Source organism: Weissella tructae, from assembly GCF_000732905.1.
GTDB classification, from domain to species: domain Bacteria; phylum Bacillota; class Bacilli; order Lactobacillales; family Lactobacillaceae; genus Weissella; species Weissella tructae.
On sequence record NZ_CP007588.1, the window covers coordinates 1 to 57,671 of the forward strand.

The 57,671-nt window shown below is 41.5% G+C and carries 39 protein-coding genes, 16 tRNA genes, 4 rRNA genes and 1 riboswitch (1 of these 60 running past the window's edge); of the genes, 52 read left to right on the plus strand and 7 right to left on the minus strand.

The genetic code is table 11. The features are described from left to right. Nucleotides 1-104 precede the first annotated feature (104 nt). Complete coding sequence (gene rpmH, locus WS08_RS00005) at nt 105-239, minus strand: 50S ribosomal protein L34 (protein WP_002828338.1); 135 nt, start codon at nt 237-239, stop codon at nt 105-107. Between the two features lie 737 nt (nt 240-976). On the opposite strand from rpmH, the gene dnaA reads away from it, so the two are divergent. From dnaA to WS08_RS00110, 21 genes are all read left to right on the plus strand, one after another. Next, nucleotides 977-2,368 carry a chromosomal replication initiator protein DnaA gene (gene dnaA, locus WS08_RS00010; protein ID WP_009765213.1) on the plus strand — a complete coding sequence of 464 codons (1,392 nt, stop codon included), beginning with the start codon at nt 977-979 and terminating at the stop codon, nt 2,366-2,368. A 195-nt stretch (nt 2,369-2,563) separates the two neighbouring features. Further along, nucleotides 2,564-3,694, plus strand: coding sequence for a DNA polymerase III subunit beta (gene dnaN / locus WS08_RS00015; RefSeq protein WP_009765214.1), 1,131 nt, complete (start codon nt 2,564-2,566; stop codon nt 3,692-3,694). 207 nt (nt 3,695-3,901) lie between these two features. Continuing rightward, on the plus strand, nt 3,902-4,129 hold the full coding sequence (gene yaaA / locus WS08_RS00020; RefSeq protein WP_009765215.1) for a S4 domain-containing protein YaaA: 228 nt from the start codon (nt 3,902-3,904) through the stop codon (nt 4,127-4,129). Nucleotides 4,130-4,131: 2 nt separating this feature from the next. Further along, complete coding sequence (gene recF / locus WS08_RS00025; RefSeq protein WP_009765216.1) at nt 4,132-5,256, plus strand: DNA replication/repair protein RecF; 1,125 nt, start codon at nt 4,132-4,134, stop codon at nt 5,254-5,256. 47 nt (nt 5,257-5,303) lie between these two features. Beyond that, nucleotides 5,304-7,226, plus strand: coding sequence for a DNA topoisomerase (ATP-hydrolyzing) subunit B (gyrB, locus tag WS08_RS00030; RefSeq protein WP_418080422.1), 1,923 nt, complete (start codon nt 5,304-5,306; stop codon nt 7,224-7,226). 41 nt (nt 7,227-7,267) lie between these two features. Beyond that, nucleotides 7,268-9,808 (plus strand): DNA gyrase subunit A, encoded by a 2,541-nt coding sequence (gene gyrA, locus WS08_RS00035; protein ID WP_009765218.1) that lies wholly within the window; start codon nt 7,268-7,270, stop codon nt 9,806-9,808. 161 nt (nt 9,809-9,969) lie between these two features. Further along, nucleotides 9,970-12,144 carry an LTA synthase family protein gene (locus tag WS08_RS00040; RefSeq protein WP_038527960.1) on the plus strand — a complete coding sequence of 725 codons (2,175 nt, stop codon included), beginning with the start codon at nt 9,970-9,972 and terminating at the stop codon, nt 12,142-12,144. Between the two features lie 105 nt (nt 12,145-12,249). Further along, entirely contained in the window at nt 12,250-13,503 is a 1,254-nt protein-coding gene (locus WS08_RS00045) for a hydroxymethylglutaryl-CoA reductase, degradative (RefSeq protein ID WP_009765220.1), read from the plus strand. Nucleotides 13,504-13,559: 56 nt separating this feature from the next. Continuing rightward, complete coding sequence (locus WS08_RS00050; protein WP_009765221.1) at nt 13,560-14,510, plus strand: hypothetical protein; 951 nt, start codon at nt 13,560-13,562, stop codon at nt 14,508-14,510. 452 nt (nt 14,511-14,962) lie between these two features. Further along, a 16S ribosomal RNA gene (locus WS08_RS00055) occupies nt 14,963-16,532 on the plus strand. 92 nt (nt 16,533-16,624) lie between these two features. Beyond that, nucleotides 16,625-16,697, plus strand: a tRNA-OTHER gene (locus tag WS08_RS00060). 6 nt (nt 16,698-16,703) lie between these two features. Next, nucleotides 16,704-16,776 (plus strand) — tRNA-Ala (locus tag WS08_RS00065). A 204-nt stretch (nt 16,777-16,980) separates the two neighbouring features. Further along, nucleotides 16,981-19,887: ribosomal RNA gene (locus WS08_RS00070) — 23S ribosomal RNA — on the plus strand. 93 nt (nt 19,888-19,980) lie between these two features. Next, a 5S ribosomal RNA gene (gene rrf / locus WS08_RS00075) occupies nt 19,981-20,097 on the plus strand. A gap of 5 nt (nt 20,098-20,102) precedes the next feature. Then, a tRNA-Asn gene (locus WS08_RS00080) sits at nt 20,103-20,175 on the plus strand. Between the two features lie 8 nt (nt 20,176-20,183). After that, nucleotides 20,184-20,256, plus strand: a tRNA-Thr gene (locus WS08_RS00085). Nucleotides 20,257-20,338: 82 nt separating this feature from the next. Continuing rightward, nucleotides 20,339-20,411 (plus strand) — tRNA-Val (locus tag WS08_RS00090). Between the two features lie 33 nt (nt 20,412-20,444). Then, nucleotides 20,445-20,517 (plus strand) — tRNA-Thr (locus tag WS08_RS00095). Between the two features lie 142 nt (nt 20,518-20,659). Next, nucleotides 20,660-20,776 (plus strand): 5S ribosomal RNA (gene rrf, locus WS08_RS00100). Together the 16S, 23S and 5S rRNA genes with 7 tRNA genes alongside form the textbook arrangement of a ribosomal RNA operon. 5 nt (nt 20,777-20,781) lie before the next feature. Next, a tRNA-Asn gene (locus WS08_RS00105) sits at nt 20,782-20,854 on the plus strand. Between the two features lie 63 nt (nt 20,855-20,917). Then, on the plus strand, nt 20,918-21,556 hold the full coding sequence (locus WS08_RS00110) for a hypothetical protein (RefSeq protein ID WP_009495733.1): 639 nt from the start codon (nt 20,918-20,920) through the stop codon (nt 21,554-21,556). A gap of 96 nt (nt 21,557-21,652) precedes the next feature. Here WS08_RS00110 and WS08_RS00115 read toward each other — a convergent pair whose 3' ends face one another. Beyond that, the gene (locus WS08_RS00115) at nt 21,653-22,495 is read right to left on the minus strand and encodes a MurR/RpiR family transcriptional regulator (RefSeq protein ID WP_009495732.1); all 843 of its coding nucleotides are present in this window, start codon (nt 22,493-22,495) and stop codon (nt 21,653-21,655) included. 143 nt (nt 22,496-22,638) lie between these two features. On the opposite strand from WS08_RS00115, the gene gnd reads away from it, so the two are divergent. From gnd to gndA, 8 genes are all read left to right on the plus strand, one after another. Further along, the gene (gene gnd / locus WS08_RS00120; RefSeq protein ID WP_009495731.1) at nt 22,639-23,547 is read left to right on the plus strand and encodes a phosphogluconate dehydrogenase (NAD(+)-dependent, decarboxylating); all 909 of its coding nucleotides are present in this window, start codon (nt 22,639-22,641) and stop codon (nt 23,545-23,547) included. 120 nt (nt 23,548-23,667) lie between these two features. Beyond that, the gene (locus WS08_RS00125) at nt 23,668-24,123 is read left to right on the plus strand and encodes a GNAT family N-acetyltransferase (RefSeq protein WP_009495730.1); all 456 of its coding nucleotides are present in this window, start codon (nt 23,668-23,670) and stop codon (nt 24,121-24,123) included. 31 nt (nt 24,124-24,154) lie between these two features. Next, nucleotides 24,155-24,799 carry an FGGY family carbohydrate kinase gene (locus WS08_RS00130; protein ID WP_009495729.1) on the plus strand — a complete coding sequence of 215 codons (645 nt, stop codon included), beginning with the start codon at nt 24,155-24,157 and terminating at the stop codon, nt 24,797-24,799. A gap of 398 nt (nt 24,800-25,197) precedes the next feature. After that, nucleotides 25,198-25,833, plus strand: coding sequence for an NAD(P)H-binding protein (locus WS08_RS00135; RefSeq protein WP_009495728.1), 636 nt, complete (start codon nt 25,198-25,200; stop codon nt 25,831-25,833). Between the two features lie 277 nt (nt 25,834-26,110). After that, entirely contained in the window at nt 26,111-27,370 is a 1,260-nt protein-coding gene (tyrS, locus tag WS08_RS00140; protein ID WP_009495727.1) for a tyrosine--tRNA ligase, read from the plus strand. An 86-nt stretch (nt 27,371-27,456) separates the two neighbouring features. Then, nucleotides 27,457-27,555: riboswitch (purine riboswitch) on the plus strand. Nucleotides 27,556-27,639: 84 nt separating this feature from the next. After that, a complete protein-coding gene (locus tag WS08_RS00145; RefSeq protein ID WP_009495726.1) occupies nt 27,640-28,926 on the plus strand; it encodes a nucleobase:cation symporter-2 family protein in 1,287 nt (428 codons plus the stop codon). Further along, the gene (locus WS08_RS00150; protein ID WP_009495725.1) at nt 28,926-29,498 is read left to right on the plus strand and encodes a xanthine phosphoribosyltransferase; all 573 of its coding nucleotides are present in this window, start codon (nt 28,926-28,928) and stop codon (nt 29,496-29,498) included. The genes WS08_RS00145 and WS08_RS00150 overlap by 1 nt, the downstream gene beginning before the upstream one ends. Nucleotides 29,499-29,775: 277 nt before the next feature. After that, nucleotides 29,776-31,203, plus strand: coding sequence for an NADP-dependent phosphogluconate dehydrogenase (gene gndA, locus WS08_RS00155; RefSeq protein WP_009495724.1), 1,428 nt, complete (start codon nt 29,776-29,778; stop codon nt 31,201-31,203). A 78-nt stretch (nt 31,204-31,281) separates the two neighbouring features. Here the strand turns inward: gndA and WS08_RS00160 are convergent. After that, nucleotides 31,282-31,352 (minus strand) — tRNA-Cys (locus WS08_RS00160). Between the two features lie 178 nt (nt 31,353-31,530). Here WS08_RS00160 and WS08_RS00165 point away from each other — a divergent pair. From WS08_RS00165 to WS08_RS00195, 7 genes are all read left to right on the plus strand, one after another. Beyond that, a tRNA-Val gene (locus tag WS08_RS00165) sits at nt 31,531-31,603 on the plus strand. Between the two features lie 4 nt (nt 31,604-31,607). Beyond that, nucleotides 31,608-31,681: transfer RNA gene (locus tag WS08_RS00170), tRNA-Asp, on the plus strand. A gap of 11 nt (nt 31,682-31,692) precedes the next feature. Further along, a tRNA-Phe gene (locus WS08_RS00175) sits at nt 31,693-31,765 on the plus strand. A 23-nt stretch (nt 31,766-31,788) separates the two neighbouring features. Continuing rightward, nucleotides 31,789-31,859: transfer RNA gene (locus tag WS08_RS00180), tRNA-Trp, on the plus strand. A gap of 14 nt (nt 31,860-31,873) precedes the next feature. After that, nucleotides 31,874-31,947 (plus strand) — tRNA-His (locus WS08_RS00185). A 40-nt stretch (nt 31,948-31,987) separates the two neighbouring features. Then, a tRNA-Leu gene (locus WS08_RS00190) sits at nt 31,988-32,071 on the plus strand. 46 nt (nt 32,072-32,117) lie between these two features. Then, nucleotides 32,118-32,201: transfer RNA gene (locus tag WS08_RS00195), tRNA-Leu, on the plus strand. Between the two features lie 122 nt (nt 32,202-32,323). On the opposite strand, the gene WS08_RS00200 is transcribed toward WS08_RS00195, so the two are convergent. Beyond that, nucleotides 32,324-33,553, minus strand: a complete 1,230-nt coding sequence (locus tag WS08_RS00200; RefSeq protein ID WP_009495723.1) for an NCS2 family permease — start codon at nt 33,551-33,553, stop codon at nt 32,324-32,326. A 186-nt stretch (nt 33,554-33,739) separates the two neighbouring features. On the opposite strand from WS08_RS00200, the gene WS08_RS00205 reads away from it, so the two are divergent. The 7 genes from WS08_RS00205 (at nt 33,740) to WS08_RS06890 (ending at nt 39,867) form a co-directional block, all read left to right on the plus strand. Next, complete coding sequence (locus WS08_RS00205) at nt 33,740-34,342, plus strand: YczE/YyaS/YitT family protein (RefSeq protein WP_038566588.1); 603 nt, start codon at nt 33,740-33,742, stop codon at nt 34,340-34,342. Nucleotides 34,343-34,523: 181 nt separating this feature from the next. Then, nucleotides 34,524-35,378 carry a YitT family protein gene (locus WS08_RS00210; RefSeq protein ID WP_009495721.1) on the plus strand — a complete coding sequence of 285 codons (855 nt, stop codon included), beginning with the start codon at nt 34,524-34,526 and terminating at the stop codon, nt 35,376-35,378. Between the two features lie 38 nt (nt 35,379-35,416). Then, nucleotides 35,417-35,710, plus strand: a complete 294-nt coding sequence (locus WS08_RS00215; RefSeq protein WP_038566591.1) for a zinc ribbon domain-containing protein — start codon at nt 35,417-35,419, stop codon at nt 35,708-35,710. 868 nt (nt 35,711-36,578) lie between these two features. After that, nucleotides 36,579-36,734 carry a hypothetical protein gene (locus WS08_RS06885; RefSeq protein WP_157788559.1) on the plus strand — a complete coding sequence of 52 codons (156 nt, stop codon included), beginning with the start codon at nt 36,579-36,581 and terminating at the stop codon, nt 36,732-36,734. 235 nt (nt 36,735-36,969) lie between these two features. Next, the gene (gene metK / locus WS08_RS00220) at nt 36,970-38,163 is read left to right on the plus strand and encodes a methionine adenosyltransferase (protein WP_009495719.1); all 1,194 of its coding nucleotides are present in this window, start codon (nt 36,970-36,972) and stop codon (nt 38,161-38,163) included. 146 nt (nt 38,164-38,309) lie between these two features. Then, on the plus strand, nt 38,310-39,704 hold the full coding sequence (rlmD, locus tag WS08_RS00225; RefSeq protein WP_009495718.1) for a 23S rRNA (uracil(1939)-C(5))-methyltransferase RlmD: 1,395 nt from the start codon (nt 38,310-38,312) through the stop codon (nt 39,702-39,704). After that, nucleotides 39,694-39,867, plus strand: a complete 174-nt coding sequence (locus WS08_RS06890) for a hypothetical protein (protein WP_157788558.1) — start codon at nt 39,694-39,696, stop codon at nt 39,865-39,867. Before rlmD ends, WS08_RS06890 begins: the two co-directional genes overlap by 11 nt. Nucleotides 39,868-39,926: 59 nt before the next feature. Here WS08_RS06890 and WS08_RS00230 read toward each other — a convergent pair whose 3' ends face one another. Both WS08_RS00230 and WS08_RS00235 read right to left on the minus strand, forming a co-directional pair. Continuing rightward, entirely contained in the window at nt 39,927-40,481 is a 555-nt protein-coding gene (locus WS08_RS00230; protein WP_009495717.1) for a DNA-3-methyladenine glycosylase I, read from the minus strand. Nucleotides 40,482-40,506: 25 nt separating this feature from the next. Next, nucleotides 40,507-41,019 (minus strand): hypothetical protein, encoded by a 513-nt coding sequence (locus WS08_RS00235; RefSeq protein ID WP_009495716.1) that lies wholly within the window; start codon nt 41,017-41,019, stop codon nt 40,507-40,509. 127 nt (nt 41,020-41,146) lie between these two features. Here WS08_RS00235 and leuS point away from each other — a divergent pair, with 127 nt between their 5' ends. From leuS to WS08_RS06940, 4 genes are all read left to right on the plus strand, one after another. Then, nucleotides 41,147-43,561, plus strand: coding sequence for a leucine--tRNA ligase (leuS, locus tag WS08_RS00240; RefSeq protein ID WP_009495715.1), 2,415 nt, complete (start codon nt 41,147-41,149; stop codon nt 43,559-43,561). Nucleotides 43,562-43,738: 177 nt separating this feature from the next. Further along, nucleotides 43,739-43,811, plus strand: a tRNA-Arg gene (locus WS08_RS00245). Between the two features lie 25 nt (nt 43,812-43,836). After that, nucleotides 43,837-45,762 (plus strand): putative polysaccharide biosynthesis protein, encoded by a 1,926-nt coding sequence (locus WS08_RS00250; protein ID WP_009495714.1) that lies wholly within the window; start codon nt 43,837-43,839, stop codon nt 45,760-45,762. Nucleotides 45,763-45,941: 179 nt separating this feature from the next. Then, complete coding sequence (locus WS08_RS06940) at nt 45,942-46,079, plus strand: hypothetical protein (RefSeq protein ID WP_200870258.1); 138 nt, start codon at nt 45,942-45,944, stop codon at nt 46,077-46,079. 59 nt (nt 46,080-46,138) lie between these two features. Here the strand turns inward: WS08_RS06940 and WS08_RS00255 are convergent, their stop codons facing one another. After that, on the minus strand, nt 46,139-46,435 hold the full coding sequence (locus WS08_RS00255; protein WP_009495712.1) for a DUF7671 family protein: 297 nt from the start codon (nt 46,433-46,435) through the stop codon (nt 46,139-46,141). Nucleotides 46,436-46,790: 355 nt separating this feature from the next. Between WS08_RS00255 and WS08_RS00260 the strand changes: the two genes are divergently transcribed. The 5 genes from WS08_RS00260 to adhP all read left to right on the plus strand — a co-directional run. After that, the gene (locus WS08_RS00260; RefSeq protein ID WP_009495711.1) at nt 46,791-48,128 is read left to right on the plus strand and encodes an APC family permease; all 1,338 of its coding nucleotides are present in this window, start codon (nt 46,791-46,793) and stop codon (nt 48,126-48,128) included. Between the two features lie 146 nt (nt 48,129-48,274). Continuing rightward, the gene (locus WS08_RS00265) at nt 48,275-49,330 is read left to right on the plus strand and encodes a hypothetical protein (RefSeq protein WP_009495710.1); all 1,056 of its coding nucleotides are present in this window, start codon (nt 48,275-48,277) and stop codon (nt 49,328-49,330) included. A 407-nt stretch (nt 49,331-49,737) separates the two neighbouring features. After that, nucleotides 49,738-53,271: a PD-(D/E)XK nuclease family protein gene (locus WS08_RS00270; protein WP_009495709.1), complete on the plus strand. Its 3,534-nt coding sequence runs from the start codon at nt 49,738-49,740 to the stop codon at nt 53,269-53,271. Then, entirely contained in the window at nt 53,268-57,065 is a 3,798-nt protein-coding gene (addA, locus tag WS08_RS00275) for a helicase-exonuclease AddAB subunit AddA (protein ID WP_009495708.1), read from the plus strand. Before WS08_RS00270 ends, addA begins: the two co-directional genes overlap by 4 nt. A gap of 193 nt (nt 57,066-57,258) precedes the next feature. Continuing rightward, on the plus strand, nt 57,259-57,671 hold the beginning of the coding sequence (gene adhP, locus WS08_RS00280; RefSeq protein ID WP_038527980.1) for an alcohol dehydrogenase AdhP. Its footprint extends 634 nt past the window's final position; 413 of the gene's 1,047 nt are visible here — the first part of the coding sequence; its start codon is at nt 57,259-57,261; its stop codon lies beyond the right edge, outside the window.

Genomic DNA, 57,671 nt, shown 5'->3' on the forward strand with positions numbered 1-57,671 from the left:
GATTACTCCAAACTTGATTGAGACAAAAAGAAAACGCACAGCTCGGCCAGACGGCTTTACTGTGCGTAATCGTTATCAGTAGTCCTATTAGCAGGTCTGACCAATTAGGCTGACAAAACCTTGCGGCCCTTTTGGCGGCGACGAGCTAAGACCTTACGTCCGTTGCTAGTGCTCATACGCTTACGGAATCCGTGAACACGTTCGCGGTGACGCTTCTTTGGTTGGTATGTACGCTTCATAGTGAATGCACCCCCATTTCTTCTTTTTTATTTTAGTAACGTGAAGCTAACTCAAATAGCCTACTCCACAATTCACGTTTAATCATACCATGCCAAAAAATCAATAGCAAGCAAATATATGGTTTTTACTTGCGTCTTTTTCGATATTTATAACGATGAAAAACAGAACGAAATATATACATTCATATGAGTCCGAAACCTATGGGATTAATGGGTTTTGCAAGTGTTACTAATAAAAAATAAAATAAATTATAACTCTAAGAGTTATCCAGAATCTAACGCTCCGTTATGTGGATAACGAAACACTACCTAACGTAGCGTTAGATGAGTTGTACACAGTTTCCACAGGTTATCCACAGTTTCCACAGGGTGGGAAAACTTTTCTACAGAACCCCTGTGAATATGTGGATAACTTCTGTAAACATGAATGTATCAACGTTGAGTTATCCACAAATGCCTATGGAAAACCTCTTTTTTCGAAAGTTATCCACATTTATCCACAGGTAGGTCGTTTTTTTTACACACACCCCTGTGGAATTCTGGATAAAGTTATCCACAGCCTGTGGATATCCCAGCGTGTTATCCACAGGTTAGCATATATATCGTCTTTCACTTCGTTTGCCTGTGGAAAACTCATATCCCGCCTGTTAAAATAGTCATTGTGATTATGAGTCATTTCGGGTTTTCCCGTGAAAAAAAAGCAACTCATCAAATATTTATCGAAGGAGGTCGAGCAAATGGATCCTGCTGAACTATGGACTGCGATTAAAGAACAGCTCCGTGAAAGCATGTCAGGTGACTTTGGCTACCAAACATACGTCGAACGTCTACAGGTCATTGACTTAGTTTCAAATGAATTTTCTGCTCAAACGCTTCATCTCTCAACAGACCAAGAAAAGGTCGCAGAAGAATGGCGTAATCCAGAAGGTCACTATTATCGTACGTTTATTCAAGCGGCGATGACTGCTACGGCACAACTCTATGCGCAACCTATTTTCATTTCACCTAGTGTCATGTACGTACCAGCTGAAGCCGTTAAGCCTTTAGCAGAAACACCAGTAGATACACAAATGGTTGGAACTGAAGTAACAGCAAACTTTATCTCAACGACCCTAGATCCAGATTTTCGTTTTGATACCTTTGTTTCATCAGTAGAAAATAAAGAAGCTTATTCAGTTGCCCAAGCTGTTGCTGAAAATCCAGGTACACAATGGAATCCATTGCTAATTTATGGTGGCGTTGGGCTGGGAAAGACCCACTTAATGCAATCAATTGGAAATGAAGTTCTGCGTAAGAATCCTAACGCCAAAGTTAAGTTCATTACGACCGAAGATTTCATTAATGATTTCACTGATGCTTTGCGTCGTGGAACAATGGACGAATTCAAGCATGAATATCGTACAACTAACCTATTAATGGTCGACGACGTACAATTCTTGGCGGACAAGACAAAAATCCAAGAAGAATTCTTTAATACGTTCAATGCGATTACGCGTGAAAACAACCAAATCGTCCTAACGTCTGACAAGCTACCTAAAGAAATCCCTGGGCTTGAAATGCGTCTAGTTACCCGTTTCGGTCAAGGATACTCAGCTAATATTACTAAGCCTGATTTGCCAACTCGTGTTGCCATTTTGCGTAATAAGTCAGAACAAGATGGTTTGAATATTCCAAACGATATTATTGATGAAATTGCTGCGGCTGTTGATACCAATGTGCGTGATCTTGAATCTGTCTTCAATCAAGTTGCTGCTAAGATTAAGTTCAGTCCGCAACCTGTAACGGTTGATGCGACCCGCAACATCTTAGAACAGATGAGTTTCAAGCGACAAAAGGTAGTTACTGTTCCTATTATTCAAACGATTGTTTCTAATTACTTTGATTTAACAGTTGATGACTTAACTGGAACACGTCGTAATAAACAAATTGTCACACCACGTCAAATCGCCATGTACCTTGCACGTGAATTAACACAAGATTCATTGCCGCAAATCGGTCGTGCCTTTGGTGGTCGAGATCATACTACTGTGATGCATTCAACTGAAAAAATTGAAGGTGCCATTGGAGAAGATCACATTTTGGAACAACAAGTCCAAGAAATCCGCGAACGCTTGAGTGATAACGGGTAATTGCCTGTGGATAAGTATCTAAGTTGTTCTATAGTTTTCCACAAGGTTATCAACAGGTCTAAACCGTTGATATAATCAACTTAGTTATAGTTTTCCACAGTTTCCACACCCCCTATTACTATTATTATCTTTTTATTACTTAATTAAGAGATAATAGCGGCCGCTATTAAATCAAAACAGTGCCTAGGAGAAATCATGCAATTTACAATTAATCGAGCAGAATTTATTAAAGCAATGAATAACGTTAGCCGAGCTATTTCTTCACGTACATCAATGCCAATCCTTACAGGGGTTAAGCTTGAAGTTGAAGAAAGTGGTTTGATCCTAACAGGTTCAGATACAGATATCTCAATTGAAATTAAAATTCCCGTGACAGATGACAAAGCAAAGCTTGTCAATCTAGAAGCAGGTTCACTTGTTCTACCAGCAACATTCTTTGCAAATATCGTTAAGCGTTTGCCAGGTGAAACATTCACATTAACAAACACGGATGGATTACAAGCAAAGATCACATCAGAAAGTGCTGAATTTGATATCAATGGTCAAGATGCAAATGCATATCCTCGTCTACCAGAAGTAGAAGTGACGAATCAATTGATTTTGCCAGCTGAAACTTTGACTGAAGTTATTGGTCAAACAGTTATTGCTGTATCAAAGCAATTGAGCCAACCTATTTTGACAGGGGTCCACTTTATTATTGCTGGTGGAAACTTAACAGCAGTTGCAACAGACCGTCATCGTTTGGCCCAACGAACAGTGTCATTTGGAAATGAAGATGTTAATGCTGACATCATTATTCCAGGACCATCATTGATTCAATTGCAAGCCATGCTTGATACAGTTGAATCAGTGGAAGTTCGTGTGTCAGAAAACCAAGTTGTTTTCCAACTAGGTGATGACACATTGTTCTATTCACGTTTGTTGGAAGGAAACTATCCAGATGCTTCACGTTTGATTCCAACGGAAAAGCGTACAACATTGACAATCAATTCTCGTGATTTGCTACAAACAATTGAACGTGCCGCACTTTTGAGTCACGAAGGTCGCTCAAATGTTATTCAATTTACAGTTAGTGATGACCGTTCATCAATTTCTTCAAACTCACCTGAAGTTGGTCGTGTTGAAGAAGAAATTTTTGCTGCTGAAACAGCAGGTGATGAATTGACAATTTCATTTAACCCAGATTACATGCGTGAAGCATTGAAGTCTTTTGGTGATGAAGAAATCCAAATCGGATTTAAGACACCATTGGATCCATTTACGTTGGTACCAACGAACAATGCAACGAATTTCATCCAATTAATTACACCAGTACGTACGTACTAAGCTTAAACAGCATAATAAAACGCCAAAAATGACTATTTGAACCATTTAAAGTCATTTTTGGCGTTTTTGTATATTTTGGTATTAAATTTAATACAGTAGGTAAATATGGCTATTTCGTTTGTGCCAGGTCTGAAAAAAGCGTATAATTAGACTAACTATTGAGACTTAATTATGATGTAACTTCCCAGTGAAAAGAGGACCCAAATTTTGGCACAAGAAATTCATATTCAAACACCTTATATCACGCTAGGACAATTGCTAAAGCAATCTAGTGTTATTCAAACTGGTGGGCAAGCAAAGTGGTACTTGCAAGAAAATACTGTTTTGGTTAACCAAGAACCAGATGCACGTCGTGGACGTAAGCTATACCCAGGAGATATTGTTGCGATTCCAGATGGTGAACGTTTTGTCATCAATGGGATGGGTGCTGAGTAACTATGGAGTTATTAGCGTTAGCACTTCATAATTTTCGTAACTATCAAGATTTGTCGACAACATTTTCGCCGGGAGTCAATGTGTTTTTGGGACCCAATGCGCAGGGAAAGACAAATTTGTTAGAAGCGATTTATGCGCTAGCGCTAACCCGATCACATCGTACAAATACTGATAAAGAATTAATTGGGTGGTCTGGAGATGACGCGCGAATAAGTGGAACCATTGAACGTCGTACGGGAAAGGTACCACTAGAGCTGAGTTTTTCGACTAAGGGTAAAAAAGCAAAGGTTAATCACCTGGATCAACCCAAATTAGCGAATTATATTGGTCACTTAAATGTGATTTTATTTGCACCGGAAGATTTAGAATTAGTAAAAGGTGCACCTGCGGTGCGCCGTCAATTTATTGACCGTGAGTTTAGTCAAATGAGTCCGAAATATTTGTATGTTGCAAATCAATATCGGGCAATGTTGCGTCAACGTAATCAATATTTGAAACAACTTCAGACAAATAAGCAAACGGACTTATTATTTTTAGATGTCTTAACGGAACAATTAGTCAATCTAGCGAGCGAATTAATTGTTAGGCGTTTGCAATTATTGAAAGCATTAAACGCAGCGGCGATGCCTATTCAATCAGACATTACACAAGGAAATGAAACATTACAGATTAAGTATGTTTCACAACTAAATCCTGATGAAATGACAGATGAAAAAACAATCAAAAATGCGATGATGACTCGTTTTGAGAAATTACGTAAACGTGAATTGTTTGAAGGGGTCACCAAGTTAGGACCACATCGAGACGATTTACAATTTATGGTTAATGATCATGATGTTGCCGTTTATGGTTCACAAGGACAGCAACGCACAACGGCTTTAGCCGTTAAATTGGCCGAAATCGATTTAATGTTTCAAGAAACTGGTGAGTATCCAATTTTGTTACTAGACGATGTCTTGTCCGAATTAGATACAGATCGACAAACACATTTATTAACGGCAATTCAAGATAAAGTACAAACTTTTATTACAACGCCGTCACTAAGTGATGTTGCAAAACAATTGATTAAGACACCAAAAATATTCAATGTCCGTACAGGCACATTGACTGAACAAAGTGATGTTTAAATTTAGGGATTAGAGAGGGTATGAAGATGGCTGAAGAAGATACACAGATGCATACAAATGCTGCCGAGTATGATGCGAATCAGATTCAAGTTCTTGAAGGACTTGAAGCCGTTCGTAAGCGTCCGGGAATGTATATCGGAACAACAACAAGTCAAGGACTACACCATTTGGTGTGGGAAATTGTCGACAACGGGATTGACGAAGCGTTAGCTGGTTTTGCTGATCACATTACAGTGACGGTGGAAGCAGATAATTCAATTACAGTAACTGACAACGGTCGTGGAATTCCGACCGACGTACAACAACAAACAGGAAAGCCAGCGCTAGAAACAGTTTTCACTGTCTTGCACGCGGGTGGAAAGTTTGGTGGAGGTGGTTATAAAGTTTCTGGTGGATTGCACGGGGTTGGTGCGTCTGTTGTTAACGCCTTGTCAACAACCTTGGATGTTACAGTTATCCGTGATCAAAAAGCCCATTCAATGGTCTTTGAACAAGGTCGTGTTACCCAAGATATGGTTGTAACTGATGCACCTAACAATGACTTTGAACGTGGAACTATTGTTCACTTCTCTCCAGACCCAGACATTTTCCAAGAAACAACGGTTTATGACATCAAGACATTAACGTCACGTGTCCGTGAACTTGCCTTTTTGAATAAGGGACTACGTATTTCAATTACAGACAATCGTCCTGAAGAATCAGTTACTGAATCTTTCTACTACGAAGGTGGAATCAAGGAATACGTTGTGTATTTGGACGACAACAAGGATGTTTTGTTTGAAGATCCTATCTACGTTGAAGGTATGGAAAAGGGTATTTCTGTTGAAGTATCTTTGCAATATACTGACGATTACCACACAAACATGTTGTCATTTACAAACAACATTCACACGTATGAAGGTGGAACCCACGAAACTGGATTCCGTTCAGCCTTGACTCGTGTGATTAATGATTACGCACGTCGTACAGGCCAACTAAAAGAGAATGAAGAAGCTCTTTCAGGTGAAGATGTTCGTGAAGGTTTGACAGCCATTGTGTCTGTTAAGCACCCAGATCCACAATTCGAAGGACAAACAAAGACAAAGTTGGGTAATTCAGATGCCCGTACAGCTGTTGACCGTATGTTCTCAGAAACATTTAACCGATTTATGATGGAAAACCCAACAGTTGCTAAGCAAATTGTTGAAAAGGGAATCGTCGCAAGTCGTGCTCGTAAGGCTGCAAAGCGTGCTCGTGAAGCAACACGTAAGAAGAGTGGGTTGGAAATTTCTAACTTGCCTGGAAAGTTGGCCGACAACACATCAAAGAATCCTGAAATTTCAGAATTGTTTATTGTCGAGGGAGACTCTGCCGGTGGATCAGCTAAGCAAGGTCGTGAGCGTTTGACGCAAGCTATTTTGCCAATTCGTGGAAAGATTTTGAACGTTGAAAAGGCTAGCTTGGAAAAGATTCTAGGTAACGAAGAAATTCGTTCATTGTTTACAGCAATGGGAACTGGTTTCGGAGCTGAATTTGATGTTGAAAAGGCCAAGTACCACAAGTTGATTATTATGACCGATGCCGACGTCGACGGTGCTCACATTCGTACATTGTTGATGACATTGGTTTACCGTTACATGCGTCCGTTGATTGACAAGGGATACTTCTACATTGCACAACCACCGCTTTACCAAGTGCGCCAAGGTAAGTTTGTAAAGTATTTGGATTCTGACGAAGAATTGAATGAACTATTACCAACATTGCCAGCAACGCCAAAGCCTGTTATTCAACGTTATAAGGGACTTGGTGAAATGGATGCGGAACAACTATGGGAAACAACCATGGATCCAGAAGCACGTCATTTGCTACGTGTTCAAATGGATGATGCCGTAGAAGCCGATCGTATCTTTACCATGTTGATGGGAGATAAGGTTGAACCACGTCGTGAATTTATCGAAGATAATGCAGAATATGCGGAACTTGATATCTAATCAAGATGATCGGGATTAAAACCAAGTAGAGAGGGAGAAAAATGACTGAAAACGAACAAAATATCAGTCGCACAGTTAACGCCAATATTGGCGAACAAATGAAGTCATCATTTTTGGACTATGCGATGTCAGTTATTGTGGCGCGTGCGTTGCCAGATGTCCGTGACGGAATGAAGCCTGTTCATCGTCGTATTATGTACGGTATGAATGAATTGGGAGTTATGCCGGATAAGCCATACAAGAAATCTGCCCGTATTGTTGGGGACGTCATGGGTAAGTATCACCCCCATGGTGATTCAGCGATTTACGAATCAATGGTTCGTATGGCACAAGACTTTAGTTACCGCTACATGCTTGTAGATGGTCATGGAAACTTTGGATCAATTGACGGTGACTCAGCTGCCGCCATGCGTTATACCGAAGCCCGTTTGAGCAAGATTGCGACAGAAATGTTGCGTGATATTAACAAGAACACGGTTAACTTTGTAGATAACTATGATGGAACTGATCGTGAACCTGCTGTCTTGCCTGCTCGTTTCCCTAACTTGTTGGTTAACGGAGCGAACGGAATTGCGGTTGGAATGGCAACAAACATTCCACCACATAATCTAGGTGAAATTATCTCAGCAATTCATTTGTTGATGGAAAACCCTGACGTAACAACAGCTGAATTGATGGAAGCTGTTCCGGGACCTGATTTCCCTACGGGTGGAATTGCCCTAGGTAAGTCTGGAATTCGTAAGGCCTATGAAACTGGAAAGGGAACTGTTACAGTTCGCTCAAAGGTTGAAATTGAAACTGAAAAGTCAGGTAAAGAACGTATCATCGTGACTGAATTACCATACATGGTTAACAAGGCACGTTTGATTGAACGTATTGCTGAATTGGCACGTGATAAGCGAATCGAAGGAATTACATCAATCAACGATGAATCCGACCGTGAAGGATACCGAATTGCGATTGATATTCGTCGTGATGTATCTGCATCTGTGGTTTTGAACAATTTGTACAAGAACACATTGATGCAAACAAACTTCAGCTTTAACATGTTGGCTGTTCAAGATGGTCGTCCAAAGTTGTTGAGCTTGAAGGACATGCTTAAGGCATACTTGAAGCACCAACAAGAAGTGATTCGTCGTCGTACTGAATTCGAATTGAAGAAGGCAGAAGCACGTGCGCACATCTTAGAAGGTTTGCGTATTGCTTTGGATCATATTGATGCCATCATCAAGATTATCCGTTCTTCAACAACTGCAGAAATTGCGAAGACACAATTGATTAGTGATTACGCATTGTCAGATAAGCAAGCGCAAGCCATTTTGGACATGCGTTTGGTTCGTTTGACTGGACTAGAACGTGACAAGATTGAAAAGGAATACCAAGAATTGATGGCTGAAATTGCTGAATTCAAGGACATCTTGTCAAAGCCAGAACGTATTGACCAAATCATCTACACTGAATTACTTGAAATTCAAGAAAAGCATGGTGATGATCGTCGTACCGAACTACAAATCGGTGATGTGACGTCAATCGAAGATGAAGATTTGATTGAAGAAGAAGACGTTATCGTGTCATTGACGCGTGGTGGTTACATCAAGCGTATGGCACAAAGCGAATTCCGTGCGCAAAACCGTGGTGGTCGTGGTGTTCAAGGTATGGGTGTCAATGATGATGACTTTATTGACCAAATTGCCGGAACTTCAACTCACGATACTTTGTTGTTCTTTACCAATGCAGGTAAGGTCTACAAGTTGAAGGGATACGAAATTCCAGAATATGGCCGCACTGCGAAGGGAATCCCAGTTATTAATCTGTTAGGAATTGAATCAGGTGAGACGATTCAAACAATGATTAGTGTTAATGACGATCCTGAAAACAGTGATGACTACTTGTTCTTTACAACACGTGATGGTGTTGTGAAGCGTACAGCCATTAGTGAATTCGGTAATATTCGTGCCCACGGATTGCGCGCCATTAACTTGCGTGAAAATGATGAACTTATCAAGGTTATGAAGACTGTTGATAGTGACAACATCTTGATCGCAACACAAGGTGGATACGCGGTGTCATTTAAGATGGACACAATTCGTGCAATGGGTCGTACTGCTGCTGGGGTGCGTGGAATTAACTTACGTGAAAATGACATGGTTATCGGTGCAGAAGTACTGGTTGATGATGCCCACGTATTAGTGATTACGCAAAACGGTTACGGTAAGAAGACCGCTGTTAGCGAATACCCAATCAAGGGACGTGGTGGTAAGGGAATCAAGACTGCCCAAATCACTGAAAAGAATGGACCATTGGCCGGTGTGGCTGTTGTTCAAGGTGGCGAAGACGTCGTCCTAACAACTAACATGGGTGTTATGATTCGATTTAACGTCGCAACTGTTTCAGAAACAGGACGTGCCACACAAGGTGTACGTTTGATTCGTTTGGATGAAGAAGCAACTGTTGCAACATTTACAACAGTTGAGCCAGAACCAGAAGAAGACACAACTGTGACTGACGATAGTATGACTGAACAAGTTGAAGCGCTTGTTGATCGTGCTATGAGTGAAGAAGCAGATACAACTGAAGCATAAATAAAAAGCAGCCCAGTGGAAACTGAGCTGCTTTTTTGTGGATTAATAGCGTAATTTAGAAAGAAAAGCTAGCTAATCTAGGGTAAATTTAACCTCAGTGACGTATAATGGTAACCATTGTAATAAAAACCAATTTTTGAAAGAATGTATAAGGTACCCTTATGAAACACTATAGTCGGTTTGACTGGCTCAAAACTCGAATTGGCTTTGTCTTGTTGTTGGTTATGCTGACGTGGGCAAAGACCCAAATGGCAAACGTTTTAGATTTTAAATTGTATGCCGATGCAACATTCGTCCAATATTTGACGCTGTTGTTAAATCCAATTCCGATTGCGATGTTACTTATTGGCGCTAGCCTGTATTTTAAATCCGCAAAAATTTTCTATCCAGTCGCATTGATTGCGTATATCTCGAACTTGGTATTACTTCAAGTAAATATGATTTATTATCGTGAGTTTTCTGATTTCATGTCGTTTAATGTCATGATGGGATACGACAAGGTTAATCAGGGGCTTGGTGCATCTGGATTTGCATTAAGTGATCCCCACGATATTTTCCTATGGTTAGATTTGGTGATTATCGTCGGATTAATTCTATTTAGAAAAATGCGTTTGAATGCACCCGCTGTATCAAAATTAGCCAGTTTTTCAATTACAACATTCGCGATTTTCATTGGGATGATTACGTTAATGTTAGGTGAAATGGAACGCCCACAACTTATTACACGTCAATTTGATAGTAAATTGATGGTGAAGTATTTGGGAGTTGATGGTTATACAATTTTTGATATTGGTCGTGTACGAAATGTATCTGAATTAAAAAAGACCGCCAAGAAGAGCGATATTGATAAAATCCGTGATTACATGTCGAGTGAGTACGCACCAGCGAATGCTAAATATGCCGGTGTTGCGGAAGGTAAAAATGTCTTTGTGATTCATTTGGAATCTTTCCAACAATTCTCATTGAACTTGGATGTGAATGGGCAACCAGTAACGCCGTTCTTGAACAGTATCTACAATTCAAAGGATACAATTGCATTTGATAATTTCTTCAACCAAGTGGGACAAGGGAAGACATCAGATGCCGAAAATCTATTAGAAACGTCAACCTTTGGATTACCGCAAGGATCATTGTTTGCCAACCAAGGTAGTGAGCAAACGTTCCAAGCAATGCCAGCTATTTTACGTCAAGAAGGTGGCTATTCATCAGCTGTATTCCACGGTAATACAGCTGGCTTCTGGAATCGAAATAATGTCTATAAGAATATGGGATACCAATATTTCTTTGACGCCAGTTATTTTGATACATCTGGTAATAAGGCTGCTGGATATGGATTGAAGGATAAATTACTATTTTATGATGCAGTGCCATACCTAGAACGTATGCAACAACCGTTCTATAGTAAATTTATTACGGTCACAAATCATTTCCCTTATACAAGCGATGATGTTGATAAGGACCCAACATTCCAAACAACCGATAGTGGTTCAAAGATTGTTGATGGTTATTTTGAAACCAACCGTTATTTGGACAAATCAATTGAAGAATTCTATGCCTACTTGAAGAAGTCTGGCTTATATGACAACTCAATTGTTGTGATGTACGGAGATCACTACGGTATCTCAAATTCTGAAAGTAAATATCTAGCATCATTGCTAGGTAAGAACCCAGAAGATTGGGATGCTTATGATATGATGCAACTGCAACGTGTGCCATTTATCATTAACATGCCAGGTTATGGTCAAGGACATATTGATCATACATTTGGTGGTGAAGTTGACGTGGCACCAACCTTGTTACATCTTTTGGGTGTGAAGGATACTGAAAAGTATATGCAAGTTGGTCATGATTTGTTGAGTAAGAAAAAGTCTAATATTGTGGCGATGCGTGACGGTAGCTTCATCACACCAAAGTACACTTATGTGAATGAGCGTGTGTATGTTACTGCTACGGGTGAAGAACTTGTGGATCCAGCCCCAGCTATCGAAGCTGAAATTGAAGAAGCAAAGCAAAAAGCCGCAAAGCAATTGAAGGTTTCTGATGAAATCAACCAAAAAGACTTACTGCGTTTCTACACGCCAGAAGGATTTGAACCTGTTAAGGCGAAAGATTATAACTATTCAAATGCGCTAGCTAAGCTAAAGCGTTTAGAAGATGAACGTGGAAAGCATTCAACGAGTCTTTTCTCTGAGAATAATAAGCAATTCACGCAAAAGTTATATGAAACAAATGCACCACAAAAGGATGAACCGCGCTCAGACACAACACGTTTGAAGCAAACGAATCCAGATGCAGGTGAAGCATCTGAACCTGGTTTTGATCAACCGAATCCGTAATCATTAAAACCAGTTTTCAATCTAATGATTGAGAACTGGTTTTTTGAATTAAGATGATATGATAGAGAAGACAAAAAACGTTAAGCGAGAAAGGGTGACCTTATGATGAATCAGTGGCAAGGTTTTTATAAATTACCTTGGGCAGAACGATTGGCATTGACTGCCAAAAATCGTGACTTAAATGCTGAACAGGTGGCATTGATTGAACAACATTATGATGCCGTTGGAGCGCAGTTAATTGAAAACTATCTATATAACTTTGGTGTGCCAACCGGTTTGTTGCTTGATTTACCAGTTGATGGTGAGTTAGCAGTAGTACCCATGAGTACTGAAGAACCTAGTGTGATTGCAGCTGCCAACAATGGTGCGAAGATGATGCGCGCTGGTGAGGGTGTAACCACCACGATGGAAACACGATTAGTGCGTGGGCAAATTATCATTACTGATGTGACAGACATGGATGAGTTACGAGCCTGGATTGTAGCTCATGAATCTGAATTAATGACGCAAATTAACGCAACACGTCCATCTATGGTTCGACGTGGTGGTGGGCTAAAGAAGTTAGCGCTTCAAGAGCTGGCGGATGATATTGCTGAGGTTACGTTATTTGTTGATCCTAAAGCGGCAATGGGAGCGAACGTTGTTAATTCACTGGCGGAATACACAAGCTCTATTTTCAGAGCGCAAGGTTACAATGTGTTGATGGGGATTCTTTCCAATTACGCCACAGAAAGCGTTGTACATGGAGCGGTTAAAATTCCAGTGTCGGCATTAGTAGCCAAAGACGGGACACCAGGTGCAACAATCGCCGCTAAAATTGAACAGGCAAGTCGTATTGAACAATTAACTCCTTATAGAGCTGTCACATCAAACAAAGGTATTATGAATGGAGTAGAAGCTGTTGCATTGGCTAGTGGTAATGATACCCGTGCAATCAACGCTGCCCTACATGCATATGCTAGTCGAGATGGACAATATCGTGGGTTGATTAATTGGACCGTAGAACAAGATATGTTAGTTGGTAAAACGGACTTACCAATTTTAATTGGTGTTGTGGGTGGATCAATCGGTATCGTACCAGCGGTGCAATTGAATCATGTGTTGATGGGCAACCCAACCGTTGAACGACTATCTAGTCTTTTAGCTGGTGTGGCCTTAGCGCAAAACTTAGCCGCTTTACGTGCCTTGGTCTCAACAGGGATTCAAGCAGGACATATGGCACTACAAGGAAAGTCACTTGCCTTACAAGTTGGTGCGACTCCTGAAGAAGTACCAGCTGTCGCGCTTGCATTAGAACAACAAGGTCATTTTGATGAATTGACTGCACGTGAGATTTTAGAGACATTGCGTCAATCGTAAAATTCGTATTACTATAGAGAGAACACAGTATATTAATTAAGAGGATGGAAAGAATAATGATTTTTTCAGAAGATACACAACGTTTGTTGGCACAAGCAAATGCCATCTACCCGGGATCAATCATCTTACGTGCGTCAGGTGACAACACTGGGATTATTAATAATGAACAAGTTCAAACTGAGATGCTAGGATCTCGTATGGTGTTGGAAGTCACAGACATGACTGCGCCAGATTACATTGCCACACACGAATTACTACACATGGTACTGTCATTGAATGGGTTCCCTCAAGTATTCTTCCAATTAGAAACAGAAGATGAAGCCTTAACAGAACAAATGATTGTTATGGGAACATACCTATATCAACCAGCTGCTAATATCATTGTGTATCGTGAACAAGCGAAGCATGGACTGTTGACTGAAGAAGTTGTGGCAGCATATGCCAAGGGTGTATTGGCACAACTAACTAAGGAAGATGGCACACGTGCTGAATCAGCTCTACGTTTCTTGACACTATTGGATGCCAAAATCTTCATGGCTTCAGTTGATATGGAAACAACAAAGTACACAGACAGCTTTAATGATATGTATCCAGAAGCATGGGAAGCTGCTGAAGCATTGTTCATGGAAATGAACGTCGCTCAAGTGCAAGACCCTGCAACAATGCATCATGCCATCATGGATGTGTTTGCTGGATTCGACCGTCAAATGAACGCATGGGGACTTCCTGAATTAAATGCAAAAGAATTCTGTACAGTAACACCTGTTCTTTCTGAACGCCAAATGCGTTTGAAGGTAAGCCAAGTGTTTGAAATCAAGCATGTTCCATACGTAAACCGTACAACCAAGTCAGCTGCGTTTGTTGGTTTGGGTAAAAAGGACAAGCAAAACAGCTTTGTTTTGGCCGTTCCGGTGGATGCAACACCAGAATTCTTCAAAGGAATGTACGATTTAACAGTGCAAGAACTGTTTGATCAACTACAACAACCTTTCACATTACGTGCATAAAACTAAAAATGAATATAATAAATAACCACTGACTATATAACAAATATTGTTTATTGTCGGTGGTTATTTTTATTTAAAAAACTTTGGAAAAAGCGTTGACAGTAGAGCATCTAGTCTGTAATATAGTAAAAGTTGTCAGGGGCAAGCAAGACAAGCCAACCTTAGGGGCGCAAGTCATTTGCTCAATCGCTTCTCAAAAAAGTTTCAAAAAACTTTTGAGAAAAGCGTTGACATTATCATCTTCTCGATGGTATGATAATTAAGTTGTTTCAGGGAGATGCAAATCAAACAAAAGCAACGAAGTAGATCATTGAAAACTGAATATCGTTTCGATGTAACAAATGTGTAGGTCGACCAACTATTAGTTGGTCCAAACATTTGCGAAGTCAATTCGCTAGTAAATTCGTTTAACATCTGTTAAACAACAAAAAAATTGAGTTATACTCAAACTTCAAATTGAGAGTTTGATCCTGGCTCAGGATGAACGCTGGCGGCGTGCCTAATACATGCAAGTCGAACGCACTGTGGTTCAACTGATTTGAAGAGCTTGCTCTGATATGACGATGAACATTGCAGTGAGTGGCGAACGGGTGAGTAACACGTGGGAAACCTACCTCTTAGCGGGGGATAACATCTGGAAACAGATGCTAATACCGCATAACACTAGCAACCGCATGGTTGCTACTTGAAAGATGGTTCTGCTATCACTAAGAGATGGTCCCGCGGCGCATTAGTTAGTTGGTGAGGTAATGGCTCACCAAGACGATGATGCGTAGCCGAGTTGAGAGACTGATCGGCACAATGGACTGAGACACGGCCATACTCCTACGGGAGGCAGCAGTAGGGAATCTTCCACAATGGACGAAAGTCTGATGGAGCAACGCCGCGTGTGTGATGAAGGGTTTCGGCTCGTAAAACACTGTTGTAAGAGAAGAATAGCATCAAGAGTAACTGCTTGGTGTGTGACGGTATCTTACCAGAAAGGAACGGCTAAATACGTGCCAGCAGCCGCGGTAATACGTATGTTCCAAGCGTTATCCGGATTTATTGGGCGTAAAGCGAGCGCAGACGGTTTTTTAAGTCCGAAGTGAAAGCCCACAGCTTAACTGTGGAAGTGCTTTGGAAACTGGATGACTTGAGTGCAGTAGAGGAGAGTGGAATTCCATGTGTAGCGGTGAAATGCGTAGATATATGGAGGAACACCAGTGGCGAAGGCGGCTCTCTGGACTGTAACTGACGTTGAGGCTCGAAAGTGTGGGTAGCAAACAGGATTAGATACCCTGGTAGTCCACACCGTAAACGATGAGTGCTAGATGTTTGGGGGTTTCCGCCCCTAAGTGTCGCAGCTAACGCATTAAGCACTCCGCCTGGGGAGTACGACCGCAAGGTTGAAACTCAAAGGAATTGACGGGGACCCGCACAAGCGGTGGAGCATGTGGTTTAATTCGAAGCAACGCGAAGAACCTTACCAGGTCTTGACATCCTTTGACCACGCCAGAAATGGCGCTTTCTTCGGGGACAAAGTGACAGGTGGTGCATGGTTGTCGTCAGCTCGTGTCGTGAGATGTTGGGTTAAGTCCCGCAACGAGCGCAACCCTTATTACTAGTTGCCAGCATTCAGTTGGGCACTCTAGTGAGACTGCCGGTGACAAACCGGAGGAAGGTGGGGATGACGTCAAATCATCATGCCCCTTATGACCTGGGCTACACACGTGCTACAATGGCAAGTACAACGAGTCGCTAACCCGCGAGTACGCAAATCTCTTAAAGCTTGTCTCAGTTCGGATTGTAGGCTGCAACTCGCTACATGAAGTCGGAATCGCTAGTAATCGCGGATCAGCACGCCGCGGTGAATACGTTCCCGGGTCTTGTACACACCGCCCGTCACACCATGAGAGTTTGTAACACCCAAAGCCGGTGAGGTAACCTTTTAGGAGCCAGCCGTCTAAGGTGGGATAGATGATTAGGGTGAAGTCGTAACAAGGTAGCCGTAGGAGAACCTGCGGCTGGATCACCTCCTTTCTAAGGAAAATCGGAAACCTACACATTCGCATTGAAACGATATTTAGTTTTGAGTGGTTTACACTCAATGTAATAGACGAGAGAAGAACCTCGGGACTGTAGCTCAGCTGGTTAGAGCGCACCCTGATAAGGGTGAGGTCGGAGGTTCGAGTCCTCTCAGTCCCATTCTACGGGGAATTAGCTCAGCTGGGAGAGCACCTGCTTTGCAAGCAGGGGGTCATCGGTTCGATCCCGATATTCTCCATTGCCACTCACGTGGCAGTGACTTAGATCTTTGAAAACTGAATAATATTGTAAATTTTAAATTCATTTCAAATTAATTATTTAATTAAATTGAGAATGCCGAAAAAAATAACTAACCGCGTAATTTTTGAGTTTTTAAATTAGTTTAAATCGCATGTGGCCTTGAGCCACATACTCAAACTTGAATCATCAACGTAAGTTGATAGGTTAAGTTATTAAGGGCGCATGGTGGATGCCTTGGCACTAGGAGCCGATGAAGGACGGGACTAACACCGATATTCCCCGGGGAGCTGTAAGTGAGCTTTGATCCGGGGGTTTCCGAATGGGGGAACCCAGCTTGTGTATGCAAGTTATCACCTGATGAATACATAGTCAGGTTGAAGGTAGACGTTGTGAACTGAAACATCTCATTAGCAACAGGAAGAGAAAGAAATATCGATTCCGTCAGTAGCGGCGAGCGAAAACGGAAGAGCCCAAACCAATGTGCTTGCACATTGGGGTTGTAGGACTGTCGTTGTGGAGTTACAAAGTTGTTTGTTAGCAGAATCAGCTGGGAAGCTGAGCAGGATAGGGTGATAGCCCCGTATGCGAAAACAAATAACCTCCCGTACAGGATCCTGAGTACGGCCGGACACGTGAAATCCGGTCGGAATCCGCGAGGACCATCTCGCAAGGCTAAATACTCCCTAGTGACCGATAGTGAACCAGTACCGTGAGGGAAAGGTGAAAAGCACCCCGGAAGGGGAGTGAAAAAGTTCCTGAAACCATGTGCCTACAAGAAGTCAGAGCCCGTTAATGGGTGATGGCGTGCCTTTTGTAGAATGAACCGGCGAGTTACGATAACGTGCAAGGTTAAGGTGGAAAGACCGGAGCCGTAGCGAAAGCGAGTCTGAAATGGGCGCTTGAGTACGTTGTTGTAGACCCGAAACCAGGTGACCTACCCATGTCCAGGGTGAAGGTGCGGTAAAACGCACTGGAGGCCCGAACCCGTGCATGTTGAAAAATGCTGGGATGAGGTGTGGGTAGCGGTGAAATTCCAATCGAACTTGGAGATAGCTGGTTCTCTCCGAAATAGCTTTAGGGCTAGCCTCGGAATGAAGCGTGTTGGAGGTAGAGCACTGTTTTGGTGCGGGGCCCATCTCGGGTTACCAAATTAAGATAAACTCCGAATGCCAATCACGTATGTCCGGGAGTCAGACAGTGAGTGATAAGATCCATTGTCGAAAGGGGAACAGCCCAGATCGTCAGTTAAGGTCCCTAAGTGTGTGTTAAGTGGAAAAGGATGTGGAGTTGCATAGACAACTAGGATGTTGCTTAGAAGCAGCCACCATTTAAAGAGTGCGTAATAGCTCACTAGTCGAGTGATTCTGCGCCGAAAATGTACCGGGGCTAAACACACCACCGAAACTACGGGTGCCACGTAAGTGCGCGATAGGAGAGCGTTCTATGGGCGATGAAGTCAGACCGTGAGGACTGGTGGAGCGCATAGAAGTGAGAATGCCGGTATGAGTAGCGAAAGACAGGTGAGAATCCTGTCCACCGTATGACTAAGGTTTCCTGGGGAAGGCTCGTCCTCCCAGGGTTAGTCGGGACCTAAGGCGAGGCCAAGAGGCGTAGTCGATGGACAACAGGTTGAGATCCTGTACCAGGTGAACATGTTTGAACGATGGAGGGACGCAGAAGGCTAACAGATCCCAGCTGATGGATATGCTGGGTTAAATCATAAGTCTTAGAGTGAGTTAAATGCTTGCTCTTCCAAGGACAAGTGATGATGAGGACCGAAATAAAGTAGGGAAGTCTGTGATGTCACGCTGCCAAGAAAAGCTTCTAGTTAGTGTTTACCTGCCCGTACCGCAAACCGACACAGGTAGTCGAGGAGAGCATCCTAAGGTGAGCGAGTGAACTCTCGTTAAGGAACTCGGCAAAATGACCCCGTAACTTCGGGAGAAGGGGTGCTCAGCGAAAGCTGAGCCGCAGTGAATAGGCCCAGGCGACTGTTTATCAAAAACACAGGTTTCTGCAAAATCGTAAGATGACGTATAGGGCTGACGCCTGCCCGGTGCTGGAAGGTTAAAAGGAGTGCTTAGCGCAAGCGAAGGTACGAATTGAAGCCCCAGTAAACGGCGGCCGTAACTATAACGGTCCTAAGGTAGCGAAATTCCTTGTCGGGTAAGTTCCGACCCGCACGAAAGGCGTAACGATCTGGCACTGTCTCAACGAGAGACTCGGTGAAATTTAAAGACCCGTGAAGATGCGGGTTACCCGCGACAGGACGGAAAGACCCCATGGAGCTTTACTGTAGCTTGATATTGAGTGTTTGTGCAGCTTGTACAGAATAGGTAGGAGCCGTTGAAATCGGAACGCTAGTTTCGATGGAGGCATCAGTGGGATACTACCCTCGTTGTATGACCACTCTAACTCACATCGCTTATCGCGATGGAAGACAGTGTCTGGCAGGCAGTTTGACTGGGGCGGTCGCCTCCTAAAAGGTAACGGAGGCGCTCAAAGGTTCTCTCAGAATGGTTGGAAATCATTCGTAGAGTGTAAAGGCACAAGAGAGCTTGACTGTGAGACTTACAAGTCGAGCAGGTACGAAAGTAGGACTTAGTGATCCGGTGGTTCCGCATGGAAGGGCCATCGCTCAACGGACAAAAGCTACCCTGGGATAACAGGCTTATCTCCCCAAGAGTCCACATCGACGGGGAGGTTTGGCACCTCGATGTCGGCTCATCGCATCCTGGGGCTGTAGTCGGTCCCAAGGGTTGGCTGTTCGCCCATTAAAGCGGTACGCGAGCTGGGTTCAGAACGTCGTGAGACAGTTCGGTCCCTATCCGTCGCGGGCGTAGGAAATTTGAGAGGAGCTGCCTTAGTACGAGAGGACCGGGGTGGACGTACCTCTGGTGTATCAGTTGTTCCGCCAGGAGCATCGCTGAGTAGCTATGTACGGATGAGATAAACGCTGAAAGCATCTAAGTGTGAAACTCGCCTCGAGATGAGATTTCCCATTCTTTATGAAGTAAGACCCTCAAAGATGATGAGGTAGATAGGCTAGAAGTGGAAGTGCGGTGACGCATGGAGCGGACTAGTACTAATGGTTCGAGGACTTAACCAAGTTGAACAAAACGTGGTGTTAAGGCTCAATTAAAGAGTGAAGTAAAATTTACATATTATTCAGTTTTGAGAGACGTAAGTCTTGAAAATATCGTGTTGTGATGATGGCATTGAGGCCACACCTGTTCCCATACCGAACACAGAAGTTAAGCTCAATAGCGCCAAAAGTAGTTGGGGGATCGCCCCCTGCGAGGATAGGACGTCGCAATGCATTATTCCGAATTAGCTCAGTTGGTAGAGCACACGACTGTTAATCGTGTTGTCGTCGGTTCGAGCCCGACATTCGGAGTCTGATTTGCCGACTTAGCTCAGTTGGTAGAGCAACGGTATCGTAAACCGTAGGTCGAGGGTTCGAATCCCCCAGTCGGCATTATGATGAAGGTTAAGCCTTGTACCCTGTATGAGGTTTTTCTTTTAGGGTAATGCCGCCGACCAGAAAATTGAATGTATTTGGACGTTTAGCTCAGCTGGGAGAGCACCTGCCTTACAAGCAGGGGGTCACAGGTTCGATCCCTGTAACGTCCATCGGTTACATCAGTAACCTGGTAATATTATATTGCCGACTTAGCTCAGTTGGTAGAGCATCGCTCTTGTAAAGCGAGGGTCGAAGGTTCGAGTCCTTTAGTCGGCATCATTGAAAATAACCTGAACAGTTAATCTGTTCAGGTTATTTTTTTGTCTATACAATAAAATCTGGAACCAGAGTTATTTAATCGGAACTCTTGACAAAGAATCAAGTATTCGGTAATATAATATCTCGTAAGTACAAAACGTGTTGTGATGATGGCATTGAGGCCACACCTGTTCCCATACCGAACACAGAAGTTAAGCTCAATAGCGCCAAAAGTAGTTGGGGGATCGCCCCCTGCGAGGATAGGACGTCGCAATGCATTATTCCGAATTAGCTCAGTTGGTAGAGCACACGACTGTTAATCGTGTTGTCGTCGGTTCGAGCCCGACATTCGGAGTCTGATAAACACCCACTGAGTACAGTGAGGTGTTTTTATTTTTCTTTTAGAAGAGGTACTGTGATGGTGAAACAAGGGAAGTTTGCTAGTACAACCAAACAAATGCAAGGACAAACGAATCGTTACAAAGCAATGTCTGGCCAGGGTAAAATTAACGCTGAAGAGGTGTCAGAGTATCTGATGGTTCGTTATCATTTAACACGTGGGAAAAAGCAATCAACGTTGATTGAAAACACGCTTTTAAGAGTATTAGACGTGCTTGTGCCTACCATACAGGCAAACAGTGGCGCGTTAGATGAAAGCCTAGCAGAACACCTTAAAAGCGTATCTATGACAGTGCCTTGGCAATACTACAAAGTCATGAACGATGAATGGGCGCCGCTACAACGATGGCTAAAGAAAGAACTACCGGCTGTGCCGTTAACGGAAACATTGCGAGTGACGACTGAAGTAGAACCAGTGGATGAATTGATTGCACAGCAATTAGCGATTAATTGGTGGTTAAATCAAAGTCAAGGAAATACGCAACGACTAGCCGCAGTGACAGAAGAAAAGATTACATCGTTGATGGAAACATTTATACCTAACGGCAAGCTAGATTGGCAGATTGTACAAACCATCTATTCTACAATCGTATTTAATGCGAATGCGACGTTAGATGTAGAAACGCAAAATTGGTTAAAAGAATTGTCTGAATTGTAGTGGGTTATGTCGATTACGATATATCATAATACAAAGTAAAAAGGGTCGTGCATATGCACGACCCTTTTATTTTAGATTCATTTTTAGACGGATGTCTTACTCACGTGTACTATCAATCGCTGTACGCATTTGATCAACGATGCCTTGCGTATCTTCGGCCAGCTTAACCCCAACAAGGGTAAACAAACTGTCCATAATCGTAATTTGAGCAACTAATGAAGACATTGATTCGCTACGCATGTTCACTTCTTCAGCAGAGCTAGCAAGTACTAGATCGGCTAATTGTGCCAAGCCTGAATTAGGGAAGGCCGTAATAGCGATGACTTTAACATTATTTGCTTTTAATTGACGGGTAATTTTTAATGTATCTTTATTACGCCCTGAGTGTGAAATCACAATAGCAACATCATCGTGGCGCATACGAACGGATTGCATTAATTGCACATCATAGTCGGGGTGTTGTTCAACGTCTAGTGGGGTACGTAATAATTTGTGATAACCGTTCAACGCGACAATAGATGAACCACCAATTCCAAATAGACCAACGCGACGCGCGTTAATTAACCATTCGGCGGCGCATTGCCAATCCTTAGCCGCAATCATTTCATAGGTTGCATCAATGGCATTTTTAGCCCCATTAAAAACTTTTTGTGCGATTTGTTCTGTATTATCTTGTGGTTCAATTTCACCGAAGAAAGTATTTGAGCGTTGGCTAGGAACAGCCAAACTTAATGAGAATTCACGGTAAGAACTAAAGCCAATACGTTTTACGAAACGTGAGACAGTGGCCGTCGACACGTTAACTGCGTTAGCTAATCCTTGGATAGTTAACGCTTGCTTATCAGTTGCGTCATCTAAAATATAATTGGCAATTTTTTGATCAGATCCGCTCAATTGTTGTTGCATGGATTTGATACGTGCATATGCTGATTGTGGCATGTCATGACCTCGTTTCCGTTAAAATGTAAAAACCAAATTTGTTTATGTAAATATTTTACAACATTTCGCTTGCAAAGTGTAAAACTTTTGCATTATAATATAGAGGTAGATAAATAATAAAAAAGAAAATAGAGGTATTCATAATGAAGTTCGCAATGATCGGTCTTGGAAAGATGGGATTGAACCTAGTTAAGAACGCTGTTGATAACGGCAACGAAGTTGTTGTATTCGACTTGAACAAGGATTTTGTTGCAGAAGCAGCTGCATACTCAGACGCAGTTACACCTGCTGACTCAATCGACGATATGTTGGCAAAGTTGCCTACTCCTAAGATTGCTTGGGTAATGGTTCCTGCCGGAGTTCCTACTAACTCAACTATCGACACTTTGATCGAAAAGATGGATGAAGGAGACTTCATCATCGACGGTGGAAACTCAAACTACAAGGACAACTTGGAACAAAACAAGCGCACAACTGCTGCTGGAATCAAGTTCTTCGATGCTGGTACTTCAGGTGGTATGAGTGGAGCACGTAACGGTGGAAACTTCATGATCGGTGGAGATGACGAAGCTGCATGGAAGGTTCTAGAACCTTTGTTCAAGGGAATCGCTTTGGAAGATGGTTACCTATACACAGGACGTTTGGGATCAGGTCACTACTTGAAGATGGTCCACAACGGAATCGAATACGGAATGATGCAAGCCATCGCCGAAGGATTCGAAATCTTGGAAGCTTCACAATTCGACTACGACTACGAAGCCGTAGCTAAGTTGTGGAACCACGGATCAGTTGTTCGTTCATGGTTGATGGAATTGGCCGAAGAACAATTCGCCAAGGACCCTAAGCTATCAGCTATCTCAGGACGTATGCACTCATCTGGTGAAGGTAAGTGGACTGTTGAAGAATCATTGGACTTGGATGTTCCAGCTCCAGTTATCGCTTTGTCATTGATGATGCGTTACCGTTCATTGCAAGAAGACACTTTCACTGGTAAGGTTGTCTCAGCTTTGCGTAACGGATTCGGTGGACACGCCATGGATTCAGCTAAGTAAGCTTAATTAAATCAATTGAAACACTTAATGGTTTTAAACCGTTAAGTGTTTTTTTGTGCCTAAAATATCGGTTGCATGTAATATGAACGGGAGTCGTATGTTGTATAATAAAGAGATATCATGCAGAATGAACCGGGAGAAATGATGATTACTTTAGTGGATTGGTCTGATGAACAACAACGTGAACGTGTGTTGGCGTTATGGTTACAAACAAATACAGTCACGCATGACTTTATTCCATCAGAGTATTGGCAAAAAATGTATCCGATGGTTTCAGACCTTATGGCTGATGCAACGATTTACGTTTACTGGCAAGATAATCAAATTATTGGCTTCATTGGTTTGATGGAGACCTATATAGCAGGAATTTTTGTAGATAGTAAACATCAAAATCAAGGTGTGGGGTATCAATTGATACAATATGTGCAAAATAAGACAGCTGTTTTAGATCTATCAGTATATGCGTTAAATGAACCAGCATGGCGTTTTTATGAACGACAAGGGTTTAAGATTGTGTCTGAAAATCTGGATGATGCAGTTGGCGAAATCGAGTATCAAATGCATTGGGCACGATAATATTATGATCGAGATAAGAAAAGGGAATATAATGACAAACACATTAACTGTTCATGTAACAATGAATCAAATTACTGCAACATGGCAAGGTGCGCATGTTGCCATGGAATTACCGCTGCAAGTTACAGCGGAAACGCTGGTTAAGACACTGACAGATACGATGGTTAGTGTTTTGGCAGGTGATACACCAGACAACATTGATATTAACAATGCCATTGAAGGACTTGTGGCACTAAATGAAAATTCTGAAAGTGTTGCACCGATTCTGATTGCAGACAAAAATGATCAACATTTTATAGAAGCGTTGACGATGAATGGTATTGGTGGTCAATTAGCCCGTAAGAATGCTCATGATTTGACGACGACTATGCCGGTTGTTCAAATCCTACGTTTAAAGAACAATGCTGCTGAAGTCTATGCCACAGCAACAATGTATCGCCCATTAACTGCATATCTTCGCACTGTTTTGACAGGCCACAATATTTTGACAGAACAAGAAGCAAGTATGACCGGGATGTTTGATCAAGCGTCTCATCAATGGGATACGCAAGCATTAGCGTTAACTGGTCTAACCGCAATTCAACTACCAGAAGTTGGGGATGTTGTTGATTATGCTGTCATAGCACAAGCATTAACAGCGGAAATGGCTGCTGTTCCAAGCGTAAAAGTCCACTAGGCTAGGCATGGATATGCTATAATGACTGTGTTGTCGGAGATGCAGTTAGCCAAGGAGTGATGACCTGGGGCTGCTAGCAATAGAAGGTTCGATGCCTTGCTGTCCGACAATGTTGTAATTTGGAGGTGAAGGACCAAATTGCAACGGAGAAAAATTTATATTGAGAAGTGATGAGCTCAATATAAGGGGATTTGTTGAATGTGTGGTAGCAATCAACAAGGATTATGGAGAATTTTTAGTGAATCTTGGTGGGTTCACTAAAGTGAAAGACCTGCACTCGTTTAGCGAGACAGGTCTTTTTTTATGCCTTTTTTTGTTAAAGTGGTATACATCGTAAAATTCGTGTGCTATTATTAACTTACTTTTAGTAAATGAAATGACAAACGAGGAGACTTATCATGAAATTAGCAATTATTGGTGCAACAGGAATGACAGGTAAGGCAGTTTACGCACAAGCCAAAGAACAAGGTTTTGATGTAACAGGAATCGTACGTAATGAAAGTAAGGGACGCGATGTACTTGGTGCAGACGCGCAATTGCTTGTCAGTGATGTATTTGATTTGACAACAGAAGATTTAACACAATTTGACGTTGTTGTTGACGCCTTTGCCAACCACGAAAAGTCATATTTGAACTTGGATGCTTTGACACATTTGATTCATGCCCTACGTGAACAAACAACACGTTTGATGGTTGTTTTGGGTGCCGGACCATTGTTGGATGAATCTGGAACTTATCACTATGAATTCTTGAAGACATTGCCAGGTGCAGAAGCATGGGTTGATGAACCAAAGTATGGTGTGACTGCCTTGCAAGTTTTGCAAAGCACAACCAACGTGAACTGGACAGCGATTTCAGCACAAGATGGTTACGTGGATGGTCCAGCAACTGAATACAAGATGGGTAAGGATCATGTTATGTTGGCTGAAGATGGAGAATCTCACGTCACATCAGGAAACTTAGCTAAGGCATTAGTTGCGGAAGTTGTAACACCACAATTCAAGCAAGACCGATTCACTGTGTCTGATATCTAGCGCTAGCGACGAATACATGAACATGTTATACTAGCTTTATGTATTGATGACTCAAGTAGGAGAATTGGTGGACAATCAGAAACGTAGTGTAAGCTGTGAACTACGCAAATCCAATGACCGAATTACACCATCAGAAAAAATACACGCGACTCAGCGTTATGAGGTTAAGTGGCCAACACGTTGGCAATTTAGGTGGTACCGCGTTTAACAAGCGTCCTAATCGATTAGTCGATTTGGGGCGCTTTTTTCATACACATAAAGCATAAGGAGAAGAGACATGACTGAAAATATTCTACAAGAATTAGCATGGCGTGGCGCAATTAACCAACAAACAGACGAACAAGGTTTGTTGGCAGAAATGGAAAAGGGACAAATTGGGGTATACGTTGGGATTGACCCAACTGGATCATCAATGCATATTGGACACTTGATTCCATTTATGATGTTGAAGCGATTCCAAAAAGCCGGACAACGCCCAGTTATCGTTGTGGGTGGTGCTACTGGTTCAATTGGTGACCCATCAGGTAAGAAGTCAGAACGTGCGATGATTTCAGAAGAAGACGTGACATACAACGTAGCAAAAATCCGCGAACAAATGACAAAGTTGTTTGGTAAAGATGGATTTGCGATTGTGAACAACCGTGACTGGCTTGGAGAATTGACATTGATCGACTTCTTGCGTGATTACGGAAAGATGTTCTCAATTAACACAATGTTGGCAAAGGATATTGTGGCTTCTCGTTTGGAAACAGGAATTTCATTCACTGAATTTACTTACCAAATCATGCAAGCAATTGATTTCCATGAATTGTGGACACGTGAAAACGTACGTTTGCAATTGGGTGGTTCTGACCAATGGGGAAACATTACAGGTGGAATCGACCTAATCCACAAGCTAGAAGGATCAGATGCACCAGCCTTCGGATTGACAGTACCATTGCTATTGAAGTCAGACGGAACAAAGTTTGGTAAGTCTGAAGGGGGAGCTATTTGGTTGGACCCTGAAAAGACAACACCTTACGAATTCTTCCAATTCTGGTTGAATACAGCGGATGCTGACGTAGAAAAGATGTTGAAGTTCTTTACTTTCTTGTCAGAAGAAGAAATCGCTGAATTGATGGTTGCGACTACTGAAGACGCTGCTGCTCGTAAGGCTCAACGTCGTTTGGCTGAAGAAGTAACTAAGTTTGTTCATGGAGAAGACGCTGTTAAGACAGCTGAACTAATGACAAACGTTTTGTTTGGTAAGGCAGATGTAGCCAACTTGTCACGTGACGAAGTTGCGGCATTGGCTGGTAATGTGCCAAGTTTTGAAATCGCTGCAGAACCAATCAACGTTGTTGATTTGGTTGTTGCTGCAGGGATGGAAGCCTCAAAGACACGTGCACGTGAAGCTGTGACTAACGGTGCTATTCGTGTAAATGGTGAACAAATCACTGATATCGAAACAGTTATCGATCCAGCTGCTAATTACGAAGGAGACTTTGTCATTGTAAAGCGTGGAAAGAAGAAGTGGGCTGTGGCACGCGTTAAGTAATTTTGACGCTAAAACGTTTAAAAATCGAACAAAGTATCTTTATTAGAATGTTAATAGCATTTAAATAAGAACTTTGCTATACTAAAACAAATCAAATAACGCTTGAGAGTATAATAGTTGGAGAATGGCCAACGAGTATCTACCTTTGTCCCTAGACGAAGACTACTCCCTTAAACGAAAAAACACCCATTCCTATTGCAATGGGTGTTTTTTGTTTATTTCCCCACATTATTTTACTTTCAGGTTCATTCATAGGAGGATGAGCACAAATGGAAACGACGCAGCCAAATCCCTTTAAATCAGCAATTCTAGGACTACAACACGTTCTAGCAATGTATTCTGGGGGAATTTTAGTTCCGCTTTTAATTGGAACGGCCCTGCAATTTAATGCACAACAAATGACCGTTTTGATTTCAGCCGATATCTTTATGACTGGAATTGGAACTTTGTTGCAATTGAAGCGCACAGCCTTTACGGGAATTGGTCTGCCGGTTGTCTTAGGATCAGCTATTCAATCCGTCACACCAATGATTAATATTGGAAGTACTCTAGGAATTGGTGCCATGTATGGTGCTGCAATGGGAGCCGGAATCTTTATTATTTTGATTTCAAGTCTCTTTGCAAAGTTACGTAACTACTTCCCACCTGTTGTAACGGGATCATTGATTACTGTTATTGGATTCTCATTGATTCCAATTGCTATCATGAATTTAGGTGGTGGTGATCCTGAAGCCGCAAACTTTGGTGACTTATCACATCTATTAGTTGGATTAGTGACCATGTTAATCATTGTTGGATTGACTTTGTTTGCTAAGAATTTTACGAAGGCAATCGCCGTATTGTTGGGTATTATTGGTGGAACAATCTTTGCTTCATTCTTGGGTGAAGTATCATTGGCGCCAATTGGCTCAGCCGCTTGGTTCCAAGTACCAACACCGTTTGTCTTTGGAACACCAAGTTTCCATCTATCAGCCATTATCACAATGAGTGTGGTGGCGCTGACATCATTGATTGAATCAACTGGTGTTTACTTTGCTTTGTCAGATTTGACAGGGGATAAGTTGACGGAAAAAGATTTGGCACGTGGATACCGTGCAGAAGGATTAGCTGTTACTGTATCAGCTATCTTCGGAGCATTTCCATATTCAACGTTCTCACAAAATGTGGGAGTTGTTCGTTTGTCAGGTTTGAAGTCTAAGCGTCCCATTTATTACGCTGCCGGTATTTTGCTATTGATTGGACTATTACCAAAGATTGGTGCGTTAGCAACGATCATTCCAAATTCAGTTTTGGGTGGCGCAATGTTCATCTTATTTGGTACGATTGGTATTCAAGGTATTACAATTTTGAGTAAGGTTGATTTTTCAACAGATCGTAATTTGATGATTGCGGCTATTTCTATTAGTGCTGGTATTGGGGTGGCAATGTACCCTCAAATTTTCCAACAATTACCAGACATGGTTCGTTTGATTATCCAAAATGCGGTTGTGGTAACGTCAATGCTAGCGGTATTTCTTAATATTGTGCTACCAAATCGAGAAAAGGAGCTTGTATAATGCAATTGTTAGAAGAAAAAATTCGTCGCGAGGGACGTGTCTTAGGGACAGAGGTCTTGAAAGTTGATAATTTCTTGAACCACCAAGTGGATCCAGAATTAATGGCGGCCATGGGACGTGAATTTGCGCAATTATTTGCGGATAAGGGAATTACAAAGGTCATGACTGTGGAATCTTCAGGTATCGCACCTGCTGTCTTTACCGCTTTGGAACTACAAGTGCCAATGGTATTTGCACGTAAGAAGAAGTCATTGACGCTAACAGATGATAATTACACAGCTGACGTCTATTCATTTACAAAGCAAGAAACAAACCACATCATTGTGGATAAGCGTTTTATCAGTTCAAATGATAAGGTGCTTTTGATTGATGATTTCTTGGCCAATGGACAAGCGGTTCAAGGAATGATGGAAATCTTAGACGCCGCTGATGCTGACTTGGTTGGTGTTGGTATTGTTATTGAAAAGACTTTCCAAAAGGGTCGTGAACTACTAGATGAAAAGGGGATTCACGTTGAGTCTCTAGCACGTATTAGTGCATTTGAAGATGGACAAGTTGTTTTCGCAGACTAATTTTTGGTCCTTTCAGAAAGCATAATCATAAATAAAATAAAAACCTCATGAAAATATATTTTCATGAGGTTTTATTTATTTATCTGACTAAATGGCGTATATAGTTTGGATATGGGGATGTCGTTGTTGTGCAATGTGTGACGTTTGCTATAAATAGCAGGTTATGTTTAAATGAAAGCGTTACCAGTGCTGGGTAACTAGACCAATAGTAGTCAAATATAGAAATAACATCGTTAAACGTCAGATGAGTCTTAAAGGACATGGGAGGTTTCGCACAATGAAAGAAGCAGATTTTGGTGTTGTCGGATTAGCCGTGATGGGTCGTAATTTGGCATTGAACGTTGAATCACGTGGATATACGGTGGCCGTATATAATCGTTCATCAGAACGTACAGAAGATTTAGTTGAAACTCATGCAGATAAGCATTTTGTACCAACATACTCAGTGAAGGAGTTTGTTGCATCTATTAAAACACCTCGCCGTATTCTTATGATGGTTAAAGCGGGTGCCCCAACTGATGCCACTATTGATGAGTTATTACCCTACTTGGATGAAGGGGATATTTTATTGGACGGTGGAAACACATTCTTTGAAGATACAATTGCACGCTCGGAACGCCTAGCACATTCCGGTGTTAATTTCATTGGAATGGGTGTCTCAGGTGGTGAGTTGGGTGCCTTGCAAGGACCTTCAATGATGCCTGGTGGGCAACGTGCAGCGTATGATTTAGTAGAACCTATTCTAAAACAAATTGCAGCTAAAGCACCAGAAGATGGGAAGCCAACGGTTGCATATGTGGGACCGGATGGTGCAGGTCATTATGTCAAAATGGTTCACAATGGTATTGAATATGGCGATATGCAATTGATTGCGGAAGCTTATGATCTCCTAAAACGTGTTGTTGGATTGAATAAGGATGAACTAGCCAAGACATTTGCGACATGGAACGATGGAGAATTGAATTCTTATCTAACAGAAATTACAGCAGACATTCTGACACGAGATGATGATTTAGGATCAGGAAAGCCAATGGTAGAGATGATTCTAGACCGTGCTGGAAACAAGGGTACGGGTAAATGGTCATCACAATCTGCGTTGGAGATTGGAGCACCACAATCATTGATTACAGAATCTGTGTATGCACGATACTTGTCAGCCATGAAGGATGACCGTATGATTGCGGCAGATGTTTTAGCGGGACCTGAATTTGTATTCTCGGGTGATAAGCAGGCAACCATTGAAGACATTCGCGAAGCGCTCTACTTTGGTAAAATCATGTCTTATGCGCAAGGATTTGACCAATTACGTCTGGCCTCTAACCATTATGGATGGCAGCTGCAATATGGCGAACTAGCCCAATTATGGCGCGCGGGGGCCATTATTCGTGCACGTTTCTTGCAACGAATTACAGATGCGTACGATGTTAATCCTGACCTACACAATTTGTTGTTAGATCCATACTTCCAAGAAATTGCGGAAAAGTATCAAGCATCTGCCCGTCGAGTAATTGCATTAGCAGTAGCGGCTGGTATTCCAGTACCGTCATTGTCTTCAGCGATTGCATACTATGATTCATATCGCTCTGCAGTATTGCCAGCTAATTTAATCCAAGCACAACGTGATTATTTTGGTGCACATACGTATGAACGTGTCGATAAGCCTGCGGGTGAGATGTATCACTACTCTTGGTATGATGAAGCGTAAATTTACGATCTAATTGATAAAAAAATACCCGGTCATGCGTTTAATTAACTAAACGCATGACCGGGTATTTTTATGTGAAGGTGGTGACGGGAGTCGAACCCGCGATCACGGTTTTGCAGACCACTGCCTTACCACTTGGCTACACCACCACAACAAGTCTCTATTATATAAGAAAAGGCACGTAGATGCAATGCATTTAGATGGGCAAGTCTGTGTAGTTTGAACAACTTTTTTAAAACTTTATCCACAAAAGGCTTGCAATGTAGGGTTATGCTAGGTATAATAATTTTTGTTGTTAAAGTTGATTTAGCAATAAAACATGTATATGGACGTTTAGCTCAGCTGGGAGAGCACCTGCCTTACAAGCAGGGGGTCACAGGTTCGATCCCTGTAACGTCCACTTTGGTCGCATGGTCTAGGTGGTTAGGACGCCTGCCTGTCACGCAGGAGATCACGGGTTCGAGTCCCGTTGTGACCGTAGTAATACATGGCGCGATAGCTCAGTTGGTAGAGCATACGATTGAAGCTCGTAGTGTCGACGGTTCGATTCCGCCTCGCGCCATTTGCAATCTAACGATTGCCTTTAGGGGTATAGTTTAACGGTAGAACGACGGTCTCCAAAACCGTTGGTGTGGGTTCGATTCCCTCTACCCCTGCTTGTATTATTATGGCGGTTGTGGTGAAGTTGGTTAACACACTGGTTTGTGGTTCCAGCATGCGCGGGTTCGAGTCCCGTCAATCGCCCTTTGAAACATTGTTTCATTATTGATTATTATTGGTATTTGCCGTTGTGGCGGAACTGGTAGACGCGCTGGACTCAAAATCCAGTTCCCGCAAGGGAGTGTGGGTTCGATTCCCACCGACGGCATTCCTAGATTTTATAATCTGGATAGCACGTACCGAATAATCAAATTGCCGTTGTGGCGGAACTGGTAGACGCGCTGGACTCAAAATCCAGTTCTCGCAAGAGAGTGTGGGTTCGATTCCCACCGACGGCATTCCGTAAACAGCTAGTTGAGAAATCAACTAGCTGTTTTTTTGTTTAAATTTTATAAGATACAACAGGCTAATAAGATGTAAAAAAAGACGTAATCATCAATTGATGATTACGTCTTTTTGATTAGCGTGAGCGAACCTTAGAAAGCGTCCAGTCAACCAAGCTAAGTACTAGGTAGATAACTCCACCAAGTAGAATACCGTCACTAATTGAGTGTGTTAATGGCATTCCTAGAACAATCAAGAAAGCAGATGCTGCAATCTTGAAATTGCTCCAGTCAATTTCTTTTAGGTTACCAAGCATCAAAACTCCGACAACGATTAGAGCGCTAGCAGTAATGTGTGGTGTGATAACAGTTAGTAATGGTGAGAAGAATAGTGATAGTCCGAATAATCCGGCCACAACTACAGAAGTCAAACCAGTACGTCCACCAGCAGAAACACCGGCTGTTGATTCAACGAACGCAGTGGCTGGAGATGTTCCAAAGATTGATGATGATAAGTTACCCAATGAGCTAGCAAACAATGACTTGTTTGTGCCACGGTCTGACTTCATCGCTCCTTGGACACCAAGGATTGTTCCTGTTGTATCAAAGAATGGTACTAGGAAGAACGTGATTACGATTGGTAAGATGTGCCAATTCATAACGTCTGGTAGGTGTGTAACGGCTTGTCCGAACGTTGGTGCCATACTTGGAACAGATGATACCAATGTTGTTGGTTGTTGAATAAGACCTGTGAATAGCCCGATAAGAGCTGTGATAAGCATTCCGACGAAGATTGCTCCAGGGATGCGATAGTAGAACAATGTAAAGCTGATTAGAATACCTGCGATTGTCAAAAGTGACAATGGGGCAGTCAAATCACCCAATGTTGTAAATGTTGCTGGATCAGCAACGATTAGGCCACTTCCAGTCAATCCGATTGTGGCAATCAATAGTCCGATTCCGGCACTAATGGCAGCCTTCAAATCAGAAGGGAAGATATTGATAATCCAGTCACGTGCAGGCGTTAACACGACGATCGTGTAAAGAATACCAGCCAATAACATGGCGCTTAGAGCTTCTTGCCAGCTGTATCCTTGTTGGATGACAACTGAGAAGACGAATGCGGAATTGATTCCCATTCCAGTAGAGACAGCGATTGGCATATTCGCAATCAAAGCCATCATTAACGTTCCGAAGATCGTAACTAAGGCAGTGGCAGTAAAGACTGCACCTTTATCCATACCAGCTTGAGACAACATTTCAGGTTGTACAAAAAGGATGTACGACATTGAAATAAAGGTCGTGAAACCGGCGGTGATTTCCTTGCGAAGGGTTGTACCGTTTTGTGTTAATTGAAAGAACTGCATATTAACTCCTAACTTCTTATTAACTTGTGTAAGTTATAAAATTACCACTGTTTGTCTGCTTAGACAAGTTTTTGTGGAGGTTTGGAATGTTAAGGGGTTTAAGCATTACAACGAAAGCGAGTGCATGATATACTGAACGTATGACATTAAGAAAGATACTGTAAGGTACTTGGAGGAGAACTAACGATGAAATTCGTTAAAAAAGTGATTTTTGTTATTTTGGGTTTGGGATTGTTAGCGTTAGGGGCTGCAATCTTGAGTGCTTCTGGAGTTGGTGTTGATCCATATACGGCAATGAACTTGGGAATTGGGCAAGTTACCGGACTTGGATTGGGAACAGCGCAATTACTTGTGAATGTTGTCTTGTTTGTGTTTGTTATTTTGAATCGACCAAGTGTTATCGGATTAGGAACAGCCATCAACATTGTGTTTGTGGGATATGCTGTTCAATTCTTCAGTGGCATTTTAAATAATGGACCATTGAATCTACAAGCGAATTATTTTGTCATGGCGCTTGGGCTTGTTGTTGGGATTCTAGTATATGCGCTTGGAATTACAATGTATGTTGATGCGGGCTTAGGACAAGCTCCTTATGAAGCAGTTGCGCTTATTTTGAGTGATAAGTTGGGAACGACTTATTCAATGGTTCGTACAACACAAGACGTGTTAGTACTTGCGTTAGCTTTGGTTTGTGCCGGATTTACGTACGTTGGAATTGGAACGATTATCTGTGCTGTTGGGACAGGAAGTTTAATTACAGCGTGGCGTAAAGTTTTGCCAGGTGTTTAAAGTAAAATATACGTTAGACTACCCTTTTGAGGGTAGTTTTTTATTTTTATTTTATATATAAATAAAAAAATCGCGAAAACACGCGTAGTATGCGGTAAATAAATGCTTCTTACATGGTTTTTTAAGGTTAATTCCCATATAATGAGAATAACAACTAAATGATTTGAAGGAGATATTATTCATGAGAAAACGCCGTCAAAAGCTTATAAATGCAACTTGGTTTCGTACATTAGTAATACTATTTGCTCTAGAATTAATTGCAATCGCGATTAATTTCTTTTATGCCCCGATTAACGTCGCCGCAGGAGGTGCAACTGGTGTATCTATCTTGTTGAATGCTGCATTTGGCTTGGATCGTGCGTTGACCGTATTGGTTATCAACTTAATGATGATTGCCTTAGCCGCATGCTTCTTAGAAGCACGTGTGGTCAAGAATATCGCCTTTGGAAGTCTTTCCTTACCCGTTTTGATGCATTATACGCCCAGCTTTCAAGTTGTGGATGATAGTCTGATGGCGGTAATTATTGGTGGAGCAGTTTTTGCTACAGGAGTAGCGATGCTATATCGTTTAGATGCCTCTGCCGGAGGAACAACAGTACCACCAATGATTTTGAAGAAGTATTTTAATATTAATACTGCGTATTCATTGTTAGCGATTGATATGCTGATTACGGTGTTTAATTTGTTTGTTGCTGGAACAAACGCTTTCTTCTTGGCTGGATTCTCATTGGTTATCACATCAATGGTGATGCGTCGTATTGAGACAGGGTTAGATTTGAAGCAACAAGTAACGATTATGAGTAATGATTATGGACAAGCAATTCGCGATGCGTTGTTGGCTGAAGAACAAAGTTTAACAATTTTTGATGTGCGTGGTGGATATACTGATAATAATCGAGAAATGTTGATGGTCTTAGTGGATAGCCAAGATTATGGACACTTAATTCGTATTATTCGTGATATTGATGATGAAGCCTTTGTGGTCACAACGAATGTTACGGAATCACATGGTGGTACAATGCGACTAGGATCATAAAAAGACGGTTTTTATAGAAGTAATGGTGGAAATAGGAAATGATGAAGTTAAAAAAGTACTGTCAAAGTTGTGGCATTAAATTGACCGCTGAGAATGCAGGTACAAATGCAGATGGATCAGAAAGTCATCTGTATTGTGGTGTTTGCTTTGTAAAAGGACGTTACACACAACCATATTTAACGTACCGTGATATGGTTAAGCGTGGATATGTGTCATTTAAAGAACAAAATTTACCTTGGTGGCGTCGTGTTGCATGTATTATTGCATTCCCAATATTTTTGCGTACTTTGGCCCGTTGGCGTAGCGAGGTGTGTCTTAAAAAGATATTGTAGTTATTACTAAAGGGCGTTAAACACTGATATATAAGGGTTTTTTGGTTTTTTCATAATATATTTTATGGATAAAAAAGGTAATTTTCGAAAAAAGATGGAATTATCTTAAAGTTATCTTAATTCATTTAAATTAGGCTGTTAATTTAATTTTTTCAATGAAAATTAAAACAAAAAACATTTTTTTGTATATAAAATATAACGTATATAATCTAGTAAAACGTTATAATATGCGATTTTTTTGAAAAAACAATGAAAAATAAACGTATTGATGTGTTGATTTTTATATTCAGAGACGGTATTATAATAAATGTTGAAAGGGCGACCTTTCGACATCCCATATAGTAACATACACTACTCATATTTTCGCAGCTTTCCCAACTGCGAACCTACTCCGATTCCCTGTCTTTCCCAGCCTGTCTTGATCCGAAAAAGCCCTGGACTCCCAACCAGGGCTTTTTTGTTGCATTTTTTATCTATTTATATAGATAAAAGAATGGAAACCACATAAAATCAAAAAAATACTTATTTAAGGTTAGTTTTATTTGATTTTATTTTTTGTTTAAGTTGCAAGCGTTATTATTATTTATGTCGAAAGGGATAACCAATCGACAACCCAAGCAAAAACATATACTCATAATTGTCATCTGATGAAGATGACAGCTCCTATTCCTAAATTGGGTGTTCGAGAGAACATCTGTTAATTGTCTACATATATGCCCCTAACATATGTGTAGACTAGAACGACCACGAAACCTCATTCGTGGTCGTTTTTTATTTAACAAAAATAGAAAAAATAGATTTGGCAAATCAGATAAATAGTGCTAATATAGTCATCTGTATTTAAAACACATAGATTTATGGAGGTATTATGAAAGATAAAGCTGTACATATGGAAAAGTTAATTGTGCTATTTTTAGCGATGTTGTTGGTGGGAGGGGCTTGTTTAGCAATTACAGGTCACTACACACACTATACATTTGGGCAACAAACGCCAGCGCAAGAACAACAAAACTTGGTTTATTAGTTTGGAGTCTTGATTCTCCTAGCTAAACCAGTTAGAATAATTACTTAGACAAAAAACAAATAATCAGACAACCTATCAAGAGTTCAGGGAGGGAGTAGACCCGATGATCTGGCGCCAGCTTACCCCTATTTGGGCGATGTGGTAATTTCTAGCAGATAGGCACATATCGAACCCCGACATGTTGCCTAGTATCAGGTATGTCGGGGTTATTTATTTCCAGAAGGGGAGATATATTATGATTGAAAAGCGCTTATTTACTTCAGAATCAGTTTCTGAAGGACACCCAGACAAGGTTTCGGACCAAATTTCAGATGCCATTTTGGATGCTGTTTTGGCCGAAGACCCACAAGCTCGTACAGCGATCGAAACATCAGTAACAACAGGTTACGTGAATGTGTTTGGTGAAATCTCAACGAGTGCCTACGTGAACATTAACCAAATTGTACGTGATACTTTGACACGTATTGGTTATGACGACCCAGATGCTGGATTCCTAGCAGATGACGTGCACGTTGGAATTACAATTGACGAACAATCACCCGACATTGCTCAAGGTGTTGATTCTGCGATTGAACAACGTGAAGATGGTGGAAAAGATCCTTTGGATGAAATCGGAGCCGGAGACCAAGGTTTGATGTTTGGTTACGCAACGAACGAAACTGAAGAATTTATGCCATTGTCAGTTGTTTTGTCACACGAATTGGTTAAGAAGCAAGCTGAACTACGTCGTTCAGGTGCATTGAACTACTTGTTGCCTGACGCAAAGGCACAAGTAACGGTTGAATTAGATGACAATGACCAACCAACACGTATTGATGCTGTTGTGTTGTCAACACAACACCGTGAAAACGTGACTTTGGAACAATTGCGTGCCGATGTACGTGAACAAATCATTGACCCAATTCTACCAGCAGAATTAGTTGACGAAGACACACGTTACTACATTAACCCAACAGGTCGTTTCGTAATTGGAGGACCTAAGGGTGACTCAGGTATGACTGGTCGTAAGATCATCGTGGACACTTACGGTGGATACGCTCGTCATGGTGGTGGTGCCTTCTCAGGAAAGGACGCAACTAAGGTTGACCGTTCTGCTGCCTACGCGGTTCGTCACATTGCCAAGAACATTGTTGCGGCTGAATTGGCTGACAAGGTTGAACTACAAGTTGCGTACGCTATTGGTGTTGCAGCGCCTGTTTCAATCAACGTAAATACATTTGGTACTGGTAAGGTTAGTGATACTGAATTGGTTTCTGCTGTACGTGAATTGTTTGAATTACGTCCTGCTGGAATCATTGCGGAATTGGATCTACGTCAACCACGTTACCAAGCAACGGCAGCTTATGGACACTTTGGTCGTCCTGAGCTAGACTTGCCATGGGAACGCCTAAACAAGGTTGAAGACCTAAAGGCTTACTTTAATAAGTAAACAAAAAAGTACCTATATTATATAGGTACTTTTTCTTTATCATTAAAACACTAAATACACATGATGAAACGCATATGACTGTTTTGTTAGGTGGCCCATTGTATGGCATAATGTAAGATAACTAAACTGAGATTGGGATAATAGATATGAGACCTAAAGTAAACATTCCCGTGAAAATGGGCGAACACCATACTGGTGTCGTACAAGAAGTGCAATATAATGGGCAAGCCGTTGTATTGGTGGATGAATATCCAATTCACTTGGACAATGCATATCCAAATGAAGAAGTGACATTTGAAATCACACAAGTTAACCGTAAATTTGCGCGTGCAGTATTGGTAGATGTTGTGACACCTTCAGTAGACCGTGTTGATGCAGGGCGTGATGATTTGTTGATGACGGGAATTGCGCCATATATTAATTTAGCGTACCCAGCACAATTACAATTGAAGCAACAACAAGTTGAAAAGATATTTGAACGTGCTGGTGTACCTGCTAATGTTGCACCAACGATTGGTATGGAAGATCCAACTCATTACCGAAACAAGACGGTTGTACCAATGCAATATCGAGACGGGAAGTTGCAGACAGGATTTATCAAACGTGGAACGCCAGATACGATTGTGCCGTTAGATGATTACTTCGTGAATGACCCTGTCATTGATGAGGTTATTGGATTAGTGCGTGACGTTTTGGACCGCCATAAGGTATCTATCTATTCAGACGTAACTGAACAAGGTGAGATGCGCTATATCATGGTACGTCGAGGTTACTACACACATGAAACAATGGTTGTGTTAGTGACGCAAACAGACACACTACAAGATGAAGCAGAGATTGCACAAGAAATTGCCGCAATTGTACCGGGGATAAAGAGTATCGTCTTAAATCACAACCCACGTTCATTACATTTGATGACGTCTGGTGATAATCGTACGCTTTGGGGTGCGGATGCAATTCATGATCAACTGTTGGGCATCGATTTTGAAATCGGACCTAATTCTTTCTACCAAGTTAATCCACAAACGACAGAAGTACTTTATGCATTAGCGGCGGAGAAGGCTAAATTAACACCAAATGATACAGTGATTGATGCGTATTCAGGTATTGGAACAATTGGTCTTTCTGTGGCTAATCAAGTTAAGGAAGTCATTGGAGTGGAATGGGTTGCGCGTGCGGTAGAAGACGCTGAAAAGAACGTGGCCAACAATGAAATTACAAATGCTCGTTTTGTGACAGGGGATGCACCTGCTCAAATGAAAGCGTGGCATGCGGAAGGTGTTCGTCCAGAAGTTGTGTTCGTAGATCCAACTCGTCCAGGATTAACACCTGAATTGATGGATGCGGTTGTGGCAATGCGTCCAACGCGTTTTGTCTACATTTCATGTAATCCTGAAACAATGGCTCGCGACGCTCGCTACATGCTAGATAAGGGCTTTGTATTGCATGGAGATGTGCAACCGCTCGATCAATTCCCACAAACAGCACACGTTGAGACTGTAGCCGTGTTTGTACCAGGAGAAGATAGTAATGAAGATTAAGAAAAGTACGTTTTACATGGTTGTTTTGATGTTTTTGTTTGTTGTGGCAATGACAAGCATTAAGCAAAATAACCCATGGTTAGCAGTTCCGGTAATGGTGATTATTTTTGCTATTATCGTTAAGTGGTCAATCGAACGTTTTAAAGAAACACATCGTAAATAATAATTATAAAAAGCCTGATTCACGGTGCGTGAATCAGGCTTTTTATTGGCATCTATTTATTAATCTTGATGTTTAAAACAATACACCACATGATCGTCGACCATACCAATGGCCTGCATAAATGCATATATGGTGGTAGAACCGACGAATTTAAAACCATGTTTTTTAAGGTCTTTACTAATGATATCGGATAATGCTGTGGTTGCGGGGACGTCTGCTATAGTCGTCCAATGATTCACGAGAGGTTCGTCAACGAATTGCCAGATATAATTATCGAAACTCCCAAACTCATTTTGAATGTTCATGAAAGCTTGGGCATTTGATATAGTTGCTTCGATTTTCCGCTTATGGCGAATAACGCCAGTGTCTAGCATCAGTGCATCAACTTTTTCGGCTTGATACTGTGCAATCAGCTGATAGTTGAAATGGTCATATGCGGCGCGAAGGGTGCTTCGTTTGCGTAAAATAGTTGACCAACTTAAACCAGCTTGCATTGTTTCTAAAAACAATGTTTCAAAGAGTTCCGTATCATCGTGTGTTACGACACCCCATTCGTTGTCGTGATAGATAGAATCTTGTTCACTTACGTTAGCCCAGTCACAGCGTGTTAGCATGAACGTACCTCGCGTTTATATCTGATTATTTACGTTGTAAAAGTAGGGCTGTTTCACCAATCAATAAATCAGTGAATTGTTCAACTTCATACGTATTGGTAGGTAATTTCGTTGCATATTCTGCAATATTGGCAATATGCGCCGCTTGAGGTGCTAGTAACAAAATTAGACCATTTTCTTTTAAGTTCAAAAGAAGCATCTTGATTGTTGTTAGTAGTGTCTCTTGATTATCGTTTTCGTCAATTTGAAAAATTGCAGCACCAATTGGTGTAGTTGGATCTAAGTAATTGGGGATGGCGGTGTATGGCTTGCTAATTAGATCCACTCGTTCATGAAGCCCGCTTAAAAACAAAGACGTTGCGACGTCATCGATATGAGCTTTAGTTTCTGAAAAAGCCAAGACTTTTCCGTCGACTCCTACGCGACTAGCTAGGAAACGTGTGATATCACCATGGTTGATGGTTGCATCAATCGTTAAATCTCCAATTTGAATAGCTTCATCGAGCGTTGTTTGCGCTAATTTTTGTACAGAACGCATGGCATTTCCTCCGGTTTAAGATATTGGTTTCAGTGTACCATAAAACCAAGGACGACATTAGGTGTGGAACATTGAAAGCAAGGCTATTTTTTGGTACAGTTAAGTGATTAAAGTGAGGATATTTAAAATGGCATATCAACATCAAACAATTGAAAAAAAGTGGCAACACTATTGGGATGCGAACCAAACGTTCAAGACTTCTAGTGCCCATGATAAAGAAAAGTATTTTGCAATGGACATGTTCCCATTCCCATCAGGGCAAGGGCTACACGTTGGTCATCCAGAAGGATACACAGCGACTGATATCGTTTCTCGTATGAAGCGTATGCAAGGGTTTAATGTCTTGCATCCAATGGGATTTGATGCGTTCGGTTTGCCAACTGAAGAATACGCAATCAAGACAGGATCTGATCCTAAGACTGTGACACGTGAAAACGTTAAGAACTTCCGTCGTCAAATGAAGGCATTGGGACTATCATACGATTGGTCACGTGAAGTGAATACAACAGATCCTAACTACTACAAGTGGACACAATGGATCTTTGAACAATTGTACAAGATGGACTTGGCATACGAAGATGAAATTATGGTTAACTGGGCACCAGATTACAACGGTGGAACAGTTGTGGCCAACGAAGAAATCATCGATGGTAAGACGGAACGTGGTGGATTCCCAGTGTACCGTGTACCAATGCGTCAATGGGCATTGAAGATCACTGCTTATGCTGATCGTTTGATTGATGATTTGGAAGACTTGGACTGGCCAGATGCAATTAAGGAACAACAACGTAACTGGATTGGTCGTTCAATTGGAGCGGCTGTAAACTTCCCTGTTGTTGGTAACGATGCAGCAATTGAAGTCTTTACAACACGTGCAGACACATTGCATGGGGCAACTTACGTTGTTTTGTCTCCTGAACATGACCTAGTTGAAAAGATTGTGACTGACGACCAAAAGGCCGCAGTTGCTGACTTCAAGGAAACTTTGGCAACAAAGTCTGACTTGGAACGTACAGACTTGAACAAGGATAAGTCTGGGGTCTTTACTGGTGCCTACGCAACTAACCCTGTAAATGGTGAACAATTACCAATCTGGGTTGGGGATTATGTTTTGGCTTCATATGGAACTGGAGCGGTTATGGCCGTGCCAGCCCATGACCAACGTGATTTTGAATTTGCAACAAAGTACGGATTGCCAATGGTACAAGTTATTGAAGGTGGCGACATCTCAGAAGCAGCGTACACTGGTGATGGTGTTCACATTAACTCAGGAGACTGGGATGGGATGGACAAGGCCACTGCAATTGATGCAGCCATTACTTGGTTGACTGAAAACGGTGCTGGTGAAAAGCGTGTGAACTATCGTTTGCGCGATTGGATTTTCTCACGTCAACGTTACTGGGGTGAACCAATTCCAGTAATTCACTGGGAAGATGGCGAAACAACACTTGTACCAGAAGAAGAATTGCCATTGCGTTTGCCAGAAGTTGATAACATCATGCCTTCAGGTACGGGTGAATCACCATTGGTTAACGTTGATGACTGGGTTAACGTTGTTGACGAAAATGGACGTAAGGGAAAGCGTGAAACGAACACAATGCCACAATGGGCTGGTTCATCATGGTACTACCTACGCTACATGGATCCACACAATGACAAGGAATTGGTTTCTAAGGAAGCAATTGATTACTGGCAATCAGTAGACTTGTACATTGGTGGAGCAGAACACGCCGTATTGCACTTGTTGTACGCCCGTTTCTGGCACAAGGTGTTGTACGATCTAGGCGTTGTTCCAACAAAGGAACCATTCCAATCATTGGCTAACCAAGGTATGATTCTTGGTGAAAACCATGAAAAGATGTCTAAGTCTAAGGGTAACGTTGTTAACCCTGATGATGTCGTTGAAGAATATGGTGCCGACACACTTCGTATGTACGAAATGTTTATGGGACCTTTGGACCAATCAATTGCTTGGTCTGAAGAAGGTTTGGCTGGATCACGTCGTTGGTTGGATCGTGTATGGCGTTTGTTTATCGATGAAGAAGATAAGCTACGTGACCGTATCACAACTGCAGATGATGAAAAGCTAAAGAAGGTCTACAACGAAACAGTTAAGAAGGTAACAGACGATTACGAAAACTTACGTTTCAACACAGCAATTTCACAAATGATGATTTTCGTGAACGAAGCATACAAGGTTGATATGATTCCTGTTGCTTACATGGAAGGATTCTTGCAATTGTTGAACCCAGTTGCACCGCATTTGGCAGAAGAGCTATGGTCATTCCTTCACCCTGAAGAAACAATGACTTACAGCGCTTGGCCAACATACGATGAAGCTGCGCTAGTTGAATCAGAAATCAAGTTGGTTGTACAAGTGAACGGTAAGGTTCGTGCAAACATCATGATTCCTGCTGACGCTGATCGTGAACAAATGCAAGCTCTTGCGCTAGCGGATGAAACAATCCAAAAGTGGCTAGATGGTGCAGAACCTAAGAAGGTTATTGCAGTTCCAGGAAAGCTTGTTAACATCGTTGTTTAATTGAATTTAATGGAAAAGACACTTTCGAGTGTCTTTTTTTGTTATATCCATGAATTAAACCGCTTTAAAATATGAACCGTAGAAATTGTTTGTAAAATTGCTTGTGAATAGTGCTGATTTTAAGGTTAAATCGGTTATAATTGGAGTTAGCGTGGCTATTTTATGTCATAGTAACTTGGCGCTATAGTTCAACGGGATAGAACAAGGGCCTCCTAAGCCTTAGATCACAGTTCGAGTCTGTGTAGCGTCATCAAATTTGGGGAGGAGAACAACCAATGACGGATGAAGATGAACGCCCAGTATCGCTGCAGGATACTGATACCAAACAATTAAATACAGTACCAACCCCAGCATCAGAACCAAAGGAAATCGATGTACATGAAGTATCCGATCCCTTTGCTAAGGATGCACCAAATCCGGAAGAATTGACGTTCACCGAACCAGAAGGGCCAACTTATGTTGCAGGAAATCAATTTGTGGACCAAGCACCTCGTCTAGGTGCAACAACACTAATTGATTTGTCTCAAGTACAACAAGAGTTGGATGCTTTGGAAGCGACAGGAGAAGAGGAAGAGATTTCTGACTTCGATGAAGCAAATGCAGCCTCACGTATGTTACGAGGTTCAATGTGGATGACCATTGGAAGTCTTGCTTCTCGATTCCTAGGGGCAATTTACATTATTCCGTGGGTTGCGATGATTGGAAATGTGTATTTCAATCAAGCGAATTCGCTATATGCCCAAGGATATCAAATCTACGGTGTGGCCTTGATGGTTGCGACTGCCGGTCTGCCTAATGTGGTAGCCCGTTTAGTAGCTGAGTACAGTGCTAAAAAAGAATTTACGACAGTTAAACAAGTTTTGAGACAATCTTTGTTACTTGGTGGTGCAATGGGATTCGCCGCAGCTGCATTTTTGTATCTGTTTGCCGGTCTTCTATCACAAGGTGACCCGAATGTTGTCTTAGTCATTCGTTCATTGTCTGCGGCCGTATTGGTTATTCCAATTTTGGCGATGTTGCGTGGTTTCTTGCAAGGATATGAAATGATGGGGCCATCAGCGCTGTCACAATTCATTGAGCAAGTTGTCCGTGTCATCTACATGTTGGCCTTAACATACTGGATTATGGTGGTTAACCAAGGTAGCTGGGTAGACGCAACTGTGCAATCTACTTTCGCTGCTTTCTGGGGAGCCCTAGCTGGAATCGTGGTTTTGATTTACTGCATTTTCCGTCGTCGTGATTTCTTCAAGCGTCAAGAAGAACAATCAACACAAGTTGAAGATGTTGATACACGTCAATTAATGTTACGCATGGCTCGCCAATCTGTTCCAGTTATTCTGGGTGGATCAGCGATTGCCCTAGTACAATTGATTGACCAGTATACGTTTGGAAATATTATGCGCACTTTTACGTCTTTTGGGACTTTAGATATCCAAACTATGTATGCGCAATTCGCATTCAATTCAAATAAGTTGGTCATGCTGACAGTATCTTTAGCAGTCGGACTAGCTGAAACGGCGTTGCCTTTGTTGGCACGTGCGCGTGAAACCGGTGATCGTGAAGTCATTAGTGACCGTATCACGTATGCTATGAAGCTATTGAGCTTTGTTATGGTTCCTGCAGCGTTGGGGATGGCAGTGATTGCGCAACCATTATACTTGTTGTTCTACAACACAAATGACCTACACAATGGAACATTGATCTTGCAATATGCAAGTATTACATCAATCGTTCTCGGGTTATACATGGTTGTTTTGGCCTTGTATCAAGGATTAGGTCGTTTACGAGAGACTGTTCTATTACTTGGTATCATTATTTTTGCTAAGTTAGCTTTGCAAGTACCATTAACGCTTTGGTTTGCGGGAATGGGCCCATTGATGTCAACGGCTATTGCGTTCGCAATCGGAATTTATCTAGCTTTGCGTCGACTAAGTCGAGATTATGAAATTGATTGGGAACCATTTAATAAGTCTCTTGTGATTATCTTGTTCTGGAGCCTAATTATGTTCGCGGTGACACTACCATTAAGCATGATGCTGAGTGGTGTATTGGGGACAGGTAAGTTGATGCAGCTTATTATTATTATCATAGTTGGTGGTGTAGGGGCCGCTATCTATGGTATTGCTGCTTTAAAGACACCATTAGCAGTAGATGTACTTGGTCCGCGTGCTGAGCGTCTAGCAAAGAAATTACCATTCTAAAAGTTATCCACAAAAACCTGTGGATAACCTGTGGAAAACACCAATAATATGTGGATAACTCAATATATATAGTGGAAAAGTGGAAACCTAATGCAAATGTCTCTAATTGATTTGACGTTAGGTTGAATAATGGCTATAATAATATGGTTATCGATAACACTAGATGGAGGAATTTAACTATGGCTATGAAGTCACCATATAACTCATGGGCAAGCCGTCGTCCAGTTGGAAACGACACTAAGAAGAAGCAACGTGTTGCTGAAATTGTCAACATCCAACAATGGGCTAAGGGTACTGCCGAATTGAACTCAAAGTAATTTGATATTTCAATTTATAAAAAAGACCAACGTAGATATACGTTGGTCTTTTTTTTGCCTTAAATTTTGCCTAGTAGGCGGTCAAATGTCTCGGGATCAAGATTAGTCGTTAAGAATCTACTCATAGGTGTTATGTCATGACGTGCGTTGAACTTTAAGGCACGTGTATCCATAATAACGACAGTTTGTTGATTTTCAGTTAAAAATAATTGACCAGGTTGCGTATATTTACCCTTTGTATGTTTCCCAATACGCCAACTATGCGTCGTAATGGGCTCTTTGGGGGTAAAGCCACCGTTATTTGTAGGCGTTAGGACAATGCCGATTAATTCGAGCGTGGGATATTTACTTGCCATTATCAAACCACCTTTCTGATGGTTCTTATTATAACAAAAGGGCAAGAAAATCGGCGTCGAATCTGATTTTATGATCAAAATGGCTTTCGTAAGGGGACGATTTTTATTACAGAAAACATAAAATAATTAAGCTAAAACCGAACTATGTAATTACTTGTTTTCTTAATCATTCAGTTATATGAAAAAAATGAGTAGAAAACAGCCTTTTTAAATTTTAATGTTTGCTTTATGGCGGAAATGTGTGATATTCTAAATGTCGTTGAATATTGCGGTTATCAAACGTTAATCGTTTAACAGCAATACCACGTTATCAATGTTATTTATCGGAACAGAACATATTAAGGGGTTTGGAGTAATGTCAGAAGGTGTCAAACTAAAGCGTTCAATGGGGCTGTGGGCAGGATTGTCTTTGGTTATTGGAACAGTTATTGGATCAGGAGTCTTTTTTAAGCAAGCGAGTGTTTTGGAACAAGCCGGTGGGACAACTGCTGGTCTTTCAGCTTGGGTTGTTGGGGGTATTATTACACTAGCAGCGGGACTAACTATTTCAGAAGTCGCAGCACGTTTACCAAAGACTGGTGGACTATATAGTTACATTGAATCATTGTATGGTTCTGCAGCCGGGTTCTTAACTGGTTGGATGCAAGTTATCGTTTATGCCCCAGCTGTTATTGCCTCAATTGGGGGATATGCAGCATATTTGACAGCAAACTTCTTGGGATTACCAATTGAATCAGCACGTTGGATCACAATTTCATATATCTTGTTGGTTGTTTTGATTAACGTTTTGGAAAACCGTGTAACGGCTGCGTTCCAAATGCTAACAACATCAATCAAGATGATTCCAATTGTCTTGTTGATTGGATACGGATTGTTCTTTGGTGAAGTACATGCCTTAGGTCAAACAGTAGAACAATTAACATCAACTGCTAAGGGTGGATTCGGAATGGCCGTTTTGGCAACATTGTTTGCCTATGATGGTTGGATTTTGCTATCTAACTTGGCTGGAGAATTAAAGAACCCACGTCGTGACATGCCTCGTTCAATCGTATACGGTGTAACAATCATCGTTTTGGCCTATGTTGGAGTCACATACGCTGTATACCGTGCATTACCAGCTTCTGAAATTATTCAATTGCAAAACAACTCAACTTTCGTCATGGCAACACAAGCCTTCGGTGAATTTGGTGGACGTGCCTTGAGTATTACAATCATTATCTCAATGTGGGGAACATTGAACGGTAAGATGATTGCGTTCCCTCGTATGGCTTACGCAATGGCTAAGGATGGTTTGTTCCCTAAGTACTTGTCACACCTAAACAAGAAGACTCAAGAACCAATCTCAGCTATCTTGTCAGTTGCTTCTATGGCAATTGCAATTGCTTTGTTTACAAACTCAGCTGACCGTCTATCAGATATTGCGATCTTTACAATCTGGATTTTCTACACAGCTGCTTTCTTCGGAATCTTTATCTTGCGTCACCAAAGCAAGAAGAACCCAGATACACAAGAAGCGCCTTTGTTTAAGACACCTTTGTACCCAATCACACCATTGATTGCGATTGGTGGAGCTATCTTTGTATTGGTTTCAACCCTACGATACGATTTCCAAAGTGTTATGATTTCAATGGTTATGGTTGGACTGGGATTACCAGTCTATTACTACTACACTAAGAAAAATAACGTAAAATAACATCATACAAAAACCTCGAAAGGATTCTTTCGAGGTTTTTTATATGCGTTCGTGAATAAGGTATGTATATTAGAAAAGAATGTTTTTGTATATGATGTGTTTGTTGTAAAATAGAAACAAATGTTGGGAATAGGGGGACTGAGTATATGTCAGTTGGGCAGCAATTTATCGGATTGCCAATTTCATTTGAATTGGTCACAGAAAGAAATACAGAAATCAGTGAAACACAACGCATCGAAGTTAAAAATGATGGTAGTGTGACATTTGATACGTTAGAGAAACAAGTTGATGCCGCACAGGCGATGAACGTAATTCATACAGTGACGGCTTATTTTAGAGAGATTCACCCATCGGGCGTTGGATTAGTAGAAAATGTTTGGCATATTGCAATCACAAATGATGAAGGGAACGTATTTCATTTTCGGGGTCATTTCGGGCAAACGTTATTAGTTGGACAACACAATTTATCTGATTTAATTCGTGAAGCGTTGAATCTACAAGTTTGGGCGTTTGATGGAAAAACACGAGATGTGGAAATTAAACATCTTGAATTGAAGTATTATGAACCAATCGAAACCGCTGACTGGGAACATGATTATAAAGAGCAATTAATATTGCGTCGTTCGCCAGAATCGATTGTGTATGAAACCCTAACGACTGCTGGGGCTGTTGTGACACAAAATATTGTGTTTAAAAAGAAACAGCAGATTACACGAGCACTATCGGTTTTAGAACAAGCTAACCTGGTTCAAATAGCCCATCAACAAGGTGCGCCTGTGATTCAAGCGTTGAATAAACAGGAAAGCACGTATTATCATATGCACATCACATTTGCTGATGATTCTGAGGCGGAAATCGTAGGTGCTTTTGATGATAAAGGCTTACCGGAATTGTTTGCTGATTTCACATATGAGGTGCAAAAGTCATTAACAGCACATACGCTGGGAGACATATTTAAAGGCGGTAACACGCATGAATATATTTACTGTAGCGTTGAATTTACCGATGGTGGGAATACGTACTATTATCTGACAGATGATGACTCGATTGATGTGGGGGATCATGTTGTTGTGCCTGTTGGTGGCGCGGGTACGCCTAAAATTGTTGAAGTGGTGGATGTTGAATACTTCGATGAAAAGCATGTACCAATGCCACTATACAAAGTGAAAAAGATTATTCAAAAAGTCAAAACGATTGATTAACCACGATCACTCAGAGCCTATTCATATACACCGAAACAAGTCGTTCAATTCAGAACCGTTTGTTTTGGTGTTTTTTTAATCGATCACAATGTTTATACGTATAAATATTGTTTTTAAACAATTGATATGAAATTTTATCTATGAATCATCAAGTAAACTTTCGTGTTTTGTTATACTAGATAAAGATAATAACAGGGATATATCAGGTATGTGCATACAATTACAACATGCCGAAGCATCGAGAATTGTAGCGAGTATGGTGCTTAAAATGGCATTTGAGTTATACCGAAATGTCAGAGATATAAATAGAACAATTTGGGTGATACATAGACACCGGGGATTGTGAGGATTGACTACCTTTTTGTTGGGCAGGATAGTATGAGGTTACTCACGAAGGAGGAGATGAAATGTTGAATTTGAAATTCGGTCCAGCAAGTGCTGATCATGAATATGCTTTGTTAGAAGACATGAAGCAGCTCCTAGAGGCTGATTCAGAAGCACAATTATTCTATATTGTGCCAAACCATATTAAGTTTGAAAGCGAAATTAACGTGCTGACACGTCTATCTGAAATGATGGGACATCAAGGACGTGCTTTAGCTGTTCCACGTGTACAAGTATTCTCGCTAAGTCGGTTGGCTTGGTATTACATGCAAGATGATGCTTTGTACCAACAAGCGAATGTATCAAGTGATGGATTAGCGATGTTGGTACAACGTTTATTGCGTGGGGCAAAAGATGAGTTAGCGTTATACGGTAATATGTTGTCTAAGCCTGGATTCATCAGCCAATTTTCGGATCAATTACTAGAAATTAAACAAGCGAATTTGAGTTGGGATGAAGTGGCAGAATTAAGTGTTGATGAACAAACACCTGAAACTCTGCAACGTAAGATGCACGATTTAAGTCTAATTGGCCAACGCCTAGATGCTTTTCTAAAAGATCAAGGGCGTTATTTAAGTGCGGACTTACTACAAGCGTTGAAAGTGTTTTTACGTACAGATAAAGTTGATTTATCAAAACATCATTTCTTTATTAATCGTTATTCTCAAATGACGAACGGTGAAGCGGGTGTGGTTGAAGCGTTAATCGCAGAAGCAGGGAATGTCACTATTGCACTACCTTCTGATGCAGGATCTGCAAGTTTACGTGAAGCACAAACAGATGAAAATGATTTATTCTATAAGCCTAAGATGTTAGGGCGTCGTTTCCAAGGTGTTGCCCAAGATGGCGGGATTGAAACAAGTGTGGTAAACATTGAAGCGCAACGTGATATGAGCGCAACGATGAAAGCAGTTGAAAAATTCTGGATTACGTATGAACAAGAAGGCGTACCGCAAGAAAAGGCCCATGTAGTTGCTAATGAACTAGAGGTTTGGAAAGCGAATACGGCCTATCAAGAAATTGAACAAATGGCTCGTCAAATTCGACAAGAAGTGGCCATGGGTAATGCCCGTTATCGCGATTATTTGTTGATGGCGCGTGATCTGAATCCATATACCAACATGATTCCAGCGATTTTTAATCGCATGGGTATTCCGTTCTTTATGGATGCGGACAAGCAAATGAACACGCATCCGTTGGTAGCGTTTATTAAGCAATTATTGGGATTAGAACGCTTCACAACACGTACATTGATGCAATTATTGAAAAATGAATTACTTGTACCAACCGATGTGGATATTCAAGACTACCGGGAAGCGTTGGCGATTACTGAAAATTACGTGCTAGCTAAGAATATTCAAGGATGGCAATGGGAATCAGAGACACCGTGGCAATATGATTGGAAGGTTTCAAATGTCGAAGATGAGGCGACGCAAGCACAATTAACTTTACGTAACCGTCAACTGGCTTTGATTCATGACCAAGTTAGTCAAATCATTGTGCCTTTTTTGCAGGCATTAAAGGACGCACCGGATACGCAAACAATGGTGCGAGCATTGTATGTCTTTTTGACTGAGCAAGGTGTGAGCGCACGTTTGCTAGGTTGGCGTGATGAAGCAATTCAACAAGGTGATTTGTTCCGTGGGCAACAACCAGAACAAGTTTGGCAAACTTTGATGAATCTCTTGGACGATTTCGTGGATATCTTTGGAAATGAACATATGAGTGTGCCGGATTTACGTGAAACCTTAGTCGCTGGTTTTGACAGTGCGACATACACAGGTATTCCAGCCACGATGGACCAAGTTCGTATTACTGAAAGTGGAATCGTGCAAGGACAGAACTATCAAACAGCAATTATTTTTGGTGCCACAGCCCAACAATTGCCGGCAACGACTCGTACAAAAGCGATTTTGAATGATGGGGATCGTGAATTGCTCTTGCCATTACTACCAGAGTCAGCGAAATTACGTGATACAGCAGATAAGCAAATGGCCGAAGAATCACTTTTGATGTATAACGCCATGATGAGTCCAACCCAACGTTTAATTTGGTCATATCCAACGAGTGACGGGGATAGTAGTTTATCCGGATCAACTTATATCGTTCGTTTAAACGCTCATTTTGTGAACATGGCAGAAACAACATTTGTGCCATTACCTGACCCAACGAGTGAAAATATCGGACAATTCGTCGGCTCTCCAGCCACGACTTTGGCGCATGTCATTCGTATGGAACAAATTGCGCATCTAAACAAATTGCCAATTAGTACTGCATGGCAAAGTCTACGCCAACAAGTATCACAAATTAAACCTGAAATGACGATGCATCTGATGCAGAGTTTGAATTATCACAACCAGGTTGCCCAGCTATCAAGTGGATTAGTGGACGCTTTATTTGGACGTGATTTGAAGATGTCAGTGTCTCGCCTACAAACTTTTGCACGCAATCCATATGAATTTTTCTTATCATATGGGCTTCGTTTGCAAGAACGACAAGTCTTACAGCTAACCCCTGCAGATAAAGGAACGTTAATTCACGCCGGCTTTGAACAATTTTTCATGTCGTTAATTCAAGAAAATCTCGTACTAGGTGAATTAACGGATACTGAGATTACTCAGCGCGTGACGAAAACAATGGAAACTATCTTAGCGGGCGAAGAACAAGAATTAGAAATTTTCAAAAGTTCACCACAGATGGCTTATTTGACAACCCAATTGGTTCAACAAGTTGCGGCAACGGTATTGAAGATGAAGCGTGGTCAACCAACCAACCATCGTGTGCAAACACAAGCGGTCGAAACAACATTTGGATTGGGTGCTCAAGGCTTAGCGCCGGTAAAGTATGATCTTAACCAAGGTAGTTTAACTTTGCGTGGAAAGATTGACCGTATGGATGAAATGCAAGCTGGCGACCAACGTTTTGTTACTGTCGTTGATTACAAGTCTAGTGAACGTGATTTCAAATTGAATAAGGTTATTGCCGGACTTGAATTACAATTAATGACTTATTGGGCAGCGATTGCACAAAACACAACGACACCGGTGGGTGGTGCATTGTATTGGAATGCACAAGTACCATGGGTTAAAGCAAGTGATTTAGACAGTAATTTAGCTTGGTCAGAGATGGTTTCAGCTAGTACAGAAGTGAATGCGACCAATGGAAGTTACGCCGGTGTGTTGACTCGAGATGAATCATACCTAGAGACGTTAGACCCACAAGAAGGACAACCTAGCTTGTACGGCTTTAAGCGTACGTCAAAGGGAGCGATTAGTAAGACAGGTGATAATACCTATACTGATGATGAATTAGCTGTTTTGACACAATTTAACGAATATCAAGTTCGTCGTATTGGGGATGAAATTCTAACGGGTCATTTTGATCTACAACCATTTAAAGATGGGAATACGTCAACTGGCTTAGCCAATAGTGCATATAAGCCGGTGATGATGTTTGATGCGGCATTGGGAAACCAATATAAAGACATCAGTATGTTCCCAACAAAGCGTCAAGATGCGTTAACTTGGATGCAAGAAGAGATGGAGGAAGAGGAATGAATTTTACGCCAACGCAATCGGCAGCGATTGAAACAAAAGGTAAAAATATTCTAGTTTCGGCTTCAGCCGGATCTGGGAAAACGCGTGTCCTAGTTGAACGTGTGTTGCGTCGCTTGTTGGCTGGTGAGAACATCAATGAATTTTTGATTGTAACTTTTACCGAAGCCGCAGCCGCAGAAATGAAAGAACGACTAGAAAAGGTTATTCGCACCAATTTACAGGATGCTGAAGGAGACCAACGCCAACATTTATTGAAACAATTACGTTTGTTGAATGTGGCTAATATTTCGACACTGCACGCCTTTGCGCTACGTCTCATTGAACAATATCACTATACAATTGATTTGGATCCACAATTTCGATTGTTAGATGATGCTGAGCGGACTTTATTGATGCACAATGTGTATCAATCTCTTTTGAATGATGCCTATGAAAATGATGATGCGGGGACCTTTAAAGCGTTGGTCACGCAATTTAAATCTGCAAGTCAAGATGATGGTCCCTTACGGGAAGCAGTCTTTACGCTATTTAATTTTGCAATGGCACGACCAGATACGTCAGAATGGTTAGCTAATTTGGTCACAGCATACGCATATGAAGGTAACTTTACGCAAACAGTGTTTTACCAAACGGAAGTTCTGCCATTATTGAAGGCTGAAATCATTGGATTAGCAGCGGAAGCAGAGCGTGCGTTACGCCAAGCACCAGATACAGATGAAAGTGAAGCAGCATTAAATCGTAAAGCGAATTTGGAAAACGATGCCGATTTCTTTGATAGCATGAACCAAATGTTGGCGAATCCTGATTTGAGTTGGGATGATTTACGTCGCATGATGTTAAATGATGACCAACCTACAAAGTGGGGAGCAGCACGTCATGCAAAAGCGAAAGCCAGTCGTTTTAGTAAAGATGACGCAGAACTGAAAGAAGCCTGGGATGCAGTTAAAATTGGGCGTGACTATCGTTTAACACAATTGGATAAATTGCGTAGCCAATACTTTATCTTGGATGAGGCTGGGCAAGAGGTGGCGTTGACTGGTGCGCAAGCAACATTACGTCAATTAGTGACCTTTACAGAACAATTCCGAGATGCGTTTTTGAAAGAAAAATTGGCACAAAAGACGGTTGATTTTAATGACCTGGAACATTTTGCGTTAGAAATTGTGCAACAAGATGCCGTTGTACAAGAATTGTCAGCGCGTTACAGCGAAGTCATGGTCGATGAATACCAAGACACAAATCAATTACAAGAAGCCATCTTGAGTCGGATTGCTGGGGATGATAATACCTTCCAAGTAGGAGATATTAAGCAATCGATTTATAAGTTCCGACAAGCCGACCCTTCTTTGTTTGGGAGTAAATTACATGACTATCCGTTGGATGATCAAAGTGATGTGATTACCCTACAAGAGAATTTCCGTTCACATCCTAATGTTACGAAGTTTATTAACTACATTTTCGGACAAATTATGAGTGAACAATTAGGGGATGTGGAATATACCGGTACGGCAGAATTAGTGGCTGGTGCGGATTATTATCCCAAAGAAGTAAGTAAGCATGCAGAGTTGTTGGTTTATCTGAGCGAAGTTGACGATGATGCTGATAAGTACACAAGTACCATTGGACAAATTCGCTTAATGGCTTGGAAAATTAAAGCGTTGATGGCTGATGAAACAACACGTATTTTTGATCGTGAAGAGAAAGAATTACGTCGACCAACCTATGATGACTTTACAATTCTGGTGCCGACTAAATTACAGAACTTAGATGTGATTGATGTCTTCAATAAATTGGACTTACCATTGGCGGTGGATGGGACCGAAAACTTTTTCCAAACCACTGAAATTTCCGTCATGCTGAGCTTGTTGCGTATCATTGATAATCCACATCAAGATATCCCGTTGGCGGCGGTATTACGTTCACCAATGTATGGGCTTGATGAAAATGCATTGGCTGTAATCCGTTTACAAGATATGCAGGGTGATTTTTATCAAGCATTAACATGTTTCAATGAATTGGAAATTGCTGATGTGACCTTTGGTGGGATGGATGTGGAAGCCATTCAGCGCATTAAGATGATTGTTAGTCGCTTTATGGATCAACTAGCTGAATTTAAGATTTTGGCGACACAAAATCAATTGGTTGACTTGATTTGGCGTATTTTTGATAAGACAGGTTGGCTAGATTACGTGGGTGGCTTACCGTCTGGACCACAACGTCAAGCGAATTTACATGCGCTATATGAACGAGCCGCTAGTTTCCAACAATCGAATTTTGTTGGCTTGTATCAATTCGTCAGCTACATTACTGAATTACAAGAAAAAGAACGTGATTTAGGTGTTGCGGATGCCAATGTTACGGATAACAGTATTCGTTTGATGACCATCCATCGTTCAAAAGGATTGGAATTTCCAATTGTATTCTTACTAAACAGTACCCGCGACATGGTTTCTACCAATGAAGTTAAGGGGAAAGTGTTAGTGGATGCGTATGCAGGAGCTGGAATTGATTACGTTGATGTGGAACATCAACTGCAATTGCCAACAATTCAACGTGAAGTCGTTAAAACGGCCCGCCAAAAAGGTGCCTTTGCGGAACAATTACGTGTGCTGTATGTTGCGTTGACACGTGCGGAACAAGAAGTGTTCCTAGTGGGATCATATGATACTGCTAAGCAAATGCTCGATAAGTGGCAATTGAGTCAACATGGACAAGACTGGATGTTACCTGAATGGGTACGTCTACAAGGAAAGTCATATATGGATTTGGCAGGGATGGCCTTGTTACGTCATCCTGATATTGAACAACGCTTGCACATCACAGATGCTGAAGTTGACTTGACGGATATTAAACCATTAGTACCAAAGGATGAATTCGTGAAGCCAGCAGAAGAAGAGATGGCGGAATTTTTGGCGAATCAGCTCAAATTCAATATCGATACTAAGACATTTTCAGAGTTGCAAGCCGATGAAGTAGCTCAATATGATGCAAAAATTGTTGAGACTACGCCGGTTGTTGATCCGCTAATCACAAATGTGGATGTAACGAATTGGCAACCAGTTCTAGAATATGATTATTCATTTGATTCAGCGACACATGCAACAGCCTATCAATCTGTTTCAGAAGTAAAGCGTCTATTTGAAGACCCAGACCTTACAGCAGGACGTGGTGTGGCAGATACGCGTCTAGATCCACAAGCCACGACTGGATTGCGTTTTGTAAATGATGAATTGCCAGAACCTAAATTCATGCAAGTGGCGACTAATCAAGTTACTGCAGCTGCAATTGGAACGGGGACGCATTTAGTGTTGCAAAGTATTAATCTAGCTAAGGGTGTTCCAACGTTAGATGGCATTGGGCAAACAATCGATGATTTGGTTAAATCAGAATTATTAGATGTTGCTGTCGCCAAGAAAATCAATCGAGAAAGTATCCTAACATTCTTTACTGGAACCGATTTAGGCCAACAGATGGTCTTGAACCAGGCTAGTTTAAAGCGAGAAGTGCCCTTTTCATTGTTGTTGGATGCGAAAATGTTATATAAAGACTTTGCAGGCGACGATCGTGTGTTAGTGCATGGTATTATCGATGGATATTTCATGAAGGGGGATGAATTATGGTTATTTGACTATAAAACAGACCGCATGATTGATGATAATGCTGAGCAAATGCTTAAAGAACGCTATGCGGGGCAATTAAATATCTATGCGCAGGCACTAATTGCAATGGGATTGCCACAACCTAAGAAGTTTATCTATGCATTATCAATTGGAAAAACAATTGAATTAGGATAATCTATTAAAAATATAACGAATGAAAAAGATGACGGGATAGCCCTTTGAGGGCTTAACTGTCATCTTTTTTTAAATTATTTGCCTTTTGTTTTGTGATTTAATTCACATTTTAGATTGAAAGATAACCGGCTCTTTGTTAAAATTAACTTGTGAAGTAGTTAACAAGTTAATTTTAATCGGAGGATTGGGAATTATGAAAGCAGCAGTTGTACGTCAAAATTTAGATGGATACGTAGATTTAATTGATAATTGGCAACCACGTGCATTGGGGTTTGGGGAAGCTTTGATCGATATGGAATATTGTGGATTGTGTCATACTGATTTGCATGTGGCAAATGGTGATTTTGGTGATCCAAACCAATTTAACCCGCGTGAGTTTAGCCGCGTTATTGGTCACGAAGGAGTGGGGATTGTGTCTAAGTTGGGAGAAGGCGCATCCGACTATCTAAAGGTTGGGGATCGTGTTTCTGTTGCTTGGTTCTATGATGCCTGTGGAAACTGTGAATTCTGTAATACAGGGAACGAAACATTTTGTCGTAAGGTACGCAATTCAGGTTATTCAATTGACGGTGGTATGGCACAACAAGCGGTTGTTAATGCCAAGTA

What these genes read in the sequence shown, in the direction of transcription:
- rpmH (WP_002828338.1), bottom strand. Translation starts at nt 239, where the DNA reads ATGAAGCGTACATACCAACCAAAGAAGCGTCACCGCGAACGTGTTCAC.
- dnaA (WP_009765213.1), top strand. Translation starts at nt 977, where the DNA reads ATGGATCCTGCTGAACTATGGACTGCGATTAAAGAACAGCTCCGTGAA.
- dnaN (WP_009765214.1), top strand. Translation starts at nt 2,564, where the DNA reads ATGCAATTTACAATTAATCGAGCAGAATTTATTAAAGCAATGAATAAC.
- recF (WP_009765216.1), top strand. Translation starts at nt 4,132, where the DNA reads ATGGAGTTATTAGCGTTAGCACTTCATAATTTTCGTAACTATCAAGAT.
- gyrB (WP_418080422.1), top strand. Translation starts at nt 5,304, where the DNA reads ATGCATACAAATGCTGCCGAGTATGATGCGAATCAGATTCAAGTTCTT.
- gyrA (WP_009765218.1), top strand. Translation starts at nt 7,268, where the DNA reads ATGACTGAAAACGAACAAAATATCAGTCGCACAGTTAACGCCAATATT.
- WS08_RS00040 (WP_038527960.1), top strand. Translation starts at nt 9,970, where the DNA reads ATGAAACACTATAGTCGGTTTGACTGGCTCAAAACTCGAATTGGCTTT.
- WS08_RS00045 (WP_009765220.1), top strand. Translation starts at nt 12,250, where the DNA reads ATGAATCAGTGGCAAGGTTTTTATAAATTACCTTGGGCAGAACGATTG.
- WS08_RS00050 (WP_009765221.1), top strand. Translation starts at nt 13,560, where the DNA reads ATGATTTTTTCAGAAGATACACAACGTTTGTTGGCACAAGCAAATGCC.
- WS08_RS00110 (WP_009495733.1), top strand. Translation starts at nt 20,918, where the DNA reads ATGGTGAAACAAGGGAAGTTTGCTAGTACAACCAAACAAATGCAAGGA.
- WS08_RS00115 (WP_009495732.1), bottom strand. Translation starts at nt 22,495, where the DNA reads ATGCCACAATCAGCATATGCACGTATCAAATCCATGCAACAACAATTG.
- gnd (WP_009495731.1), top strand. Translation starts at nt 22,639, where the DNA reads ATGAAGTTCGCAATGATCGGTCTTGGAAAGATGGGATTGAACCTAGTT.
- WS08_RS00125 (WP_009495730.1), top strand. Translation starts at nt 23,668, where the DNA reads ATGCAGAATGAACCGGGAGAAATGATGATTACTTTAGTGGATTGGTCT.
- WS08_RS00130 (WP_009495729.1), top strand. Translation starts at nt 24,155, where the DNA reads ATGACAAACACATTAACTGTTCATGTAACAATGAATCAAATTACTGCA.
- WS08_RS00135 (WP_009495728.1), top strand. Translation starts at nt 25,198, where the DNA reads ATGAAATTAGCAATTATTGGTGCAACAGGAATGACAGGTAAGGCAGTT.
- tyrS (WP_009495727.1), top strand. Translation starts at nt 26,111, where the DNA reads ATGACTGAAAATATTCTACAAGAATTAGCATGGCGTGGCGCAATTAAC.
- WS08_RS00145 (WP_009495726.1), top strand. Translation starts at nt 27,640, where the DNA reads ATGGAAACGACGCAGCCAAATCCCTTTAAATCAGCAATTCTAGGACTA.
- WS08_RS00150 (WP_009495725.1), top strand. Translation starts at nt 28,926, where the DNA reads ATGCAATTGTTAGAAGAAAAAATTCGTCGCGAGGGACGTGTCTTAGGG.
- gndA (WP_009495724.1), top strand. Translation starts at nt 29,776, where the DNA reads ATGAAAGAAGCAGATTTTGGTGTTGTCGGATTAGCCGTGATGGGTCGT.
- WS08_RS00200 (WP_009495723.1), bottom strand. Translation starts at nt 33,553, where the DNA reads ATGCAGTTCTTTCAATTAACACAAAACGGTACAACCCTTCGCAAGGAA.
- WS08_RS00205 (WP_038566588.1), top strand. Translation starts at nt 33,740, where the DNA reads ATGAAATTCGTTAAAAAAGTGATTTTTGTTATTTTGGGTTTGGGATTG.
- WS08_RS00210 (WP_009495721.1), top strand. Translation starts at nt 34,524, where the DNA reads ATGAGAAAACGCCGTCAAAAGCTTATAAATGCAACTTGGTTTCGTACA.
- WS08_RS00215 (WP_038566591.1), top strand. Translation starts at nt 35,417, where the DNA reads ATGATGAAGTTAAAAAAGTACTGTCAAAGTTGTGGCATTAAATTGACC.
- WS08_RS06885 (WP_157788559.1), top strand. Translation starts at nt 36,579, where the DNA reads ATGAAAGATAAAGCTGTACATATGGAAAAGTTAATTGTGCTATTTTTA.
- metK (WP_009495719.1), top strand. Translation starts at nt 36,970, where the DNA reads ATGATTGAAAAGCGCTTATTTACTTCAGAATCAGTTTCTGAAGGACAC.
- rlmD (WP_009495718.1), top strand. Translation starts at nt 38,310, where the DNA reads ATGAGACCTAAAGTAAACATTCCCGTGAAAATGGGCGAACACCATACT.
- WS08_RS06890 (WP_157788558.1), top strand. Translation starts at nt 39,694, where the DNA reads ATGAAGATTAAGAAAAGTACGTTTTACATGGTTGTTTTGATGTTTTTG.
- WS08_RS00230 (WP_009495717.1), bottom strand. Translation starts at nt 40,481, where the DNA reads ATGCTAACACGCTGTGACTGGGCTAACGTAAGTGAACAAGATTCTATC.
- WS08_RS00235 (WP_009495716.1), bottom strand. Translation starts at nt 41,019, where the DNA reads ATGCGTTCTGTACAAAAATTAGCGCAAACAACGCTCGATGAAGCTATT.
- leuS (WP_009495715.1), top strand. Translation starts at nt 41,147, where the DNA reads ATGGCATATCAACATCAAACAATTGAAAAAAAGTGGCAACACTATTGG.
- WS08_RS00250 (WP_009495714.1), top strand. Translation starts at nt 43,837, where the DNA reads ATGACGGATGAAGATGAACGCCCAGTATCGCTGCAGGATACTGATACC.
- WS08_RS06940 (WP_200870258.1), top strand. Translation starts at nt 45,942, where the DNA reads ATGGCTATGAAGTCACCATATAACTCATGGGCAAGCCGTCGTCCAGTT.
- WS08_RS00255 (WP_009495712.1), bottom strand. Translation starts at nt 46,435, where the DNA reads ATGGCAAGTAAATATCCCACGCTCGAATTAATCGGCATTGTCCTAACG.
- WS08_RS00260 (WP_009495711.1), top strand. Translation starts at nt 46,791, where the DNA reads ATGTCAGAAGGTGTCAAACTAAAGCGTTCAATGGGGCTGTGGGCAGGA.
- WS08_RS00265 (WP_009495710.1), top strand. Translation starts at nt 48,275, where the DNA reads ATGTCAGTTGGGCAGCAATTTATCGGATTGCCAATTTCATTTGAATTG.
- WS08_RS00270 (WP_009495709.1), top strand. Translation starts at nt 49,738, where the DNA reads ATGTTGAATTTGAAATTCGGTCCAGCAAGTGCTGATCATGAATATGCT.
- addA (WP_009495708.1), top strand. Translation starts at nt 53,268, where the DNA reads ATGAATTTTACGCCAACGCAATCGGCAGCGATTGAAACAAAAGGTAAA.